At 47.4% G+C, this 56,010-nt stretch carries 57 protein-coding genes, 2 tRNA genes and 1 pseudogene (1 of these 60 cut by a window edge); 19 read left to right on the top strand and 41 right to left on the bottom strand.

Going from position 1 to position 56,010, the window contains the following annotated elements; genetic code table 11:
- Together HGT71_RS12635 and HGT71_RS12640 are read right to left on the bottom strand one after the other, a co-directional pair.
- Positions 1–502, bottom strand: partial view of a family 43 glycosylhydrolase gene (locus HGT71_RS12635; protein WP_214218110.1) — the 5' portion only. The gene continues 416 nt to the left of window position 1, outside the view; 502 of the gene's 918 nt are visible here — the first part of the coding sequence; the start codon lies at positions 500–502; its stop codon lies beyond the left edge, outside the window.
- Positions 499–1,731, bottom strand: a complete 1,233-nt coding sequence (locus tag HGT71_RS12640) for an oligosaccharide MFS transporter (RefSeq protein ID WP_214218111.1) — start codon at positions 1,729–1,731, stop codon at positions 499–501. The genes HGT71_RS12635 and HGT71_RS12640 overlap by 4 nt, the downstream gene beginning before the upstream one ends.
- Positions 1,732–2,263: 532 nt before the next feature.
- Between HGT71_RS12640 and HGT71_RS12645 the strand changes: the two are divergent.
- A pseudogene (locus HGT71_RS12645) lies at positions 2,264–2,680 on the top strand (carboxymuconolactone decarboxylase family protein).
- A gap of 145 nt (positions 2,681–2,825) precedes the next feature.
- Here HGT71_RS12645 and HGT71_RS12650 read toward each other — a convergent pair.
- Positions 2,826–3,332 carry a phenolic acid decarboxylase gene (locus HGT71_RS12650; RefSeq protein ID WP_214218112.1) on the bottom strand — a complete coding sequence of 169 codons (507 nt, stop codon included), beginning with the start codon at positions 3,330–3,332 and terminating at the stop codon, positions 2,826–2,828.
- Positions 3,333–3,720: 388 nt separating this feature from the next.
- Between HGT71_RS12650 and htpG the strand changes: the two genes are divergently transcribed.
- From htpG to HGT71_RS12670, 4 genes are all read left to right on the top strand, one after another.
- Positions 3,721–5,589: a molecular chaperone HtpG gene (htpG, locus tag HGT71_RS12655; RefSeq protein WP_214218113.1), complete on the top strand. Its 1,869-nt coding sequence runs from the start codon at positions 3,721–3,723 to the stop codon at positions 5,587–5,589.
- Between the two features lie 109 nt (positions 5,590–5,698).
- Positions 5,699–6,343 carry an adenylate kinase gene (gene adk, locus HGT71_RS12660; RefSeq protein WP_099825686.1) on the top strand — a complete coding sequence of 215 codons (645 nt, stop codon included), beginning with the start codon at positions 5,699–5,701 and terminating at the stop codon, positions 6,341–6,343.
- 87 nt (positions 6,344–6,430) lie between these two features.
- The gene (hemH, locus tag HGT71_RS12665) at positions 6,431–7,390 is read left to right on the top strand and encodes a ferrochelatase (RefSeq protein WP_214218114.1); all 960 of its coding nucleotides are present in this window, start codon (positions 6,431–6,433) and stop codon (positions 7,388–7,390) included.
- Between the two features lie 82 nt (positions 7,391–7,472).
- Positions 7,473–8,774 (top strand): inosine/guanosine kinase, encoded by a 1,302-nt coding sequence (locus tag HGT71_RS12670; protein ID WP_214218115.1) that lies wholly within the window; start codon positions 7,473–7,475, stop codon positions 8,772–8,774.
- Positions 8,775–8,803: 29 nt separating this feature from the next.
- Here HGT71_RS12670 and ybaL read toward each other — a convergent pair whose 3' ends face one another.
- Together ybaL and HGT71_RS12680 are read right to left on the bottom strand one after the other, a co-directional pair.
- Positions 8,804–10,495, bottom strand: a complete 1,692-nt coding sequence (gene ybaL, locus HGT71_RS12675; RefSeq protein ID WP_214218116.1) for a YbaL family putative K(+) efflux transporter — start codon at positions 10,493–10,495, stop codon at positions 8,804–8,806.
- Between the two features lie 129 nt (positions 10,496–10,624).
- Complete coding sequence (locus HGT71_RS12680; RefSeq protein ID WP_214218117.1) at positions 10,625–11,059, bottom strand: PACE efflux transporter; 435 nt, start codon at positions 11,057–11,059, stop codon at positions 10,625–10,627.
- Between the two features lie 88 nt (positions 11,060–11,147).
- On the opposite strand from HGT71_RS12680, the gene HGT71_RS12685 reads away from it, so the two are divergent.
- Positions 11,148–12,014: a LysR family transcriptional regulator gene (locus tag HGT71_RS12685; protein WP_099825677.1), complete on the top strand. Its 867-nt coding sequence runs from the start codon at positions 11,148–11,150 to the stop codon at positions 12,012–12,014.
- On the opposite strand, the gene ybaK is transcribed toward HGT71_RS12685, so the two are convergent.
- Genes ybaK through HGT71_RS12700 form a run of 3 tightly spaced genes read right to left on the bottom strand, consistent with a single transcriptional unit; the run spans position 12,011 to position 13,504 of the window.
- Positions 12,011–12,490 (bottom strand): Cys-tRNA(Pro)/Cys-tRNA(Cys) deacylase YbaK, encoded by a 480-nt coding sequence (gene ybaK, locus HGT71_RS12690; protein ID WP_099825675.1) that lies wholly within the window; start codon positions 12,488–12,490, stop codon positions 12,011–12,013. The genes HGT71_RS12685 and ybaK overlap by 4 nt on opposite strands.
- Positions 12,487–13,308 carry a TraB/GumN family protein gene (locus HGT71_RS12695; protein ID WP_214218118.1) on the bottom strand — a complete coding sequence of 274 codons (822 nt, stop codon included), beginning with the start codon at positions 13,306–13,308 and terminating at the stop codon, positions 12,487–12,489. The genes ybaK and HGT71_RS12695 overlap by 4 nt, the downstream gene beginning before the upstream one ends.
- Positions 13,301–13,504, bottom strand: coding sequence for a cation transporter (locus HGT71_RS12700; protein WP_214218119.1), 204 nt, complete (start codon positions 13,502–13,504; stop codon positions 13,301–13,303). Before HGT71_RS12700 ends, HGT71_RS12695 begins: the two co-directional genes overlap by 8 nt.
- 91 nt (positions 13,505–13,595) lie before the next feature.
- On the opposite strand from HGT71_RS12700, the gene cueR reads away from it, so the two are divergent.
- Positions 13,596–14,009, top strand: a complete 414-nt coding sequence (gene cueR / locus HGT71_RS12705) for a Cu(I)-responsive transcriptional regulator (protein ID WP_214218120.1) — start codon at positions 13,596–13,598, stop codon at positions 14,007–14,009.
- A 4-nt stretch (positions 14,010–14,013) separates the two neighbouring features.
- On the opposite strand, the gene HGT71_RS12710 is transcribed toward cueR, so the two are convergent.
- The 6 genes from HGT71_RS12710 to ppiB form a co-directional block, all read right to left on the bottom strand.
- Positions 14,014–14,871 carry a co-chaperone YbbN gene (locus HGT71_RS12710; protein ID WP_214218154.1) on the bottom strand — a complete coding sequence of 286 codons (858 nt, stop codon included), beginning with the start codon at positions 14,869–14,871 and terminating at the stop codon, positions 14,014–14,016.
- 75 nt (positions 14,872–14,946) lie between these two features.
- Positions 14,947–15,732, bottom strand: a complete 786-nt coding sequence (locus tag HGT71_RS12715; protein WP_214218121.1) for an SDR family oxidoreductase — start codon at positions 15,730–15,732, stop codon at positions 14,947–14,949.
- A 94-nt stretch (positions 15,733–15,826) separates the two neighbouring features.
- Entirely contained in the window at positions 15,827–16,888 is a 1,062-nt protein-coding gene (purK, locus tag HGT71_RS12720; RefSeq protein ID WP_214218122.1) for a 5-(carboxyamino)imidazole ribonucleotide synthase, read from the bottom strand.
- Positions 16,885–17,394, bottom strand: a complete 510-nt coding sequence (gene purE / locus HGT71_RS12725) for a 5-(carboxyamino)imidazole ribonucleotide mutase (protein WP_214218123.1) — start codon at positions 17,392–17,394, stop codon at positions 16,885–16,887. The genes purK and purE overlap by 4 nt, the downstream gene beginning before the upstream one ends.
- Before the next feature lie 108 nt (positions 17,395–17,502).
- Positions 17,503–18,219 carry a UDP-2,3-diacylglucosamine diphosphatase gene (locus tag HGT71_RS12730; protein ID WP_214218124.1) on the bottom strand — a complete coding sequence of 239 codons (717 nt, stop codon included), beginning with the start codon at positions 18,217–18,219 and terminating at the stop codon, positions 17,503–17,505.
- Positions 18,219–18,713, bottom strand: coding sequence for a peptidylprolyl isomerase B (gene ppiB / locus HGT71_RS12735; protein WP_048911738.1), 495 nt, complete (start codon positions 18,711–18,713; stop codon positions 18,219–18,221). Before ppiB ends, HGT71_RS12730 begins: the two co-directional genes overlap by 1 nt.
- A 207-nt stretch (positions 18,714–18,920) precedes the next feature.
- Here ppiB and cysS point away from each other — a divergent pair, with 207 nt between their 5' ends.
- The 3 genes from cysS to HGT71_RS12750 all read left to right on the top strand — a co-directional run bounded on the left by cysS (position 18,921) and on the right by HGT71_RS12750 (position 23,063).
- The gene (cysS, locus tag HGT71_RS12740; protein ID WP_214218125.1) at positions 18,921–20,300 is read left to right on the top strand and encodes a cysteine--tRNA ligase; all 1,380 of its coding nucleotides are present in this window, start codon (positions 18,921–18,923) and stop codon (positions 20,298–20,300) included.
- 278 nt (positions 20,301–20,578) lie between these two features.
- Positions 20,579–22,309: a phosphoethanolamine transferase CptA gene (locus tag HGT71_RS12745; RefSeq protein ID WP_214218126.1), complete on the top strand. Its 1,731-nt coding sequence runs from the start codon at positions 20,579–20,581 to the stop codon at positions 22,307–22,309.
- A 151-nt stretch (positions 22,310–22,460) separates the two neighbouring features.
- Positions 22,461–23,063, top strand: coding sequence for a YrbL family protein (locus HGT71_RS12750; protein ID WP_214218127.1), 603 nt, complete (start codon positions 22,461–22,463; stop codon positions 23,061–23,063).
- Between the two features lie 73 nt (positions 23,064–23,136).
- On the opposite strand, the gene HGT71_RS12755 is transcribed toward HGT71_RS12750, so the two are convergent.
- The 3 genes from HGT71_RS12755 to HGT71_RS12765 all read right to left on the bottom strand — a co-directional run bounded on the left by HGT71_RS12755 (position 23,137) and on the right by HGT71_RS12765 (position 25,333).
- On the bottom strand, positions 23,137–23,559 hold the full coding sequence (locus HGT71_RS12755; protein WP_214218128.1) for a lysozyme inhibitor LprI family protein: 423 nt from the start codon (positions 23,557–23,559) through the stop codon (positions 23,137–23,139).
- Positions 23,556–24,158: a lysozyme family protein gene (locus HGT71_RS12760; RefSeq protein ID WP_214218129.1), complete on the bottom strand. Its 603-nt coding sequence runs from the start codon at positions 24,156–24,158 to the stop codon at positions 23,556–23,558. Before HGT71_RS12760 ends, HGT71_RS12755 begins: the two co-directional genes overlap by 4 nt.
- A gap of 152 nt (positions 24,159–24,310) precedes the next feature.
- Positions 24,311–25,333: a S66 family peptidase gene (locus HGT71_RS12765; RefSeq protein WP_214218130.1), complete on the bottom strand. Its 1,023-nt coding sequence runs from the start codon at positions 25,331–25,333 to the stop codon at positions 24,311–24,313.
- 182 nt (positions 25,334–25,515) lie between these two features.
- Here HGT71_RS12765 and nhaA point away from each other — a divergent pair, with 182 nt between their 5' ends.
- On the top strand, positions 25,516–26,661 hold the full coding sequence (nhaA, locus tag HGT71_RS12770) for a Na+/H+ antiporter NhaA (protein ID WP_214218131.1): 1,146 nt from the start codon (positions 25,516–25,518) through the stop codon (positions 26,659–26,661).
- Positions 26,662–26,702: 41 nt separating this feature from the next.
- Here nhaA and HGT71_RS12775 read toward each other — a convergent pair whose 3' ends face one another.
- Positions 26,703–26,990: a hypothetical protein gene (locus HGT71_RS12775; RefSeq protein ID WP_143596924.1), complete on the bottom strand. Its 288-nt coding sequence runs from the start codon at positions 26,988–26,990 to the stop codon at positions 26,703–26,705.
- Between the two features lie 175 nt (positions 26,991–27,165).
- Positions 27,166–27,633 carry a cupin domain-containing protein gene (locus tag HGT71_RS12780; RefSeq protein WP_214218132.1) on the bottom strand — a complete coding sequence of 156 codons (468 nt, stop codon included), beginning with the start codon at positions 27,631–27,633 and terminating at the stop codon, positions 27,166–27,168.
- Between the two features lie 357 nt (positions 27,634–27,990).
- On the opposite strand from HGT71_RS12780, the gene clcA reads away from it, so the two are divergent.
- A complete protein-coding gene (gene clcA / locus HGT71_RS12785; RefSeq protein WP_214218133.1) occupies positions 27,991–29,400 on the top strand; it encodes a H(+)/Cl(-) exchange transporter ClcA in 1,410 nt (469 codons plus the stop codon).
- Between the two features lie 161 nt (positions 29,401–29,561).
- Here the strand turns inward: clcA and HGT71_RS12790 are convergent, their stop codons facing one another.
- Together HGT71_RS12790 and HGT71_RS12795 are read right to left on the bottom strand one after the other, a co-directional pair.
- A complete protein-coding gene (locus tag HGT71_RS12790; RefSeq protein WP_214218134.1) occupies positions 29,562–30,029 on the bottom strand; it encodes a DUF1203 domain-containing protein in 468 nt (155 codons plus the stop codon).
- A 352-nt stretch (positions 30,030–30,381) separates the two neighbouring features.
- Positions 30,382–30,458: transfer RNA gene (locus HGT71_RS12795), tRNA-Arg, on the bottom strand.
- Positions 30,459–30,635: 177 nt separating this feature from the next.
- On the opposite strand from HGT71_RS12795, the gene folD reads away from it, so the two are divergent.
- The 6 genes from folD to tatE all read left to right on the top strand — a co-directional run bounded on the left by folD (position 30,636) and on the right by tatE (position 34,321).
- Complete coding sequence (folD, locus tag HGT71_RS12800) at positions 30,636–31,502, top strand: bifunctional methylenetetrahydrofolate dehydrogenase/methenyltetrahydrofolate cyclohydrolase FolD (RefSeq protein WP_048911741.1); 867 nt, start codon at positions 30,636–30,638, stop codon at positions 31,500–31,502.
- On the top strand, positions 31,502–31,714 hold the full coding sequence (gene ybcJ / locus HGT71_RS12805; RefSeq protein ID WP_048911740.1) for a ribosome-associated protein YbcJ: 213 nt from the start codon (positions 31,502–31,504) through the stop codon (positions 31,712–31,714). The genes folD and ybcJ overlap by 1 nt, the downstream gene beginning before the upstream one ends.
- A 159-nt stretch (positions 31,715–31,873) precedes the next feature.
- Positions 31,874–32,437: a YbhB/YbcL family Raf kinase inhibitor-like protein gene (locus tag HGT71_RS12810; protein WP_214218135.1), complete on the top strand. Its 564-nt coding sequence runs from the start codon at positions 31,874–31,876 to the stop codon at positions 32,435–32,437.
- Positions 32,438–32,458: 21 nt separating this feature from the next.
- Positions 32,459–33,541, top strand: coding sequence for an endonuclease/exonuclease/phosphatase family protein (locus HGT71_RS12815; protein ID WP_214218136.1), 1,083 nt, complete (start codon positions 32,459–32,461; stop codon positions 33,539–33,541).
- 201 nt (positions 33,542–33,742) lie between these two features.
- Complete coding sequence (gene cspE, locus HGT71_RS12820) at positions 33,743–33,952, top strand: transcription antiterminator/RNA stability regulator CspE (RefSeq protein WP_006118399.1); 210 nt, start codon at positions 33,743–33,745, stop codon at positions 33,950–33,952.
- A 165-nt stretch (positions 33,953–34,117) separates the two neighbouring features.
- Positions 34,118–34,321, top strand: a complete 204-nt coding sequence (gene tatE, locus HGT71_RS12825) for a twin-arginine translocase subunit TatE (protein WP_048914141.1) — start codon at positions 34,118–34,120, stop codon at positions 34,319–34,321.
- Positions 34,322–34,410: 89 nt separating this feature from the next.
- Here tatE and lipA read toward each other — a convergent pair whose 3' ends face one another.
- The 19 genes from lipA to miaB all read right to left on the bottom strand — a co-directional run bounded on the left by lipA (position 34,411) and on the right by miaB (position 54,442).
- Complete coding sequence (gene lipA, locus HGT71_RS12830; RefSeq protein WP_214218137.1) at positions 34,411–35,376, bottom strand: lipoyl synthase; 966 nt, start codon at positions 35,374–35,376, stop codon at positions 34,411–34,413.
- A gap of 121 nt (positions 35,377–35,497) precedes the next feature.
- Positions 35,498–36,202 (bottom strand): lipoyl(octanoyl) transferase LipB, encoded by a 705-nt coding sequence (lipB, locus tag HGT71_RS12835; protein ID WP_214218138.1) that lies wholly within the window; start codon positions 36,200–36,202, stop codon positions 35,498–35,500.
- Positions 36,202–36,465, bottom strand: a complete 264-nt coding sequence (ybeD, locus tag HGT71_RS12840; RefSeq protein ID WP_099825622.1) for a DUF493 family protein YbeD — start codon at positions 36,463–36,465, stop codon at positions 36,202–36,204. Before ybeD ends, lipB begins: the two co-directional genes overlap by 1 nt.
- An 87-nt stretch (positions 36,466–36,552) precedes the next feature.
- On the bottom strand, positions 36,553–37,764 hold the full coding sequence (dacA, locus tag HGT71_RS12845) for a D-alanyl-D-alanine carboxypeptidase DacA (RefSeq protein ID WP_214218139.1): 1,212 nt from the start codon (positions 37,762–37,764) through the stop codon (positions 36,553–36,555).
- Between the two features lie 70 nt (positions 37,765–37,834).
- A complete protein-coding gene (gene rlpA / locus HGT71_RS12850; RefSeq protein ID WP_214218140.1) occupies positions 37,835–39,007 on the bottom strand; it encodes an endolytic peptidoglycan transglycosylase RlpA in 1,173 nt (390 codons plus the stop codon).
- A gap of 9 nt (positions 39,008–39,016) precedes the next feature.
- A complete protein-coding gene (gene mrdB, locus HGT71_RS12855) occupies positions 39,017–40,129 on the bottom strand; it encodes a peptidoglycan glycosyltransferase MrdB (RefSeq protein ID WP_214218141.1) in 1,113 nt (370 codons plus the stop codon).
- 5 nt (positions 40,130–40,134) lie between these two features.
- Positions 40,135–42,042, bottom strand: coding sequence for a peptidoglycan DD-transpeptidase MrdA (gene mrdA, locus HGT71_RS12860; RefSeq protein ID WP_214218142.1), 1,908 nt, complete (start codon positions 42,040–42,042; stop codon positions 40,135–40,137).
- 34 nt (positions 42,043–42,076) lie between these two features.
- A complete protein-coding gene (rlmH, locus tag HGT71_RS12865; RefSeq protein ID WP_048911754.1) occupies positions 42,077–42,547 on the bottom strand; it encodes a 23S rRNA (pseudouridine(1915)-N(3))-methyltransferase RlmH in 471 nt (156 codons plus the stop codon).
- A 3-nt stretch (positions 42,548–42,550) separates the two neighbouring features.
- Positions 42,551–42,868: a ribosome silencing factor gene (gene rsfS, locus HGT71_RS12870; RefSeq protein WP_048911755.1), complete on the bottom strand. Its 318-nt coding sequence runs from the start codon at positions 42,866–42,868 to the stop codon at positions 42,551–42,553.
- Positions 42,869–42,961: 93 nt separating this feature from the next.
- Positions 42,962–43,606 (bottom strand): nicotinate-nucleotide adenylyltransferase, encoded by a 645-nt coding sequence (gene nadD, locus HGT71_RS12875; protein WP_214218143.1) that lies wholly within the window; start codon positions 43,604–43,606, stop codon positions 42,962–42,964.
- A complete protein-coding gene (holA, locus tag HGT71_RS12880) occupies positions 43,599–44,627 on the bottom strand; it encodes a DNA polymerase III subunit delta (protein ID WP_214218144.1) in 1,029 nt (342 codons plus the stop codon). The genes nadD and holA overlap by 8 nt, the downstream gene beginning before the upstream one ends.
- Positions 44,627–45,244, bottom strand: a complete 618-nt coding sequence (gene lptE / locus HGT71_RS12885) for an LPS assembly lipoprotein LptE (protein ID WP_214218145.1) — start codon at positions 45,242–45,244, stop codon at positions 44,627–44,629. Before lptE ends, holA begins: the two co-directional genes overlap by 1 nt.
- Positions 45,245–45,257: 13 nt before the next feature.
- A complete protein-coding gene (gene leuS, locus HGT71_RS12890) occupies positions 45,258–47,840 on the bottom strand; it encodes a leucine--tRNA ligase (protein WP_214218146.1) in 2,583 nt (860 codons plus the stop codon).
- A 150-nt stretch (positions 47,841–47,990) separates the two neighbouring features.
- Positions 47,991–49,523 carry an apolipoprotein N-acyltransferase gene (gene lnt, locus HGT71_RS12895; protein WP_214218147.1) on the bottom strand — a complete coding sequence of 511 codons (1,533 nt, stop codon included), beginning with the start codon at positions 49,521–49,523 and terminating at the stop codon, positions 47,991–47,993.
- A 5-nt stretch (positions 49,524–49,528) separates the two neighbouring features.
- Complete coding sequence (gene corC / locus HGT71_RS12900; RefSeq protein WP_062812400.1) at positions 49,529–50,410, bottom strand: CNNM family magnesium/cobalt transport protein CorC; 882 nt, start codon at positions 50,408–50,410, stop codon at positions 49,529–49,531.
- Positions 50,411–50,485: 75 nt separating this feature from the next.
- The gene (ybeY, locus tag HGT71_RS12905; RefSeq protein ID WP_099825604.1) at positions 50,486–50,962 is read right to left on the bottom strand and encodes an rRNA maturation RNase YbeY; all 477 of its coding nucleotides are present in this window, start codon (positions 50,960–50,962) and stop codon (positions 50,486–50,488) included.
- The gene (locus HGT71_RS12910; RefSeq protein WP_099825602.1) at positions 50,962–52,011 is read right to left on the bottom strand and encodes a PhoH family protein; all 1,050 of its coding nucleotides are present in this window, start codon (positions 52,009–52,011) and stop codon (positions 50,962–50,964) included. Before HGT71_RS12910 ends, ybeY begins: the two co-directional genes overlap by 1 nt.
- A gap of 218 nt (positions 52,012–52,229) precedes the next feature.
- Complete coding sequence (gene uraH, locus HGT71_RS12915; RefSeq protein WP_214218148.1) at positions 52,230–52,640, bottom strand: hydroxyisourate hydrolase; 411 nt, start codon at positions 52,638–52,640, stop codon at positions 52,230–52,232.
- 377 nt (positions 52,641–53,017) lie between these two features.
- A complete protein-coding gene (gene miaB / locus HGT71_RS12920; protein ID WP_099825907.1) occupies positions 53,018–54,442 on the bottom strand; it encodes a tRNA (N6-isopentenyl adenosine(37)-C2)-methylthiotransferase MiaB in 1,425 nt (474 codons plus the stop codon).
- A gap of 173 nt (positions 54,443–54,615) precedes the next feature.
- Between miaB and ubiF the strand changes: the two genes are divergently transcribed.
- Positions 54,616–55,794, top strand: a complete 1,179-nt coding sequence (gene ubiF, locus HGT71_RS12925; protein WP_214218149.1) for a 3-demethoxyubiquinol 3-hydroxylase — start codon at positions 54,616–54,618, stop codon at positions 55,792–55,794.
- Positions 55,795–55,830: 36 nt separating this feature from the next.
- On the opposite strand, the gene HGT71_RS12930 is transcribed toward ubiF, so the two are convergent.
- Positions 55,831–55,905 (bottom strand) — tRNA-Gln (locus HGT71_RS12930).
- Positions 55,906–56,010 lie beyond the last annotated feature (105 nt).

Below are 56,010 nucleotides of genomic sequence, written 5' to 3' on the forward strand. Positions count from 1 at the left end.
CCATATCAGAATTTAATTCTGCGCGGGCGAGATACATATTTCCCCAGAATAAATAGTAGGAATCATTTTTCTTGTCATGGAAAACATAGGGATCGATCTCTTGCCCAGTATCTATCGAGGGATCCCGATATTTATCTGTAATTAATGGCGTACCTTTATCCTTAAACCCAGAGAAGGGTGACGTAGAGGTTGCCACCCCAATTTTTTGCTCAGCACAGAAGTAGAAAAAATAATGGTACTCATTATCTATCTTTTTCTCTATAGCACTGGGTGCCCACGCCTTATCGATAGCCCAAGAGACGTCTTTGGTGAGATCTAGGATGATGCCTTTTTTTTCCCAATCGATTAGGTCTTTGGATGAAAAACACTCGAAGTAAGTACCTTGCCAATTTAACTTTCCATCCGTAGTGGGGTAAAGATAGAAACAGTTATCTTTTTCGGAGAAAATTAGATCAGGATCGGCGTAAAAACCGTCGATTACCGCGCTATCGTTGTCTTTCACTGTTGAACTCCATATATTATTTTTACTTCATTTTTCTTTGCTAAAAGAAAGAAAGAGATGAGAGTAAAGGCTAACACTGCCACACTAAGATATATATAGGTTGCCCCGAAGCCTTTCTCTAAATAGGAGTAACCGACAATAGGGGAAATTATCGCGATACTCACCTGACTTACCGCTTGATAGCCAATGAGATACACACTCGAATTAACCGATTTATCGAATACTTCAGAAATATACTTGAATGTGGAAACCAAAAGCAGGCTAATCTCTATACCATAGATAGGTTTTAGAATGGATATCACGATATAACTATCGGTTAGGCCTGTAAACAGCATTCTGGTCGTGACGATCAACCCAACAAGTAGTAGCCCATTTCTTGCCCCGATTTTATTAACAAATTTTGGTAGGAGAAAGAACATAAAAAATTCTATTACGCATTGTAGGGTGCTTAAATAACCAAAAATAGAGGCACCTACCTCTCTTGTCGAAAAGAAGGTAACGAAATAGCGTGAAAACTGTTGTTCAGCGACCGCCATTATGCAGACTATTCCAATGACATAAAAGCAGAAATGGATAAAGTCCCGAGAGAGCAATGTCTCTTTAATCAATACTTTTTTTACCACATCTTTATCAATAACGATCGCTTCGGTTGTGGTTTTTAATCGAATGTTAATATTGTAGATTAGAGGAATGGTCAACATTGAAACGACACTCCCGAGTATAAAATTATAATAGGGAGAAAGATTAAACAGAACACCAGAGAAAAGAGAGCCAGCCGCCCATCCTAACGATCCCCACATCCGGATGCTACCGAATTCTTTATTGATTGTGTCACTGAATTTATCCATATAGGATTCAAATGCTGCAATCCCTGCGGCCCATCCCAACCCGATATAGACTCCGCCGAGAATTATCGCCGTATAAAGATGGTCAACTATCATGGGTGCATAGACAAACTTAAAGAAGGGATACATGAGTATTGATATGAGTGCCACTATATAGAGTATATGTTTTTTTAGTCCGTAACGATCCATTACCCTTCCGTAGATAGGTTGGATAATAATCGCGCAGATAGCGTTTACCCCAAATATCAGTCCTATTTTACTGTCATTTATTTTGACAACTCTATCCAGCCATAGCGCGAGTAATCCGATACATCCAGACCAAGAAAATACATATAGAAAAATCAGTAAGCTTATGTTTAGGTATTGTTTTTTAAGAATATCCAAGAGTATACCCTTTACGGTTAAATAGGCTTCTTAATTATTTCTATAACCGTTCGGCTAGAAATAGACGTCTCTTACATGATTTTCATTCGAAATATTAATGATTAATAACAAAGTAATGTTAAGCTAATGTAAATACAATGTAATTATTATGGAGTATGAGGTTTGTCACAATTTATCTTCATCCCTGTAGGACTACTGGGATTATCTTATTGATTTTTCTATTGGTATTGTTGAGCGTGAAGAGTGGGGAGCAGGCGCGGAGGATTCTATAGGCGGCGACATAACCGATAACAGTTTAGGGTAATCTTACTGAGCTTCGGCTTAGAATTGTCGCCATAGTAATCCGTCTTGGTACCTTGGTTAGGTCCGAACATCGCCTTTATCTAAACAGCCTGGTAATGCGCTACAGACGTTCGGCCTGCAACCTAACACGAGGGTAAAGTTAATACGCCCCTTAAGGTAGCACTCCAAGGAAATACGTCTTACCTTCTGCCTTACTATCTTCGTCTTGATAAAAAATAAAAGGAGAGATATACGCTTACCTTACTCAACGTTATTCAGCGAAGCTTATGCAGGATTATCCGCTACGAAGAAGTCTCTCGATAAAAGTACTCTCGGTAGGTCTCTAGTTGAATTATTTATTCAAGGGTCTCGCAAAGTAATGGATGTTCTTTTTGTGTAGAGATGCATGCTAAATCTTTGCGTTCGTTGGATGTCTATCTGGAAAAAATTGACGCTGTCGCCGGGTAGCGTGTCAGTAAGCGTTTTAGCGAGAAAGAGAGAGCTGCATTCAATGGGGGTGAGTCGTTATATTGCCAAGACTTATGCCAGTGGTGAAGATTATGACTTGTTGAAGGGGCACTTTAGTAACGTAGAAATCTCGGACCTCACTTTTGCGGTCGCGACCATGTCTGCATTGAATCGGCTGGCGATAGGTATGCGTCAATAAGTCTCAGACATGAATATGTCCTTGCCCCGTAGCGAGTATTTATACGCTACGGGGAGGCGAGACTATTGGCGTTAGTACAGACAGTAAATCCCTCAGTATACCTACTATAACAGCTTATATCAGCCGCATTGAAGGACCCGTACCCTCACTTATTCTCAAAAAAATCGGTAGGGAGTTGTCCAGGCGCAACGCAAATGACCGAATCGTTATCGGCACCTTCATTTTTCATATAGGTGACTTTCGCAAATTCAGGGATGACGACGTAAGGATAAGCCGGGCCTTCATCTCTAAACTTATACATATCCTCTATAAACTCATTCTGATAACAAATGGTTTTTTCAGGATGTTGGTTATCGCCACCTATCCATTGCGGGAAAAATATGGTGCCATGGACGATCTCTCTGTTGATATCAAATAGCAAACTGACGCATGTACCGGTGGGTTCATGCCAGTCTACTTTGTAGATACCCGGAGCGAATTGGACGGCACTCATTTTTTGGTGCGTGACCCATCGGCCCCCAACTAAGCCGTGATGGATCCGATAATCACAGGTATTATCGTTACGTGCATACCACTCATACTTCCAGCCATTGTCGTAGGTATAGACAAAATGGGTACCAATAAAGCCTGATAAGTCTTGAGATTCGTTCATATTTTCTCCTTTTCTCAGCGAGTAGAATTGTCTTTCTGTAAAAAATAGCCTTCTAGTGTTGTACAAAGAATCTATAAATCATCTCCTTGCGTTCAATGTTAAAAAAGGCATACATTTATAAGTTTAGCAGTAAAATTTTCGTGCAGCGAATAAAGGACAGATATTAGGTTTTCGTCGCGATTAAGGATTAGTGTAGCGCTAACTGTCTCCACTAAAGCTATCTGATATCGTTCGGTGGCTGTTTGTTACCGCGACAAAGTTAAATCGCTGGCTTCAACAGCGGCACTCAACGATGTTATTTATTATCTCCGCTTGAAAAGCCCAAAACTGTCCCCATCTCCTTAAACAACAATAATTAACCCGTCATTTTGTTGAGGATGAATAAAAAATGAAAGGACAAGAAACCCGTGGCTTCCAGTCAGAAGTAAAACAACTTCTGCACCTGATGATCCATTCTCTCTACTCAAATAAAGAAATTTTCCTCCGTGAACTGATCTCCAATGCGTCAGATGCTGCCGATAAATTGCGATTTAAAGCACTTTCTGATGCTAACCTCTATCAAGGTGATGGCGATTTACGCGTCCGCTTATCCGTAGACAAAGATGCCCGTACGCTAACATTAAGCGATAACGGTATCGGTATGACCCGCGAAGAGGTGATTGAGAACCTGGGAACTATCGCCAAATCAGGGACGAAAGCGTTTCTGGAATCAATGGGGTCAGACCAAGTTAAAGATAGCCAGTTAATTGGACAGTTTGGTGTTGGCTTCTACTCTGCGTTTATCGTCGCCGATAAAGTTACCGTTCGTACGCGTGCCGCTGGGGCGGCAGAAGACCAAGCGGTTTACTGGGAATCAGCGGGCGAGGGCGAGTATACGCTGGCCGATATTGAAAAAGCCGATCGCGGTACCGAAATTACACTGCATCTCCGTGAAGGCGAAGACGAATTCTTAGATACCTGGCGGGTAAAAAACATCGTTGGAAAATATTCCGACCACATCGCGCTGCCGGTAGAAATCGAAGAGAAAGACGAAGAAGCGGATACTACGACGTGGGAAAAGATTAATAAAGCCCAAGCGCTGTGGACCCGTAATAAATCAGAAATCAGCGAAGATGAATATAAAGAATTCTATAAGCATGTCTCGCATGACTTTGCCGATCCACTGATCTGGAGCCACAACCGTGTTGAAGGGAAGCAGGAATATACCAGTCTGCTATACATCCCGGCGCAAGCACCGTGGGATATGTGGAACCGCGATCATAAGCATGGCCTAAAACTCTACGTCCAACGCGTATTTATTATGGACGATGCTGAGCAGTTTATGCCGACTTACCTGCGTTTTGTACGCGGACTGATCGACTCCAACGACCTACCGCTTAACGTTTCCCGTGAGATCTTGCAAGATAGCCGTGTCACGCAAAGCCTGCGTACAGCACTGACTAAGCGTACGCTGCAAATGCTTGAAAAGCTGGCGAAGGACGATAGCGAGAAATACCTGACGTTCTGGAAAGCATTCGGTATGGCACTGAAAGAAGGCCCTGCTGAAGACTCTGCTAACTTGCCGACGATTGCTAAGTTACTGCGCTTTGCCTCGACCAAAAACGATAGCGCAGAGCAAACGGTCACGCTGGAAGACTACGTCGCACGTATGGCTGAAGGCCAAGAGAAAATCTACTTTATCACCGCAGACAGCTATGCCGCGGCGAAGAATAGCCCACACTTAGAGCTATTCCGTAAGAAAGGGATTGAGGTATTACTGCTTTCCGATCGTATCGATGAGTGGATGATGTCCTATCTGACTGAATTCGACGGTAAGGTATTCCAATCGGTCAGTAAAGCGGATGATTCATTAGAAAAATTGGCAGATGAAGAGACTGACGAACAAAAAGAGAATGAAAAAGCGCTAGAGCCATTCGTTGAGCGCGTAAAAACCTTACTGGGTGATCGCGTTAAAGAAGTGCGCTTAACACATCGTCTTACCGATACGCCTGCAATCGTTGTCACCGGTGCAGATGAAATCAGTACGCAAATGGCAAAACTCTTTGCGGCAGCAGGTCAAGAGGCCCCTGAGGTGAAGTATATCTTCGAGATCAACCCTGAACACCGTTTAGTCAAACAGGCTGCGCAAACGCAAGATGATGCGCACTTTGCCGACTGGATTGAACTTCTCCTCGACCAAGCGCTGTTCGCTGAGCGTGGAACCTTAGAAGATCCGAACCAATTTATTCGTAGAATGAATCAGTTACTCCTCGCGTAGTCCCCTTCCAAGGCGTCGTGAAAGCGACGCCTTATCTTGTGGTCAATGCAACATAGTGTTATTTTTGCCACTTCATAAGTTTATAGCAATTCGCAAGAGGTATTACGCAATGCGTATTATTTTGCTCGGAGCTCCGGGCGCAGGTAAAGGTACTCAGGCGCAGTTCATCATGGAGAACTACGGCATCCCACAAATTTCAACGGGTGATATGCTGCGTGCAGCAGTGAAAGCAGGGTCTCCATTGGGCCAGCAAGCTAAAGCACTGATGGATGCTGGAAAGCTAGTGACCGATGAACTGGTTATCGCCTTAGTCAAAGAACGCATTGCCCAAGAAGATTGCCAAAAAGGGTTTTTACTGGATGGTTTCCCACGGACAATCCCGCAAGCGGATGCAATGAAAGAAGCGAATATCGCGATTGATATTGTTTTAGAATTTGCCGTTCCTGACGAAGTTATCATCGGCCGTATTGCTGGCCGTCGTGTCCACGCGCCTTCTGGACGCGTTTACCATATCGAGTATAACCCGCCGAAAGCAGCCGATAAAGACGATGTAACCGGTGAGCCGCTCACTATCCGTAAAGATGATGAAGAAGCCACGGTTCGTCATCGTCTGGTTGAATATCATCAAATGACCGCACCGCTGATTAACTACTATACTCAAGCGGCGGCAAACGGTGAGACACGCTATGAAAAAATCGACGGTACGCAACCCGTCGCGCAAGTAAGTGCCCAACTGAAGTCATTACTCGACTAGTCATCTGTGCCGAACCGTTAGTAACTGTTCGGCATCTCACCACTGTTTGCCTTAACTGATTCGCTTTTTTTAAACCAGGAAAAGTATATGACCGTAGATAAACCGGGCGTGTTATTAGTTAATCTTGGCACGCCTGATGCCCCGACGACTGCCGCGGTAAAGCGTTATTTAAAACAGTTTTTAAGTGATAAACGGGTTGTCGACGTTCCCGACCTGTTTTGGCAACCTATTCTGCGGGGAGCTATCCTACCGTTCCGTTCGCCAAGAGTGGCCAAACTCTATGCTTCGGTCTGGATGGAAGGCGGTTCTCCACTGCTAGTGTTTAGTCAGCAACAACGTGACGCCTTGGCGGAAAAAACGGATATGCCGGTCGCGCTGGGCATGAGTTATGGTAATCCCTCTTTACAACATGCTGTCGATAGCTTGCTTGATCAGGGGGTGACGCGTTTGATTGTATTACCCCTCTATCCACAGTTTTCATCGTCGACGGTTTCTGCGGTCTGGGACGGTCTTTACAACACGTTCCGTAAACGTCGCACCATGCCAGCAATTAAGTTTATCCGTGATTATGCCACGCATCCTCTCTATATTGAGGCACTGAAAGATTCCGTAGAGCGTAGCTTTGCTGAACAGGGTAAACCCGATTTATTATTACTGTCGTTTCACGGTATCCCGCAACGTTTTGCTGATCAAGGCGATGATTACCCGAAACGCTGTGAACAGACTTACCATGCTTTAGCAGACGCCCTAGGGTTATCGTCTGAACAGATTATGATGACTTATCAATCTCGTTTTGGTCGTGAGCCATGGTTGATGCCTTATACCGATGAAACGATTAAGACACTACCGGATAAAGGTATTCGTCATATTCAAGTGATGTCTCCAGGCTTCTCAGCGGATTGTTTAGAAACACTTGAAGAGATTAATGAGCAAAACCGGGAATTTTTCATGCATGCGGGCGGCGAGAGTTTCCACTATATTCCCGCTCTTAATGCAGACCCTTTGCATATCGATATGATGTTAGACTTGGTAAATCAATTCAAATAATCTCAACCTAACGAGATAACTGAGTAATGAACAGGGGAATTATGCTACTATTCTGTGCCTATTTCCCTGATTACTCTGTACTATGAAATTTCCTGGTAAACGCAAATCAAAGCACTATTTCCCTGTTAACGCTCGCGACCCATTATTGATCTCAGTGCCGGTTGAGGCCGACTCGATGGGATGGTTGGTCGGTATCGATCAAACCATGGTGGATATCGAGGCAAAGGTCGATGATGACTTTCTTAGCCGTTATGGGTTAACCGGAGGATATTCTTTTATCCTTGAGGACGACGTCTCCGAGGCGCTTTATCAAGAACTTCGACAACGTGATCTTCTGTCGCACCAATTTGCAGGGGGAACGGTAGGTAATACTCTGCATAATTACTCCATGTTGGCGGACGACCGATCGATTCTTCTGGGGGTTATTTGCAATAACATCCATATTGGTGACTATGCCTATCGGTATCTCTGTAACACTTCCAGTCGGATGGACCTTAACCATATGCAAGGAGTGGATGGGGCAATTGGTCGCTGTTACACCTTGATTAACTCGGCAGGGGAACGCACCTTTGCCATTAACCCTGGTGATATTAATCAACTGTGGCCTGAAAGTATTCCTGAAGAGGTCATCGCCGGCGCTTCTGCCTTGCTGCTGACCTCCTACCTTCTTCGTGCTAAGCCCGGCGAACCAATGCCTGATGCGGCCATGCAGGCTATTGAGTATGCGAAAAAACACCAGGTTCCCGTCGTATTGACCCTGGGTACACGCCATATCATTGCCGACGATCCGCAGTTCTGGCGTGACTTTTTACGGGATCATGTTTCCATCTTAGCGATGAACGAAGAAGAGGCGCTAGAGCTGACGGGGGAAAACGATCCGCTGTTAGCCACAGATAAAGCGCTTGAGTGGGTGGATCTTGTGCTGTGTACGGCAGGACCTGCAGGCTTGTATATGGGCGGTTTTACTGAGGAAGCCAGTAAGCGTAAAACAAATCTGCCACTGCTTCCGGGGGCGATTGCTGAATTTAATCAGTATGAATTTAGCCGGGCAATGCGGGCGAGCGATTGCGAACAGCCGCTAAAGGTCTATTCACATATCGCACCCTATATGGGGGGACCTGAGAAGATCATGAATACCAATGGCGCAGGTGACGGGGCACTGGCGGCTTTACTGCATGACCTGTCGGCCAATATTTATCATCGCCAGAAAGTGCCTAACTCGAATAAACATCAGCACCATTACCTTACCTACTCGTCGTTATCGCAAGTCTGTAAGTATGCTAATCGCGTGAGTTATCAAGTACTCAATCAACATTCACCACGATTAAGCCGTGGCTTACCGGAGCGTGAAGACAGCCTTGAAGAGGCTTATTGGGATCGCTGAACCACAGCCCCCATGCTAGGGGGCAATAGCTAATTGAGCGGGCAAAAGGCGCTCTGTTGTTGAGGCAGCGTGCGTTGTACCGCTTGTTGGAGTCCATAAGCAATTTCCCTTTCTCCCATCACGATATGATCACAGCCGTGGGCGTGTAGATAGTCGACCTCATCATCATGGTGAGCTCGAGCAAAAATAGCTAAATCAGGACGTTGCTCACGAGCAGTTGCGGCGATTTCTCCCGACTCATAGCCATTAGGTATAGTGAGCAGTAGCCATTGCGCGCAGTCGAGTCGCATCAACGCCATCACTTCAGGTCTCGCGGCATTCCCGTAAATGGTCAAAATACCTTTTTCTCGCATTTCTTCAATTCGGCTGCGACTGTTTTCGACCACCACTACGGTGAGGCCTTCAGCGATAAGTTGTTCATAAAGCAGTCGCCCAACTCGGCCATAGCCGACAATTAAGGCATGGTGGCAAAGCGTCAGTGGAACTTGGGGAAGCTCTTCCACCAGTTCTGCTCCTTTTTCTTCCTTGGTTTCGTGTTTTTCTCGCTTCATCCAGCGCTCAGTTAGGGTAAAGAGAATCGGGTTAAGCATGATGGAGAGAATTGCGGCGGCTAAGACCAGATTTTGGCCCTCTTTACTCAGCAGATTGAGCGTGATCCCGAGGCCCGCGAGGATAAAAGAGAACTCGCCAATTTGTGCAAGGCTGACAGCGATAGTCATGGCGGTACGGGTAGAGTGCCCTAACACTTTTACTAGTAGCCACGCGGCCAGCGACTTACCGAACAGAATAATCACCAGCGCACCAATGATGGCGAACGGGCGCTCCAACAGAATATGCGGGTCGAACAGCATACCGACAGAGACGAAAAACAGTACCGCGAAGGCATCGCGCAAAGGGAGGGTATCGTGTGCGGCGCGATGACTGAGTTCTGATTCGTTTAATACCATTCCAGCAAAAAAAGCGCCAAGCGCGAAAGAAACATCAAAAAGTTCGACAGCACCAAAGGCGATACCTAATGCGAGGGCGAGGACAGAGAGAGTGAAGAGCTCACGTGAACCGGTTGCCGCGCTGCGAGATAAGATCCAAGGGATAAGCCGTCGGCCAACGATCATCATTAACAGCATAAAGGCGACAACTTTACCTAAGGTGAGTAACAGGTCCCAAGCGAGGAGGGAAAAATTGGCTTCCCCTTTTTCTAATACACCCGCCATCGCAGGGAGCAGAACCAAGGCTAAAACCATGACTAAATCTTCAACGATTAACCAACCGATGGCGATGCGCCCGCGTTGACTATCTAACAGCTGACGTTCTTCTAACGCTCGTAGCAACACCACGGTACTGGCGGTGGATAAGCAGAGGCCAAAGACGAGCCCGCTGATCAAGGGCCAGCCAAGCAATGAAGAGAGCCCCATTCCGAGCAAGGTGGCAACAATAATTTGGGCAATGGCCCCTGGAATTGCTATCGATTTTACCGACATCAAATCCTTCAATGAGAAATGTAAGCCAACGCCAAACATCAACAAAATAACGCCTAACTCGGCGAGTTCTGGGGCGAGATTCGTGTCGGCCACGAAGCCGGGAGTGAAGGGGCCGGCTAACACACCGGCTAAAAGATAACCGACTAACGGCGAGATACGTAGACGGTTGGCGAGCATTCCCAGCAGAAAAGCAAGCACCAATCCGCCTACAAGAGTCGTAATTAAGGGGGTAGTTGAATGCATCTGCCTCTCCATTTTGCAGGGAATAATGTCTTACCTTAGCAAAAAAAAGGATCGAGCAGGGGAATCCGTGAGTAAGTATAAGTAAAGGTTACAAAGTGTGACTTTTATACGAACTTATTGATCAGTGAGTTAGCGGCTCGTAACAACTTTACGTTTTAAATAATGGTTTACTAGACTATCCCATACCCAGTTATAAAGATAAGTGTAAGGGAGATAGAAAAATAGCAGCCCAATATCCATGGTAAAGGCGTCTTGAAGCGACATATTCATACACCAAGCCGTCAGGGGTAAGGCCATGCTCAATAAGCCCCCTTCGAAACCAATCGCTTGCAGTGAACGCACATAAAAGTTGCGGGGCGCACGGGGCGGATAGACGCGATCGAATAGGCTGTTAAACACCATATTCCAAGCCATTGCCAGCAAAGCAATGGCGATAACCGTTACGCCAATATGCCCAATAGGGCGTTGTAAAAGGAGGGCAGCAACCGGGATAGTGATGAGTAGCGCAGTAACTTCATACCCCACGGCGTGGAAAACTCTCTCTTTAAGCGATTTGTGACTCATTGTTCCTCCAAGTTGATTAGGGCTATATTTTCAACGGCGAGGGTGTATAGTGCAAACTAGCTAGTATCGTAAAAAACGATAGGTAAATATGTATTACTCACCCGAATCTCTCGAAGCCTTTGTGCAATCTGTGGCAAGCGGATCCTTTTCAGCTGCTGCGCGCGCATTAGGGAAAAGTCAGTCGACCATCAGCGTGGCGGTCTCTAGCCTTGAAGATCATCTAGGTTTTGCAGTGTTTGAACGCACCTCAAGGCACTTGATGCTGACGGAGGAGGGACGGCGTGTGTTGGCCCAAGCCAGAGAGATCTTAGCGGCAAACCAACGCCTCGACGATGTGGCTTTGCGTTTGGCTCAAGGTATCGAACCGCGAGTCACCTTGGCGATCTCCGACCACTGGCCTGCAGGCCACCATGATCGATTACTAAGCCAATTTGCCGAAAAGTTTTCGGAAGTAGAATTTGAATGCCTCATCGCTGAAAACGAAGATGTTATCGAATTATTGAAAAGTGGCCGTGCGCAACTTGGCTTAATCACTAAACAACCCCACCTTCCAACTGAACTGGTCAGCCGAAGCTTAGCGATTTCTGGTCATACTGGTATCTATCTGGCGAAAGACCATCCGCTGTGCCAACAGGCAACGCTGACGCTTGATGATCTAAAAGGTATCCGCCAACTGCAGCTTAATACTTGGAGTCGTGCAGGGATTCAACGTAGCGAAGGACTGGTATGGTCAGCCTCTTCTTACATTCTTTTGCTGGATATGGCGCAACAAGGGTTTGGCTGGGCAAAGTTACCCTGTTGGATGGTAGACTATTTTGGTAACGAGAGTCTAGCTCAGCTTCCCTTAGCTGGCTGGCCGCAACAAATTAACTTAGAGATTATTTGGTCTGCACGTCACAGCGTTGGCCCAGCCTGCTTATGGATGATTGATCAACTGACGGCCGCTAAGGATTAGTGGTCGCGCGCTATCTCGACAAACTGTGCACCCAGTTGAGTGGCGAGATCTTGTGGTGAGAGACTAATATCGAGTCCGCGTTTGCCACCGGAAATATAGATTTTGGATTGATGTTCAGCACTGCGATCTATCACTGTCGGTAATCGCTTCTTTTGGCCGAGAGGGCTTATCCCACCCACTTTGTAGCCCGTCGTCCTTTCCGCGATGGTGGGATCAGCCATATCCACTTTTTTACACTTTAAGGCCTTTGCCACTTTTTTTAGGTCAAGTTGTGTCGACACCGGGGTTACGGCTACCGCTAACTGCTTATTATCCCCGTTAATCGCGACCAGCAAGGTTTTGAACACGCTCGAGGCGACTAGACCTAACTTCTCAACGGCCTCATCACCAAAATGAGTATTAGTAGGATCGTGATCGTAGTGATGCTGTTGGTAAGCGATCTGCGCTTTCTCAAGTTGTAAAATGGCAGGGGTCATCGTGACTTTTCCTGTGCAGGTGAAGTGATAAGGCCAATCACATTATCGGGACCGCTCAAATGTAGAGCGCCCACAGCCACTAAATATCGGCCGGGGGGGAGAGCGAGTAATTGTCTCGCCCACTGTTTATTACGCTCGGTGATAAAAGTCTGCTGTAAATCGTCACCGAAACTACGCGATAGCTTAGGCAGTGGAGAGTGGGAGGATTGTTTTTTGGATAACCACCAATCAATCATCTTTTGTAACTGTCGCGCATTACTGCGCCAATGCACCAAGCTATCAAGTAATAAATCTAGGCCTTGATGGGGCAAGTTTGTCAGGAGTTGGAGTTGTTGTTGTGGGCTTTCCAGAGCAATTACCGGTTGATTCGCCTGGTGGGCAAGGTTTAATAGTTGATGGTCCACCCCAAATTCGGGGCGTAGTCCCAGCATATGGGCTTGTTTCTGTTGTAATGTCAGGCCAATCTGCCACGCAGGAAACTGAGCAAGCATTAAGGGATCGAGGTGACACTCTTGGCAGGCCGCTTCAAACTGTTGCCACTGCTCGGGTGTTAACTGTTGCTGTAGCGTGGGGACCTGAGCTGAAGAGTCAATTTCAGGGACTTGGCTTTGCGTAATATCAGCTTCAACAACTAAAGCGTGACAGTCACGCAGTCTGTTACGTAGCTCGCTCGGTAGGGGAGCCATCGCAGGCACGCCCATATGAATACTGCCAACAAGAATAAACTCTCGCTCTCCTCGTGGACAGGTATACGAGAGCCATTCTTGGTTCGGCCTAAGCCACTGACGAATTTTGGTTAGAAACGAAGTATTAGTCATCGAGATGAGCGTGATAGCCTTCGTCACTGATCACATCGATTAACACCTCTGGTGCTGCCGTACTGACGACGGTGGCATGGTCAATCGTCACCTGTGCTGAGGTGACATCAGAGCGTTGTTCGAGTATCTTTTTAACTTGTGAGACACAATGATTACAAGATAGACCGCTGAGAGTGAATTGTAATGTGCTAGACATAGTCGCTCCTAATTCAGAGGGTGTAAAACAGTAGTGTAGACCTTACCCTTAGGGGGAGGTCAAGCCTTGCGCACGAATCGAGGAGTAAAAGATGAATATTAGCCAAGCCGCACAGCGGACAGGACTCACCAGTAAAGCAATTCGTTTTTACGAAGACAGAGGGCTATTCACCCCGCCGCCTCGATCCCTTAATGGCTATCGAGACTACCATGATCAGCATATCGAGGAATTGACCCTTATTAAGCAAGCGAAAGCTGCAGGATTTTCTTTGGATGAGTGTCGGGAATTCGTCGAACTGTATCGTGATCCGCAGCGCCGAAGCGCAGATATAAAAGCGCGAACTCTAGAGAAAATTGAGCAGTTAACTCGTCAGCTGGATGAAATTACCCAAATACGGCAGCGATTAATAAGCTTGGCGGCGAATTGCCCCGGCGATGATAATGCAGAGTGTCCGATAATTGCCGGATGGACTCAGGGCTGTCATCAAAACAGCCCAGAGTCCTAAGATCTTAGTAGAGCAGGGAGTAGAGCTGGCGACGATAACGTGTAGCCAGTGCATCACCAGTCCCTAAGGCCGCAAGAATTTCCTGGAACGTTTTTCTCACTTGCCCTTCGCCACAACTGAGGTCTTTACGCAGCAAGGTGAAGAGTAGCTCCAACGCTTCTTCATGACGACCCACTTGCTGTAATTGGATCGCCAGATGGTTGGCAACGCTTGCATTGTTCGGATCGTCGGCGAGCTCTGCTTGTAACTGCTGGATTTGCGGTGAATCCGCCGCTTGCTTGAGTAAATCGATCTGCGCCAATAATCCCTGATAACGGCTATCTTGATCCTGTAAGGGTACGGCTTTTAATACGTCTTCGGCTTCTTCACTGCGGTTTAGGTCGAGTAGGGTTTGTGCATAGAGAAAGCCGATTTCACTACTCTTTTCACTCAGTTGCCAAGCATCACGCAGCAGAGGGAGGGCCTCTAGCGGTTTATCTTCGGCCAGCAAGGCTTGCGCCTGTTGCACTTTTAGATCTTCTTCGCGGGGCAACACTTTGGCCAGCAATTCACGAATAGCCGCTTCAGGTTGTGGCCCTTGGAATCCATCGACGGGTTGACCATTTTGAAAGAGATAGACAGTCGGAATAGCGCGCAGACCAAATTGACTCGCGATATGCTGCTGTTGGTCACAATCGAGGCGAGCGAGGATAAATTGTCCGGCGTACTCATTCGCCAACTTTTCTAATACTGGGTTAAGCTCAAGACAATGCTGACTACGCTCTGACCAGAAGTAAAAGACCACGGGGATCTGAGCCGACTGCTGTAATACCTGTTGAAGGTTACTCTCGTCGATCTCAATAATCGACGCCTGGGGTGACATCATAATATTCCTCATCTATTAACTCTTCGCTTAACGCTAAACATGGGGATCTTTTCGCTCAGCTTCAAGCGGTATTCACGATTTCTTACTGGGATTATTGAGAATACTGTCCATCAGCCAGCTTGGTAGCAGGCGCTTTGCGATAGCCATCGCGTAAGTGACTAGGGTGACAGGATAGCGGCGTAGAGGGTAACGGCTTTCTAGCGCATGACGTATTTTCGGGAGCAGCGCTTCAGGGGGCAGGGCGAAGCGAGCGGCTATTCCTGGGTTTTCGATAGGATTAGCGTGATCCCCTTGCTGAACGTTAGTCGAAAACGCCGTGGTGATCGGCCCAGGCTCAAGCAAGCTCACCGAAATAGGCTCCTTGGAAAGCTCCATTCGCAGCGTATCGGTCCAAGCCTCTAAGGCATATTTACTGGCAGCATAGGCACCGCGCCCAGGGGTGGCAATAAACCCCATTACCGAACTGGTATTGAGAATTCGCGCATGGCCATTTGCTCGCAGCAGCGGCAACAATCCTAAGGTTAACTGATGTACGCCAAAGAAATTGGTTGAGAACTGACGTTCCATTTGTTGCCGGCTAATGGTCGTTAAGGGACCATACTGACCGTAACCTGCATTATTGAATAGGGCAAAGAGCTTTCCGCCAGTAAGGGATTTAACGCTTTCGATGGCCTGTTCAACCGAGGTAGGATCATCCATATCGATCAGTATGGCCGTCAGTCCTAACGCATTCAATCGGCTTAAATCGTCGGGTTTACGACAGCCTGCAATAACACGGTATCCACGCTGGTGAAGGTCGAGGGCGCTAATCAGGCCGATGCCACTTGAGCAGCCAGTAATAAGGACATTTTTTTGCACAGGTTAAGGCTCAGGAGAGTGAGAATACTTCTACGCTAGCATAGAGAGAGGGCAAAGTGCCAGTTTTGCTGGGGGGATCCCCCAGCAAGGATTATTATTGATTTTTCGCCCAGGCGAGCGCGGGGGCATATTCGGCAGGCAGTAAGTGAGAGAGCTGAGATAAGCTCTGCTGCAAGGCAGTCGACTCTGTGCTACAGAGAGTCAAGTGGCCCACTTTTCGGCCGGGCCGCACGGCTTTGTCGTACCAGTGTAGATGGATAAGCGGATCGGCTAGCCAGCGGTAATCAAGCTCACAACCAATCAGGTTAATCATTACCGCGGTTGATTCAACAACCGGACGCGGCAGCGGTAAATCGCAAAGGGCGCGAAGATGCAGTTCAAATTGGCTAATTGATGCGCCGTTTTGTGTCCAGTGTCCGCTGTTGTGAACTCGTGGGGCTAACTCGTTGATTAATAAACCCTCGGGTGTGACAAAGCACTCCATTGCCATCACACCGACATAGTTTAATTCCGTCAGAATGGCGGTCAACATCGCTTCTGCTTGCTGTTGATGCGCAGGGCTAGGTTGTGGGTGCGCGACACTGGCAAACAGAATCCCCTGCTGATGCAGATTATGTGTTACCGGGTAAAACACGATTTCTCCGGCGGCATTTCTGGCCCCGACCAGCGAAAGTTCGCCAGTGAAATTTATCGCTTGTTCAACGATGCATTCGCCGTAGCATTCATTCGGTAATTCTTCGGTGGTCTGGGAGGTGAGTCGCCATTGCCCTCGACCATCATAGCCACCGGTGCGGCGCTTAATAATCGCCAGCTCACCGTAGGTTGCAAAAATAGTTGGCCATTGCTCAGCAGAACGGAGTAATTGCCACGGGGCGGTGGCAAGACCCAGTTGGTCCAGTAACTGTTTCTGAGGCAATCGGTCGGCTAATCGAGGGAAAATATCCCGATTGATAAATGCGTCATGAGAAGCTAATTGGCGGGTAAGGGGGGTCTCTGGCCAACGTTCGATTTCAGCGGTAATGATACTTTGCTTAATCGGCAGTTCATCAGGATTCGCATCAATCCCTACCGGATGCACCGCTATGCCTAAGGGTTCGCCCGCTTGGCGCAACATTCTACCTAATTGACCATTCCCGAGCACGCAGACTGACTTCATGCATCCTCCCGCGGATCGGGGTGTTGCAGCACGGCATCGGTCTGCTTAACACGCCATTCAGCCAAACGCGAAGCAATTAGGGAGTCATGCAGGGCAAGGATTTGTGCCGCTAATAACGCCGCATTGGCCGCACCCGCTTTACCGATCGCCAGGGTACCAACCGGAATACCCTTAGGCATTTGTACAATAGAGTAAAGGCTGTCAACACCACTTAAGGCTGCGCTTTGCACAGGTACGCCTAACACTGGGACCAGGGTTTTTGCCGCGAGCATTCCGGGCAGGTGTGCTGCACCGCCCGCGCCCGCGATGATGACATCGAAACCCTGCTGTTGAGCGTTTTCGGCGAAGCTAAAGAGTTTATCGGGGGTACGGTGGGCGGAAACGACTTCCACATGATGGGCAATGCCTAACTCGGTTAATACGTCAGCGGCAGACTGCATCGTAACCCAGTCACTTTTTGAACCCATGACTATGGCGACTTTAGCGGGGGCAGAACTTAACGACATGAACTCAACTCCTCGTTCCTAAAACGTACACAAGCTTCTCTGACTCACGATAATTAGGCCGCAAGAATAGCATGTCAATGCTGTTAGGAAAACGGTTGCGTCGTATTATTACCAAGGAAAATGGCTAAGGGTTAAGCCTTGTTCGGTCCATTCGATCATCCACCCTTCATGGTGCCACGCGCCTAGCACGGCTCGTTGAGCTAAGGCTGAAATCTCAGGGATGGGGTGGATCGCCGGTTGGTGGGTATGGCCATGCACCAGTAAGGTCGCCTGATGCCGCTGCAGTACTTCAATCACGGCTTGTGGGTTGACGTCCATCACGGCCATGGTTTTATGCTGATTAGCCTGTTGACTGCTTTGTCGCATTTTACGGGCGATATTAAGACGTAATGCGAGCGGTAGACGTAAGAAAAGCCATTGGATCCATGGTGTGTGGACTTTCTTACGAAAGGCCAGGTAGCCGATATCATCGGTACAGAGTGTGTCGCCATGCATAATGACCAGTCGTTGACCAAAACGTTCAAGGACAACCTCTTCAGCAAGTCGTTGCATACCGGCTTGTTGTGCAAAGCGTTTACCCACTAAAAAATCCCGGTTGCCATGAATAAAATAGACTGGGATAGGCAGCGCAGCGAGAGCTTGTGCGATTTGCTGATGGAGTGGGGAGGGGTCATCATCGCCAATCCACGCTTCAAATAGGTCGCCTAAAATATAGAGTTCGCTACAGGTTAACGCTTGATTGGCGAGAAAATGCAGAAAACCGGCAGTAATTGCCGGTTCTTCCTGACACAGATGAAGATCTGCGATAAACAGGATTCGTGACATTACTCGGTCACGATCGCTTTTTGAATCACAACATCTTCTTTAGGCACATCTTGGTGCATACCACTGCGGCCCGTTGATACTGCCTTGATTTTTTCAACTACGTCCATGCCTTCAACCACTTCAGCAAAGACACAGTAGCCCCAGCCTTGAACGCTTTCGTCACGGAAGTTCAGAAAGTCGTTATCAGCAACGTTGATAAAGAATTGTGCCGTTGCAGAGTGAGGCGCAGAGGTACGGGCCATCGCTAGCGTACCACGGGTGTTTTTTAGGCCATTGTTAGCTTCATTACGAATTTCTGCTTTGGTATTTTTTTGCTGCATACCAGGTTCAAATCCGCCGCCTTGGATCATAAAACCATTGATCACACGGTGGAAAATAGTGTTGTCGTAAAAACCTTCGCTACAGTAGCTTAAAAAGTTTTTTACTGTTTCTGGTGCTTGCTCATCAAAAGTTTTGATGACGATATCGCCAAAATTCGTTTGGAAGGTGACCATAATGATTTCCTGTCAGGGTTAAAATAACTATTCGCTGGTTTTCACCGGCAGTTTGTGCCGCCGGAGGTTCTATTTTATAACATAAATTGATGCATTACGTCAGTATTGTCCAAGACGCGGTGACAGGGCTTGCATTCATTCGCTTGAGGAATAAAAATACGGCACACTACGCAAAAAAGTCGCGACACATCATTACGGAAGAGTTACATGCTGAAAATTTTTAACACGCTAAGTCGACAAAAAGAAACTTTCACGCCAATTCATGCGGGAAAAGTTGGAATGTATGTCTGTGGCATTACGGTGTATGACCTCTGTCATATTGGGCATGGTCGGACTTTTGTGGCGTTTGATGTAATTTCACGTTATTTGCGTTATAGCGGCTACCAGCTTAATTATGTACGCAACATCACTGACGTTGATGACAAGATTATCAAACGTGCCAATGAGAATAATGAAAGGATTGAGCAGCTGACTGACCGGATGATTGCGGAGATGCACAAAGATTTCGCCGCACTGAATATTCTACCGCCCGATAGCGAGCCTCGTGCGACTAAACATATCGGCGACATTATCAGCCTAACCGAAAAACTCTTGGCGCGCGGCCACGCCTATGTGGCAGATAACGGCGATGTGATGTTTGATGTGATGACCAATAAACAGTATGGCATTCTCTCTCGTCAAGATCTGGAGCAGTTACAAGCAGGGGCTCGGGTCGAGGTCGCTGAAGTCAAAAAGAATCCGATGGATTTTGTGCTGTGGAAAATGGCTAAGCCGAACGAACCGGGTTGGGCTTCTCCGTGGGGCGTTGGGCGTCCAGGTTGGCATATCGAATGTTCTGCGATGAATTGCCAGCAACTGGGTATGCACTTTGATATTCATGGCGGAGGATCGGATTTAATGTTCCCTCACCATGAAAACGAGATCGCGCAATCCACCTGTGCCCACGATGGTCCTTACGTTAATTACTGGATGCACTCTGGTATGGTGATGGTTGACCGAGAAAAGATGTCCAAATCCTTGGGTAACTTCTTCACCGTTCGCGATGTACTGCGCCATTTCGATGCCGAGACGGTGCGTTACTTCCTGATGTCAGGGCATTACCGTAGCCAGTTAAATTATGGTCAGGAGAATCTGGAGCAAGCGCGAGCAAGTTTAGAGCGCCTCTATACTGCCTTACGTGGAACGGATCCGTATGCCACATCCATGGCCGATGCAGGCTATGAGCAGCGTTTCCGTGAAGCGATGGATGACGATTTCAATACGCCTGAAGCCTATTCAGTGCTATTCGATTTAGCGCGGGAAGTGAATCGTTTAAAAAATGAGGATATGGCCCTAGCCAATGCGGCGGCGGCGAAACTCAGGGAATTGGGAAGCGTCCTCGGCATTTTACAACAATCACCTGAAGCCTTTTTACAGCATGGTACGCAGGATGAAGAAGTTGCGGAGATCGAAGGGCTGATTGCGATGCGTAATCATGCGCGCCAAACTAAAGACTGGGCTCAAGCCGATATTGCGCGAGATAGATTAAATGCGTTAGGTATCGTTCTCGAAGACGGCCCACAAGGCACGACTTGGCGTCGTAAATAATCGTTGAAGCCATTCAAGAGAAAGTGTACTTGAATGGCTTCTGTTTCCTTTTGCACTTCTCCATCGCGCCACACTGGTTATTTCCCCCATACTTTTCGATCAGTTATGCATGTCCATCAATACAAATTGTTATAGATGATGTTAATTTATGTCCTAGACCATTTCGAACATATTAATTGCCGGAATAATCTTATACCCTGCAGGGGTTTTATTTCTTATTTCGTTATTTTTCTGTCGGCATACCCTTCAAGACTATGCTGCTTTTTACAGGATTCTCTATGAATATGAATCAGTCTGCCTCCCCCAAATTTAGCTGGAAAGCACTGGGGATAGCACTGCTCTATTTTTGGTTTTTCTCAACGTTTTTACAGGTTGTGATTGTCGCGAGTGGCTATAGTGGAACAAATGGATTACGGGATTCGCTCTTATTCAGCTCGTTATGGCTGATCCCAATTTTACTTTTCCCGCGATTAACTAAAGTCTTGGCGGGACTTATCGGTGTGGTGCTGTGGGCGGCATCCGTTGCGGCACTTGGCTATTATGTTATTTATGGGCAGGAGTTTTCACAAAGCGTTCTTTTCGTCATGTTCGAAACTAATGCTAACGAAGCAAGTGAGTACCTAAGCCAATACTTCAGCCTGAAAATGATCGCCGTGGTGGTGGTCTACACCCTTATCGCCCTGTTTTTATGGAGTCGTTTACGCCCAGTCTATCTGCCGAAAATTTGGCGCTGGGGAGTAAGCTTTGGTTTGCTTTATGGTCTGATTATCAATCCTATCGTTGTCGATACCGGCATCAATCATAAGCCGCTTGATAACACCTTGAATAACTTGGCCTCACGCATGGAACCGGCTGCACCGTGGCAGTTTGTGACGGGGTACTATCAGTATCGTCAACAGTTAGCGGAGATGGATAAGCTACTGAGTAAAAATAACCAGCTGCCGCCATTAGCTAACCTAACAGACAGTTCTGGTCAGGCGCCGCGTACTTTAGTGCTGGTAATCGGTGAATCCACGCAACGTGGAAGAATGAGCTTGTATGGTTATCCGCGAGAGACCACACCGGGTTTAGACGAATTACATAAGACAGATCCTCGTTTGACTGTCTTTGATAATGTCGTGACGTCTCGTCCTTATACCATTGAGATATTACAACAAGCCCTGACCTTTGCCGATGAACAACATCCTGATCTCTATCTGACTCAGCCGTCATTGATGAATATGATGAAGCAGGCGGGGTATAAGACCTTTTGGATAACCAATCAGCAAACGATGACAGAACGTAATACTATGCTGACGGTTTTTTCAAAACAGACCGACCAGCAATATTATATGAATCAGCAACGGACGCAGAGTGCACGGGAATATGATACGAATGTACTGGGTCCTTTCCAAAAAGTACTGAACGATCCGGCACCGAAGAAGTTTATCATTATTCATTTGCTCGGTACTCACATTAAATATAAGTTCCGTTACCCAGAGAACGAAGGTGTCTTTGATGGGAATACTCAGCATCTTCCTGCAGGCTTAACGCCGGAACAGGTGGCAACCTATAATGATTATGACAGTGCTCAACACTTCAACGACAAAGTTGTCACCCAAATAATCAAAGATTATCGTGCAACCGACCCGAACGGTTTCTTGTTGTACTTCTCTGATCATGGTGAAGAGGTTTACGATACGCCCCCTCACCAGACCCAAGGTCGTAACGAAGAAACCCCGACCCGGCATATGTACACAATTCCTTTCCTCGTGTGGACCTCGACGTCTTGGCAAGCTGCGCACCCACGTGACTTCTCCACAGATATCCATCGTCAGTACAGCAGCTCGCAGTTGATTCACACTTGGTCTGACCTCGCGGGGCTTAGCTATCAAGGTTATGATGCTACGCGCTCTGTTGTCAGCCCTGAGTTTGTGAGAGTTACGCGTTGGATCGGCAACCCTTATAAAAAGAATGGGCTAAAAGATTACGACGCTTTACCTTTTGCAGATCAAGTCGGTAACCAATAATCCTCTTCTCCCCCCCATACGGGGGGGAATCATTCACAAAAAATGCAGTAAGTTCCCCAACGTCCAAGACTTCGCACTTAATGTGTAACGAAGATTGTTTCATTTTTTACACTGTCATTTATAAGATAAATCTGTCTATTCGGTGTTGATTATGAAACTGATTGAATCGCCACTGGCCCTTTCTGACGCGTTATTAATCGCTAAAGGTCGCCATCGCGCCTGTTACCAACATCCCAAGCATCCTGAACTCTGTATAAAGGTCCACCTAGATCCTTATGACGATTTAGAGACGATCAGAGAGGTGCGCTATTTCAAATGGTTACATAGACGTAAAGTCAATTTGAAGGGGATTGCTGACTATCGTGGGAAATACCCGACGACCTTAGGGATGGGCTATGTTTACGAGTTAGTACGCGACTACGACGGTCAAGTCTCGAAAACCTTGGATCACTATTTAAAAAACTTTGAGCTGACTGAACCGCGAATTAATGCACTGACTTCGGCTTATCAAGAGTTTAAGCAAACCTTTCAACGTCATTATATTTCGATGATGAATTTAAAGGCCTATAACATTGTTTATAAACGTGAGAGTGAAAGTTATGGCCGTTTCTACCTGATTGATAATTTAGGCTCGGCTAATCTCCTGCCACTCAGTTATTTTTTTAAATCGATCGCGACGCGTATGTTCCAGCGGAAATTTATGCGTTTCGAATCTTTGGTTCGAGAGCGCTATCATTTTTCAATTAATTCATGATGCTTAGGGAGCATGCTCCCTATCACTGTAAAATTCATCGTAGAGGTTGATCGGCCTAATTCACGGTCTGATACTAAAATTGATAATTCTTGAGAAATTTCATTCTTTCAATATATGCTTTTATTAAGCATGCATTTTTATCAGTGTAAAAGGCAAAACTTTCTATTTCATCTAAATAAGCTTGGGCCAAGCACTCTTGATCGATAAATTTTTGCCAATGTCTTTCTGATGCCGCCATAGCGTTTATAAAAAGAGTGTAGTTGTGGAACTGATCTTTTCGTTTCCAAGCAGTCTCTAATAGGAGGTGATATTGTTTATCGTATTCTTGTTTTTTTTTATCAGATAGGTAAATCATGCAATTTTGCACAGCAGCTGACATCTTCTTCTGATAGCAACCCTCTAGTGTTTCGTCTTTGAAATAATCGCCATCCTTTTTTGCAGCGTAAGTGTTTAAGGAAAAAAACAGGGCGAGTAACAGTAATAAATTTTTTTTCATTTTATGGCGTTCTCTAAGAAACGGACTCTTTGTCGTCCACCTTCGTCAGAAGAAAGCTTGGTGCGATGAAGTATGAGGTTTATCACTCTATCAATCTCATTTTTTCCAAAAATGGGTATCATCGAGATTGCTAACCGACCTTGATATGTCATATCAATTAACACTTCTTTAAGTGGAGGTTTTAAGTTTTCCCACGTCACGCAATGAGGGCTTTTATATCGATGATAAAACCTTTGTGAATCATTGCTGTAATGAAGGTAAGTTTTTTCGAAAAGCCGTATTTTTTGAATTTCTGTTATTGCCTCAATAGCATCTCTATTTTTCTTCACAAATTCGTGTGCTGAGCAATAACTTTTTTTAACTCCTTTTGCTATTTTTTTTGCTTTCTCTACGCTGATACCTGAAGAGGTTAAGTCACTTATTACTTCAAGCTCAGTACGATATGTTAAGTCATAGCCTCTGCCTAAGGTGACTCCGGAACCAAACTTCGAACATTGTGCGGCGTTATCAGGCCAGTGAATTTTTCTTGAGTAATACTTGCTGTGGGGGATGTTATCTCCCTCAGCCATATAGGTAAGCATTCTTTTCTTTGGTTTCATTGCAACGGTCTTCCTTGATAATAATGGTTCATCCCCTTGTTCCATTTTTCGAGTGGAAGAGTTTTTGCCTGTATAGGTTATTTTATCGCGCTACCCCAATGGTGCACTGGGTTAACGCGATATCGCGGTAATTGCTTAATTCGAGAATAATATTAGCGTAAATATTGATCGAGCAGACTGACTGATCCTTGACCAAAATCAATCTTTATCCTGGTGCCTAGCGGCAAGGTGAGCATGGGGTGGGTATGGCAACAATCGAAGCCATTTACGATTGGCAGTTTTTGATCGCCAAGGACTTCTCTAAGTACATCGATAGGCTGTCGACCACTGCCTGCTGCATCAAAGCGTTCATGCTTCCCTAAGATAATCGCACTGACCTTATCGAAAATACCGCTGAGCTTAAGGTGGGAGAACGAACGTTCGACGGTAGCAATATTCAATAAGCTATCTTCAATAAATAGAATATCGCCCTGAACAATATCCGGCATCCAAGGTGTGCCAAAAATACCCGCTAAGGTATTTAAGTTCCCCCCGATGATTCGTCCTTGCACAACACCACTGCCCATAAAATCGCACTGATTTTTATAAAGCGCCTTACCTCGCTCTGCGTCGATACGATCCCAATTTAACCGCTCGTCAGTCCAGTATTCTGGTAGTGCATAGCGATAGGGCAGGCTGGGTTGACTAAGACAAAGCGTGTGGAAACTTTGGTAAGTATGTTCCACCAGTGGCGCGAGCTCACCGAAGGAGGCCACTAACGCCGGGCCATAAAAAGTGATTAGGCCAGTCTTAGCATAGATGCCCGCTAAGAGGGCGGTGACATCTGAATAGCCGATAATGATTTTGGGATCTTGGCGCAATGCATCGTAGTCAATATAGGGGAGCAGGGCGTTGCTATTATTGCCGCCGATGGTAGACATGATACAGCGTACGTTGGGATCACGAATAAGCTGATTTAACTCGTCGGCACGGTCTTGAATGGTTCCGGATCGATAAAAATCTGCTTGTTCCGTAAGCCTGCCTGCCTGTAACACAAAGCCTTTCTGCTGCAAAAAACTTTTGGCGCGTTTAAAACGCTCCGGCGCGGTCACGGTCACAGGAGAAGAGGGTGAAAAAAAACCGATAGTCTCGCCTAACGCTAATCGCGGTGCGAGTAATGGAGAGGGAACAGACACAGTTAACTCCTCGACGCCATCTAATGGTAGGTTTACCCTATAGTAGGTCGGGATGGCTGTAAATATTTGATTTTGGTAAGAGAAGGTTTTCCGAGGTGGGTAATGATTCGACAATGATCGTGCTACTCCTCGGTTTATTATACACTAGCCTTCAGCATGGATTTTTCACCCTAGGATTTTGTATGTCTTTGAATAAGCTTTTGCATTCACCCTTAGCGGCTGGGGTTTTACTGATAATCACCTCGTTTGCCGCCATTATTCTCTGTAATACAGGCGGCGAAGAAATTTACGCTTCCTTCGTTCACAGCTCGGTTGCCGGCGTGCCGGTTGAAAAATTCGTTAACGATGTCTTGATGAGCTTATTCTTTTTGATGGTGGGCCTAGAGATCAAACGCGAGTTTTTAACCGGACAACTTGCCGAATGGTCGCAGCGTATCCTGCCGGGTGCGGCAGCGGTGGGCGGTATGATTGTTCCCGCCGCAATTTATTTATTAATTAACCGCGAAAATCATCAAACATTATCCGGGTGGGCCATCCCATCGGCGACTGATATCGCTTTCTCTTTAGGGATATTATCGTTACTGGGCAGTAAGGTGCCGACCTCCTTAAAGGTCTTCTTAGCTGCACTTGCCATTATCGATGATTTAGGGGCAGTGATCATTATCGCGTTGTTTTATACCGCTGGGATAAATATCGAAATGCTGAGCGGTGCGCTTATCACCACTATCGTGTTGATAGTGCTTAATCGCCGTGGTGTGATTGCCTTACCCGCCTATTTAGCGTTGGGCGTCGTATTATGGTATTTCATCTATCAGTCCGGTATTCATGCAACGGTTGCAGGCGTGATTCTGGCACTCTGTATTCCGCACTCAGGACATAAACTGGGCCAAGCGTCACCCCTGCTGAAAGTTGAGCATCGGCTTGCACCTTGGGTGAGTTTCTTGATTATCCCGATTTTTGGTTTCGTTAATGCCGGTGTCAGTTTCGTCCATGCTACCGCTGATCAACTCTTCAGTGCCGTGCCTTTAGGCATAATGCTTGGCTTATTTATCGGTAAGCAGGTGGGTATTGGGCTTATTTCATTCTTGCTGATCCGTTTTGGTGTTGCTCAGTTACCGAAAGGGGCAACAAACCTCCAGTTCTACGGAGTCGCGATGCTGTGCGGAATTGGCTTTACGATGAGCTTGTTTATTGGCGGTCTTGCTTTCCCGAATGATCCCTTACTACTGGATGAAGTGAAAATCGGGGTACTGGGCGGGTCGTTATTATCGGCACTGTTTGGTGTAGGACTGCTTAAAATGGCTTACCGACGTAAAGAAACGGCTTAACATGCAGGGGGCTGATAGTGATTGGCCCCTTTTTTTAGCCGCTAATGCTGTGATTTACACCACAACCCGCAGGCACGACAAAGGAGGATGATATCGTCAGAAGGTGAGATATCCGTCACCATGGCATGTTTAAAAGTCGGTATTCCCAACAGCTGTTCAATATTTCTCATCATGGTGTCAGCCAGAGGGAAAATTGCACGAATAAAACCGCTGGAAAGTTTACCGTGATGAGAATGCGTGAAATCACTCGTTTTGAATAACGAGTTTAACCTTCTCGCCCCACAGGCAGTGACTTTTTTACTCTTACACAGCTGACATGTTTGCATCATAGTTACCCCTGCCGATAACCATAGTTGATTAAAAAATTATTACCAGATTTATGCAATCTAAATTTGATTGTCAGCACGGATCCTCAAAAGAGGAGGTGTTTGCTGCATTTTATAGGGGAAAGAGGCGCTGTTTAAGGCAATACAAGGCCGTTGATAACGACCTTATGTAAGTAAATCAATACTCGTTTTTCTCACCAGGAGCTGGGACAGACAACGGTGTTGCTGAGGTTCCTGCGTATGTCAGAACCAACACGGTATCTTGCTTCGGATCGGTAGCAATACCTCGGTGATACTGATCGACGGATTCTGCGAAAGCTTGACCTTGTTTATAGACTTTCTTTTCACCGGTCTTTTGGTCTTCCAGTGTCAATTGGCCTTGTGCCACGTAGCCGGTATTAGGCGCAACATGTTTATGCCAAGGTAATGCATGACCTTTTTCGATATGAAGTTTGATCACAGTCAGCTGCGGAGTACCTTGTGGATAAGATTTATATAATGTTCCGTTCCATGAATGATCGGATTGAACTAAAACCTCTTTTTCACCTGATTCGACGGGATATTTTTGGCTATCATTCTGGGCAGCGTTAACCACCCAAGGCGCAAATAACCATAATACCAGTAGGCTGTTAAGTGATTTTCTCATGTCTAACTCCATGCGGTATACGTAACAATAAAGATAGGCAAAAATTAGAAGTAATCGAGTGAAATTAATTGATAATTTATCGTTAATAACTTCATAAAAAATGAAGTATGATCTGTTTTGGATATCGTAATTACTTCCAAGTGAATAAAAGTGATGATAATGAGCATTAAGATAAGTATTTGTAAATAATCGCTCGATCATGCTACTGAATCCGTAATGGTCGGTAATAAGTCCTTTTCAACTTAGAGCGTGACACAACTATCGAGCTATTCATCTCCGGAAATTATTTTAACAACTCCTTTCGATTCAAGTTACATCAAGGTATCTTTCCTATAAATCTTATTATCTGGAAAAGCCATGCGGAACGTGAAAAATAAGCAACTTTCCTTAAGTCGTCGAATACGAAGACGTCAGCGGATAATGCATCGCCTATTAACTCGAGATACCGCATCCCTTAAAATTCTACTCCTGTCGGCGATCGTGGGAAGTTTGGTGGGGGGATTAGGCGTAGGGTTTGCCAAGACGGTAGATTTTATCACCTTTCACCGAGAGCAATTTTTAGCAATGAAGAGTGGCGAACCCTGGCAGTGGGTGTTGTTCGCCTTCGGGCTCTCTTTTGTAATGGGCGGAATTGGCTACTTTTTGGTTAAGAAGTTTGCTCCAGAAGCTTCAGGCTCGGGAATCCCGGAAATTGAGGGCGCACTCGAAGAATTAAGACCTGTGCGCTGGTGGCGAGTCTTACCGGTCAAATTTTTTGGCGGTTTGATGACCTTAAGTTCAGGGATGGTGTTAGGCAGAGAAGGGCCGACGATTCAAATGGGCGGTAACCTTGGGCAAATGGTGTTTGACCTCTTTAAGATGAAGGATAAAGAGACGCGCCACAGTTTACTGGCTGTGGGCGCTGCATCGGGGCTTACCGCAGCGTTTAATGCTCCACTGGCTGGAATTCTGTTTATTATCGAGGAGATGCGGGCGCAGTTTCGCTACAACTTAATCTCAATAAAGGCCGTCTTTATTGGGGTGATTTGCGCGACGATTATGTATCGACTGTTTGATAGCGATCAGCCAATTCTTGATTTAGGTAAACTCGGGCAAGCCAGTACGGCGAGCTTATGGTTATTCCTTCTACTGGGTTTAGTGGTCGGTGGGATAGGTTACTTATTCAATAAACTGATCTTTATTATCCAGGACGCATTTCGCGCACTCTGTGGGCAGCGACTCGTATTAAGCGTTTCGATAGGTGCAGTGATCGCAGGTCTGTGCGGAGTCACCGCGCTCTTTTTTCCCGCCGTAGTGGGAGGCGGACATATGTTGATCCCCCAAGCCGCGCTCGGTTTACTCTCCCTCCAGTCGCTACTGCTGATTTTTGTGCTTAGGATTTTCACCACCATCATTTGCTTTTCGTCCGGTGCGCCCGGCGGTATTTTTGCACCCATGTTAGCGTTAGGGACCTTGATAGGCAGCGCTTTCGGCATGGTTGCCCTCCATTATTTTCCATTTTACCACCTACAAATCTCAGTGTTTGCGATTGCAGGAATGGGCGCACTTTTAGCGGCCTCAGTTCGTGCCCCGCTTACTGGTATCGTCTTGGTCCTCGAGATGACCGATAATTATCAAATCATTTTAGCGATGATCATTACGTGTTTAGGCGCGACGCTGATGGCGCAGTTGCTAGGCGGCAAACCGCTCTATTCTGCAATTTTAGCCAGAACCTTAGCCAATGCCGAAGCCGCCGCAGAAAAAGTGAGTCACCCATCAGTGAGCTAGAGGCTACAAGCGATTTTTTATCTGATCCTATCAATCTGCTGAGAGGGAACTTGGCAGATGAGTGGATCATGTCGGTGGGGGATCTTTCTCGATAACAACGCTATTTTAAAGGCTGCAGTGCGGCTATTTAATGGGGTGTCAGTCAGCATCCCCTTGGCCTTCTACTCCCGCTCAATACGACACGAAAAACACCCCTGCTTTGCGTTGTGCGCGAGGATAAATGCAACCTTATCATTGCTTAATAGTGACAAAATCTGCTCTTTCGCCTCGCCTGGCTGTGCAAGAGTGGCTTCGATAAGCATGTCTCGACTGTCGAATCCCCGCAGCGAGAGTATCCTGTTCTTCATGACTTCGGGCAGGACATTTTGATAAACCCCCGCCTGCCATTGACCTTCCCAGATAAAAATAGCATGTGAGCCTTTATAGGGCGATTGGGTATCAAGATAAGTGTGGTTAAGTAATAACGCAGTCTCACCGATAGGGATATCGCGTAACGTGATGCGATCTGGGAAGCTTGGGTAGTGGTCAACGCTAACTCTTATCGCACCCTGATTATGGAGTTCATCGTCAGTCAGCCCATAGAGATGGCTGAATGGATGGCCACTTAAGCCTGTTATAATAAATGACATCGCTCACTCCTGCGCTTTAAAAAGTAGTTATAGTAGCCATCTCGAAGGACGTAAAAAAATCCGTTTCTTAATATCTTCACGGTGATGATGAAAGGGAGGGGACTCTGCTCTAATCTTGGCCTCACAGCATTAATCAGGTCATCAAGCTTCGGCTGTTTGCGGTGTTAATTTTAGCTATATAGAGAATATGGGGATTTATTTTTATTAAGGAGTATATTTGCTCAACACCCCCTAAATCTACCCATATGCCAATGGATTACAATGGATATTACTGGACGTTAGTAGACAAGGGATTGGCTATGATGCTTGATGTTACTGGGATAAGTAGAGGTTACCGGAGGGGGGGGTGAAATGGTACGCCCTATAGGATTCGAACCTATGACCTACGGCTTAGAAGGCCGGTGCTCTATCCAACTGAGCTAAGGGCGCCCTGATTTCAGTCACGGATTATACGGCTGAAGGGTCATGAGTCAATCACTTTAGGCGTAGAATCAGTTTATTGCTGAAGCTTTGAGCATAATTCGTAAATCTTAACCTGACAGCCTTGTCTGCTTCTGACAAAATACAGAGATTCCCCCTAATAGCTTAAAAGTGGATTTTATCCGGATGTCAGCGAAAATTATTGATGGTAAAACGATTGCGCAGCAAGTTCGTGCTGAAGTTGCTGCTGGAGTTCAACAACGTCTTTCTGCAGGTAAGCGCGCGCCTGGCCTTGCCGTTATCTTAGTCGGCAGCGATCCTGCTTCCGAGATTTATGTCGGTAGTAAGCGTAAAGCCTGTGAGGAAGTGGGCTTTATTTCCCGTTCTTACGATTTACCGGCGACCACCAGTGAGCAAGCGCTACTCGAACTTATTGACCAACTGAACGAAGACCAAGCAATCGACGGTATTTTGGTTCAACTTCCTTTACCGGAAGGCATCGACAACGTAAAAGTTCTGGAACGTATTGCACCGAGTAAAGATGTCGATGGGTTTCATCCCTACAATGTGGGCAGACTCTGCCAACGTGCGCCCATTTTACGTCCCTGTACGCCACGGGGAATCATCACATTATTAGAGCGTAACAATGTCGATACCTTCGGCTTAAATGCGGTTATCGTCGGGGCGTCTAATATTGTTGGGCGTCCTATGGCGCTGGAGCTACTGCTTGCAGGATGCACCACAACAGTCACACACCGTTTTACCAAAGATCTCCGTTCCCATATTGAACGAGCAGACTTACTGGTGGTTGCGGTAGGTAAAGCACACTTTATCCCGGGCGATTGGATTAAACCGGGGGCGATTGTGATTGATGTAGGGATCAACCGTTTAGAAAGTGGAAAAGTGACTGGAGATGTGGACTTTGATGCGGCCTGCGAACGCGCCTCACTGATTACACCGGTACCGGGGGGCGTTGGTCCAATGACCGTTGCGACACTGATTCAAAATACCTTAGAAGCATGTGAAAAATACCACAGTGGGAGCGACCAATAATGCAGCAATTTTCATTAGGAAAACATCCCCATGTCGATCTTTGTGACCTGTTAAAACTGGAAGGGCTAACAGAGAGCGGGGCGCAGGCAAAGATCGTGATCGATGCCGGAGAAGTGACCGTAGATGGGAAAATTGAAACCCGTAAACGCTGTAAAATCCATGCACAACAAGTGGTGAGTTTCGCCGGTCAATCAATACAAGTGATTGCGTAATCCCACCTCAACTACCGGTAGGTACCCACTTACCGGTAGTTGGATCAGACTGTCCCGATTTCTCTCAGTTATCCGCTGCTATTCCTACTCTGCGCTATCCTAAGTAAACAGTATTGTTATAAGATTGTTTAATAATTTTACTTGGAGTCGGATAATTAAATGAAAAAGCTTCTCTCTTCTTTGCTGGTAATTGCCGCCGCGGGCAGCAGTGCTTGGGCAAACGCTGCACCTTTTACCTTAACTTCACCCGACTTCTCATCCGGTAAGCTATTACCTGCCGCTGCGGGGGGAAAACCGGGTAATGATCCGGCGTGCCATGGGCAAAATATTTCCCCTTTACTGGCGTGGCAGAATGCGCCAGCGAATACCAAGAGTTTCGCGTTAATAATTCAAGATCCTCAAGGTAAAAACGGTTTGGGAGTGACCCACCTTGTCGCCTACGGAATTCCGGCTACCACACAGCGCTTTGAACGCACTGCATTAAGCAATGGCAAAGGTTTTGTTGGCGGATTGAACAGCAAAGGTAGCGAAGCCTATGTAGGGCCTTGTCCCCCTCCGACACTCGATTTGCATTACTATACCTTCACGTTAATTGCCACCGACCTGCCGGCAACTGCATTACCCGCTGGGTTGTTACGAGAAGAGCTACTGCATCGCCTTGAAGGCCATGCGCTGGCCTCTGCAGGCATGGTCGCAGGTTACCAAGCTAAAACCGCCCAATGATCATTAAATGAGACCGCGTTTGTGCTAATTCTCTTAACGCTATTAAGCAGCCTATTATTATTACTCACTCTCGCACCGCTTACGCACTGTCGCTATTGGTGGGTGAGGGTATGGGATTTCCCGCGGGTCCAGTTGTTAACGATCGCTTTGTTACTCGCGTTCGCCGCAAGCTATTATGAGTTTGATGCGCCGCTCTGGGTGAGCTGCTTGCAAGTTATCACCCTCGGCTGCGCGGCCTATCAACTATTCTGGATTTATCCCTATACCGCGCTAGCCCGCAAACAGGTTGAAGATGCGCAGCCCGATTGGACAGGCCCCACGTTAAAAATCATGGTGTCGAATGTGCTGACGCCTAACCGTCAAGCAGGCAAGTTGTTGGCGTTAGTGGAACAGGAGAAACCTGACGTATTGGTTGCCGTAGAAACTGACCAGTGGTGGGAAGATCACCTCAAGCCCCTCGAACAGGACTATCCTTGGGTGATCCGCTGCCCGCAAGATAATCTCTATGGGATGCATGTCTATTCACGGGTTGAAGTGCGGGATGCGAAAATTCAATTTTTGGTCGATGAAACGATTCCCTCTGCGCATCTGCTGCTCGTTACCGCAGAGGGGCTAGAAGTTAGCCTGCACTGCTTGCATCCTATGCCACCTAGCCCGACAGAGAGCGATGATTCAATCGATCGTGATGCGGAACTGGTGATGGTGGGTAAAAGTGTTGAGCAACGCGATATCCCCGTTATTGTGACCGGGGATATGAATGATGTGGCATGGTCGCGCAGTACGCGTCTGTTTTTAAAAGTGAGTGGATTGATGGACCCACGGCGGGGCAGAGGCATGTTTTCGACTTTTCATGCCAGTTATCCTTTTTTGCGTTGGCCACTGGATCATGTTTTCCATAGCAAAGCTTTTGTCTTAAAGGATTTAAGACGTCTACCCAGTATCGGGTCAGACCATTATCCTTTCTACGTCGAGCTGCTTTATCATCCACAACAGGGCGCTCAACAGCAAAAACTAGCCTGTACGCAGGACGATGAAAAACTGGCTAAAGAGGTATTGAGTCAAGTTGGCGGCCATGAACAGCATGTTCACCGTCCAGGTGAATAAAAAAATTTACGATAACCAGTGATGACGGGAATGGGTTCGGTTCCATAAAAAGCCATTTTTGATGGGTGAATATCAACCAATTGTACAAAAAAACGATATTTATCACTTTTTCATCAGATCTTACTGGACAAATGGCTCCGCAATTGGTGTACTAGATACCGACACAGATTTAGTGTCTTTTTTAATGTAAAGGTAATATAGATGTCTAAGATTAAAGGTAACGTTAAGTGGTTTAATGAATCCAAAGGATTCGGTTTCATTACTCCTGAAGATGGCAGCAAAGATGTATTCGTACACTTCTCTGCTATCCAGAGCAATGGCTTCAAAACTCTTGCTGAAGGTCAACGCGTAGAGTTTGAAATTACTGACGGCGCTAAAGGCCCATCTGCTGCTAACGTTATCAGCCTGTAAGTTAACAGCCAGAATTTCAAAAACCCGCCGCTTTGGCGGGTTTTTTTTGCCTTTACGTTAAGTAGATGTTAATACGCAATCTGTTACAGATCATAATTGTGTTATAATCCTGCTCTATCATGATAGACAGCGTGTTCTGCTAGGTATTGAGGTTAAAAGAGAGTTATGGAAGGTATTAGCTTAGCCAAGTTGTTAATCATCGGCGCATTAATCGTTTTATTGTTTGGGACTAATAAGTTACGTTCTCTTGGGGGCGACCTAGGCAGTGCGATTAAAGGCTTCAAAAAAGCGATGAAAGATGACGATAGTGCGGCAAAAAATTCGACGGCTGAAGAGGTCACCGCTGACCGCGTCACGCATAAAGAGTAGTCCGTCGATTATTTACGGCATAATGTAAGTAAATATAAAAAAAAAGCCAGTGCTCTAAGAGGACTGGCTTTTGTATTACTGAAAGCGGATTATTTGATCTCGATACCCTGTGCCTGCATATCGGCATGGTAGGAAGAGCGTACAAATGGACCACAGGCGGCATGAGTGAAGCCCATTTCCATCGCAGCCTCTTTCATCTCATCAAATTCAGCAGGGCTCACATAGCGCTGTACAGGAAGATGGTGGCGGCTAGGTTGCAAATATTGTCCTAACGTCAGCATTGTTACGCCGTGGCGACGCAAGTCGCGCATAACTTCAATAATCTCTTCGTTCGTTTCACCTAGTCCAACCATCAGCCCTGATTTTGTGGGGATATCCGGATGTGCCTGCTTAAACTTCTCTAACAGGGTCAATGACCATTGGTAGTTCGCCCCTGGGCGCACTTGACGGTAGAGACGCGGCACATTTTCTAAGTTGTGGTTGAACACATCCGGTGGTGTGGCTGAGAGAATTTCCAAGGCTTTATCCATCCGGCCACGAAAATCGGGTACCAGTGTTTCAATCTTAATGTTAGGGCTTTTCTCACGAATAGCGGTAATACAGTCGGCAAAATGCTGTGCGCCACCGTCACGCAAATCATCACGGTCTACTGACGTAATCACTACATAGCGTAATGCCATATCCGCGATAGTTTGACCGAGCTTAACTGGCTCATTGGTATCAGGTGCGACAGGACGACCATGGGCAACGTCACAGAAAGGGCAGCGTCGGGTACAGATTGCCCCGAGGATCATAAAGGTTGCCGTGCCGTGGTTAAAGCATTCTGCGAGGTTAGGGCAGGAGGCTTCTTCACAGACAGAATGCAGGCCATTTTTGCGCATGGCAGCCTTAATGCCTTGAATACGAGTTGAATCAGCCGGTAGCTTGATTTTCATCCATTCAGGTTTACGCAATATTTCTTGGCGTTCGGTTACCACGGTCTTCACTGGAATTAATGCCATTTTATCGGCATCGCGATATTTGACACCGCGTTCCATCTGTATTGGTTTGCTCATAAGGTATTCCGCGTCACTGTCAGAAGAATCATGTTCGATACACCATGGATTCAACTTTTCTGATAAATTTGCAAAAGTATATCACTCGGCTGCTGCTTAGACAGCCTTAAGCGCACAAAAGTTACAAAGTTGTAAAGTAAAGCGGGTGCTCACGGGGTAGCGGGGTATCGTTTACCACCTGCTGACATTGAACGTGATGGGTAAAGTGTTTTGCCAGAGCCTGTGACACCTGCTCCAAGCTACGCTGACTGCCTTGATCTTTCAATTGTGTCATCGTTAAGTCAGCATAACCACAAGGGTTGATGCGTGTAAACGGCGAGAGATCCATATCGACGTTCAATGCTAAGCCGTGGAAAGAGCAGCCATGACGAATACGCAGTCCGAGTGAACAAATTTTCTGACCCGCAACGTATACGCCAGGCGCGTCGGCGCGGGCGTAGGCCTGTAACCCTTCTTCAGCTAGGGTATCGATAACCGTATTTTCTAATGCGGTGACTAGCTCTCTTACCCCGATTTTACGACGGCGGATATCTATCAAAACATACATAATTTGCTGACCCGGCCCGTGATAGGTCACTTGGCCTCCCCGATCACTCTGCATGACAGGAATATCGCCCGGCGCTAATAAGTGCTCTGCTTTACCGGCCTGACCTTGCGTAAAGACAGCAGGGTGTTCAACCAACCAGACTTCGTCCGCACTATGCTCAGTACGGCTATCAGTGAAACGGTGCATCGCCTCGGAAATTGTCTGCCACGGTTGCTGACCAAGATGGCGAACAATCAGGGGCGGCAGTTCCGTAACAGAAGTTGGTTGATCGTGACGCATTACATCACCATACGTACAATTTCGATATTGCCTAATTCTTCGTACAGGGTTTCAACTTGATCGATATGGGTTGCGGTGATCGTGATAGAGACCGAATGGTAGTTACCCTTACTGCTTGGCGTGATAGTAGGAGAGTATTCGCCCGGCGCGTGGCGTTGTACCACTTCGATCACTTGATCCACCAATTCAGGTTGTGCCAGGCCCATCACTTTATAGGTAAAAGGGGTAGGGAACTCTAACAGTTCGTTTAATTTGGTTTTCATAGTCACTCCGAATGAAAAAAGACTCCCGCAAGCGCGGGAGTATATATTACTTATTATGTGGGGCCGATGAGCAAGAAATCAAGGCCGCTAGCCGAACCAATGGTGGAACATTAGTTTGATATGATCGACGATTTTGCTGAAGAAACCGCCTTCAGGCACGGCGTTAAGCACCACCAATGGACGTTTATCAATAATTTTCCCATCAAGTTGGAAATTGATGGTCCCAACGACCTGATTTTTTTGAAGCGGTGCGTGAAGCTCACCTGAGTCAAGGACATAGCTGGCTTTAAGATCTTTCATACGACCGCGCGGTACCGTGATATAAACATCTTTATTCACACCCAGCTCGGCTTTATCGGTATCACCGAACCATACGGGTTCGGAGGCAAAATCTTTTCCTGCTTTGATTGGAGAGATAGTTTCGAAGAAGCGAAAGCCCCACGTCAGTAATTTCTTGCTTTCCGTTTCACGACCTTTGTAGGTGTGGCCACCCATGACTGCCGAAATCAGACGCATTTGACCTTCGGTCGCCGAGGCGACTAAGTTAAATCCTGCAGAATCGGTGTGTCCGGTTTTAATACCATCGACATTCATGCTGGTGTCCCACAGCAATCCATTACGGTTCATCTGGCGGATATTATTGAAGGTAAATTCTTTTTCGTGATAAATCGCGTATTCGTCTGGAACATCTCTAATCAGAGCTTGACCAATCAGCGCCATATCCCGTGCTGAACTATATTGCCCGTCAGCATCCAATCCGTGAACGGTTTGGAAGTGGGTATTTTTGAGCCCCAAGGATTTCACATAATTGTTCATTAGCCCGACGAAGGTCTCTTGGCTACCGGCAACATAATCCGCCATGGCAACACAGGCATCATTACCTGATTGCAGAACTATGCCGCGAGTCAGTTGAGAGACAGGTACACGGTCACCCGGTTTGAGGAACATGAGCGACGACCCCTTAAATACAGGGTTTCCGGTGGCCCACGCATCCTGTCCAACTGTTACCATATCGTCTTGACGAATCTTTCCGGCTTTAACGGCCTGACCAATAACATAACTGGTCATCATTTTAGTGAGACTGGCGGGATCACGGCGGGCGTCAGCGTTTTTTTCAGCAAGCACTTTTCCCGAGTTATAATCCATGACGATATACGCTTCGGCATCAATATTGGGTACGCCCGGGATCATGGTCTGAACGATATTATCGTCCGCCATCGCAGAATGGCCGACCAGCACTGCCATAAGGGGAAGTAGGGTGAGACGCTTTAACATTTTTGGCGCGAGAGTCTTGTTCATTGTAACGTTCTCATTCAGAAGCAGTCCAAAATCCCCGCCATAAAAGAGCTAACGGGGAACCTTGTGAGTCTTAATTATTATTTGAAGTGATAAAAGAATTCACATTATCTTGAGCGAGACGCTGCTGCAGTGCAGTCGCTTCACTGCGGCTACCGTATCCACCGAGTTGAACGCGATAAACATTGCCATTCACTGCTTCAACATGTCCCGCCACACCATAATGTTGGGCTAACTTCTGCTGCAGCGCGTTCGCGCGCTCAGCGTTGTTTACTGCAGCAACTTGCACAACAAATCCTTTGCCATTACCGTGGCTCGCCGCTGTAGATCTGGTCACAGGCGGATTGACTGCAGGCGTAGCATGCGGGGTTGACGCCGCTACGGCTGTCGCTTTGGTGGCTGTCGCGGCAGGGGCTTGCGTCGTGACTACGGGTTGTTGTTCTTCATCACTCTCTAATACACCACTGCGCAGCGGTTGCGGGGCACCTTGCAGACCGTTGCTATGCACCGGTGCACCCATCTCGCCATTACTCTGCAACTCGCTATTATCCACAGCACGAACATTAGTATCAGTCGGTGTTGTAGACGTAGTCACAGGAGGAAGCGCGGTGCTACCCGATGCGGCTTCTCCAGAAGTCATCCCACCGTCAAGATTGGGGCGTGCGGGAAGATCATAACTCTGTTTTGCGACACGAGTACCAATTGTCCCGGGACCGGATAGGGTGCCATCTGCCGCCACGTTGATCACATCAATACGCACCCGACTATTATTCGAGGTATTCAAGCGAGTAGCCGCTGCAGGGGAGAGATCAATAATCCGACCAGGAATAAAAGGGCCACGGTCATTGATACGGACCACGATCTGGCGATTGTTCGCGAGGTTTGTGACGCGAACGTATGATGGGATTGGCAAGGTAGGATGCGCTGCAGTGAAAGCATCTGAATCGAACGCTTCGCCTGATGCGGTGCGGTTGCCTTGGGCATCGGCACCATAGATCGAGGCTAAACCAATTTGGCTAAAGTTCTGTGTGTCCGTAGCAATTTTATAACGAATACCATTGACGCTGTAGTCGTTATTGGCAGTTGTATTGCGAGGCTCGTATTTCGGTTCAATACCGGGTATCTCCACCACCGGTCCATTATAGGCAGGCAGTGGGGGGGCGGTATAATTTTGCGGTGACTGTTCTGACGAACAGGCCGCTAAGATTAATGATGCCAAGCTGATTCCAAGCCATTCCTTTCGCATGTCTGCCTCTTATACGCTTTTAGATAACATTTTTCGATGAGTATGAATTGACATAACAATGCCAAAACCTGCCATGAGGACCACCAGTGCTGAACCACCATAGCTCACTAAGGGTAAGGGAACTCCAACAACCGGAAGAATACCACTCACCATACCAATATTGACGAATACATAGACAAATAAGATTAGCATTAATCCTCCGGCCATCACACGACCAAAGGTGGTCTGCGCACGGGCCGCAATGATTAAGCCACGAACAATTAACAGTAGATAGAGGGCGAGTAGGCCGAGAACACCGATAAGCCCTAACTCTTCGGCGAGTACGGCAAAAATAAAGTCAGTATGGCGTTCGGGCAGAAACTCAAGCTGAGATTGGGTACCGTGTAACCAGCCTTTACCACGTAAGCCTCCAGAGCCGATAGCAATTTTCGATTGGATTATATGATAGCCAGCCCCTAAGGGATCACTTTCTGGATTTAACAGCATCATTACCCGATCACGCTGATAATCATGCATCAAAAAGAACCATAAAATAGGGATAAAAGCCGCGAGCAGCAGTACGGCAATACCGATCAATCGCCAGCTCATTCCCGAAAGGAACAGAACGAAAATACCGGAGGCGGCGATTAAGATAGCTGTTCCTAAATCTGGCTGAGCAGCCACTAATAGTGTAGGCACGGCTATCAACACCAGCGCAATCCCAGTATTTTTAAGCGAAGGTGGACAGACATCACGGTTGATAAATCGAGCAACCATCAGCGGCACGGCTATTTTAGCAATCTCTGACGGTTGGAAGCGCACAATACCCAGATCCAACCAACGTTGTGCACCTTTACTGATATGGCCAAATGCATCCACGGCAATCAGCAATACAACGCTTAAAATATACAGATAAGGCGCCCAGCTTTCATATACCCGTGGCGGAATTTGAGCTAGCGTTAACATTAAGGCTAGGCCCATACCAATTTGGCCTATTTTACGCTCCATCATCCCTGGATCTTGGCCACTGGCGCTCCAGATAATAAATCCGCTATAGGTTAGCAGCGTGAGAATGATGATCATAAAAATGGGATCAACGTGGATGCGGGTCCAGATTGATTGTTTCTGTGGGTGGTCGCTCATGGGCATTACTCGTCACCTTCATAGCCAGAAGGCAGCGGAGCCTCGGGCGATAATTGGGTATTGTTGTCACCTAACATAATATGATCCAAAATTTGGCGCATAATGGTACCGACGGCTGCGCCGGAGCCACCATTCTCTAAAATCATCGTAATGGCGACGCGTGGGTTGTCATAGGGAGCGAAGGCGGTCATCAATTTATGATCACGCAAACGTTCTGAAATTTTATGTGCATTGTAGGTCTCGTTAGCTTTCAGCCCAAAAACTTGAGCAGTACCCGATTTCGCGGCAATTTTATACGGGGCACTGACGAAACTCTTATGCGCCGTCCCATTAGGACGATTAGCAACGCCATACATTCCATCTTTAGCAATTTCCCAATAGCCAGAATGCACATCCCCAATCACCTCAGAAACGGGAGGCTGGTAGGGGTAACGGCTACCGGCCCGATTTGCTGACAATAATAAATGAGGGACTTTCAGTACTCCATCATTGATTAACACCATTAATGCTTTGTTCATTTGCAACGGCGTAGCGGTCCAATAGCCTTGACCAATACCAACCGGGATAGTGTCACCCTGATACCAGGGCTTTTTGAAGCGGTTAACCTTCCATTCCCGTGTTGGCATATTCCCCGCGCTCTCTTGGGGCAGATCGATGCCTGTACGTTGGCCATAGCCAAATTTCGTCATCCACTCAGAGAGCCGATCAATGCCCAGATCAAAGGCGACTTGATAGAAAAAAGTGTCTGCAGACTCTTCAAGAGACTTGGTCACATTCAATCGACCATGCCCCCATTTTTTCCAGTCGCGGAAGCGCTTCTCACTACCGGGTAACTGCCACCAACCCGGGTCAAATAAACTGGTGTTTTTGGTTATTACGCCAGCACTTAATGCCGACACTGCAACGAAAGGCTTTACAGTCGAGGCTGGCGGGTAGGCCGCTTGAATGGCACGGTTGTACAATGGACGGTCAGGATTGGTCAATAATTCTTTATAATCTTTACTTGAAATGCCTTCGACAAACAAGTTGGGGTCGTAACTGGGCATGGAGACCATGGCGAGAATTTCGCCATTACGAGGATCGCTAACCACAACCGCCGCACGGCTACCGGCCAGTAAAGTCTCAATATATTGCTGTAACCCCAAGTCCAAGGTTAATGTAATGTCTTCACCGGCTTGCGGAGTGACCTCATTAAGCTGCCTGACAACGCGACCACGGTTATTGACCTCAACCTCCTCATACCCGGTGTTACCGTGTAGAAGATCTTCATAATAGGCTTCGACGCCAAGCTTGCCGATATCGTGGCTAGCACTGTAATTGCCCGCCTTTTGCTCACGGTTTAATCGTGCCATATCGCGGTCATTGATCTTTGAAACATAACCGACAATATGGGTGAGGCTAGGGCCATAGGGGTAATAGCGGCGTTGATAGCCCTTGATTTCCACACCGGGGAAACGATATTGGTTGACGGCAAACCGAGCGATTTGCTCGTCGTTTAATTCATTTTTAATGACTACAGGGGCAAAGCGTCGGGCTAGCTTACGCTCTTTTTCGAAGGTCACCAACTCTTCGTCGGTCAAGGATAAGACGGGTTGTAACGCTGCGAGTGTCTGTTTCAAGTTACCGACTTTTGCCGGCAGGATTTCAGCTTGGTAGATGGTGCGATTCAACGCGAGTGCGGTGCCATTACGGTCGTAAATCATGCCGCGACTGGGGGCAATCGGCACGAGTTTGATACGGTTCTGATTAGATCGTGTGCGGTAATCATCATACTTAACAATCTGTAGATGGCACATGTTAACGATAAGAATCGAGAGTAATAGAAAAACACCCACAAGTGCGATGGCGGCCCGTTTCACAAATAATTTTTGTTCGGCGCTATAATCACGAAAAGCGTAGGCGGTCAATTTCATGCAAGTGTTTTCTACTTATTCAAAGGTCGTGAGTTTATTCGCGATGGTAAGGATGGTTAGTCGTAATACTCCATGCACGATAGAGGCTTTCAGCAACTAATACTCTGACTAATGGATGGGGTAAGGTCAATGGCGAGAGTGACCAACTTTGATCTGCCGCAGCTTTACACGCGGGGGCAAGACCTTCAGGCCCACCAATCAGTAGGCTGACATCCCGGCCATCTTGCTTCCAACGATCAAGTTGTTGTGCAAGCACGGGTGTTTCCCAAGGCGTACCAGGGATGTCTAAGGTCACAATACGGTTACCTTTTCCCACTACAGCTAACATCGCCTCACCTTCTTTTTCTAGGATCCGCTTAATATCGGCATTCTTACCGCGTTTACCTGCAGGGATTTCGATAAGCTCAAAAGGCATATCGCGCGGAAAACGACGTAAGTAATCCATAAAGCCGGTTTGCACCCAATCGGGCATTTTAGTGCCTACGGCGATGAGCTGTAATTTCACTCATTAACTCCAGAGTTTCTCAAGCTCATAAAGCTGACGAGCTTCTTCTTCCATGATGTGGACGATGACTTCACCTAAATCGACGACCACCCAATCACCGGAAACTTTACCTTCTGTCCCCATTGGCTGTAAGCCTGCGAGTTTTGCTTCTTGCTTGAGATGGTCTGCGATAGACATAACATGACGCGATGAGGTACCGGTGCAGATCACCATACAATCAGTGATACTGGATTTACCGTGAACATCAATGGAAATTATATTTTGTGCTTTAAGATCGTCAACTTTGTCGACAACGAAAGCTTGGAGTGCTTGGCCTTGCAAAAGCTTCACCTTCAGTAATGATGGTTAAAAAATAAAATCCCTAGCCGCCAAAAACTGCGTTTGCTAGGGGTTGAGGCTCATTGTAACACGCTGTCAACGGGGGCGATATAAGCCAGTTTCAGCGATATACTCGATGACTGCATCGGGAAGCAAGTCCTGACACGAAAGGCCGTGGTGTAAGCGTCGGCGAATATCCGTTGCAGAGATCGTGTACAGCGAGGTATCGGCAAGGAATATTCCGCCATAGGGCTTATGCTGTAAGCTGGCCGCGTCAGTCAGATGACGAGTGATCCACGATTGGACTTTATGATCGGCATGCTGGCTGGAATAACCAGGTCGCTGAGCAACGACTAAATGGCAATATTCCAGTATCTCTTGCCATCTTTCCCATTGGTTAATACTGAGTAGCGAATCCTGACCAATAATAAAAGCTAGGGGCGCCTCTGCACCGACTTCTTCACGCAGGAGCGTTAGGGTTTCGATGGTCCATGATGGGGTGTCGCGCTCAAGCTCACGACTATCAATCGAAAAGAGTGGATCATTCTCTATCGCCCGTTTCAGTATTTCCACGCGCTGTGCTGCACTGGCTTCTGGCTGAGGCCGATGGGGCGGCACGTTGTTAGGAAGTAGGGTGACGTTTTCGAGATCGAGCAGCGAGGCAATTTCACGCGCACAATGTAAATGACCGTTATGGATGGGGTCAAAGGTTCCCCCAAACCACGCAGAGAGCTTAGACATGGTAAAGTCCTGTAGGAAACTGAGGTTGACAAATAAGCACGCTGAGCGCGTTTAATGCGGGCCAACACTCGGTAGAGAAATCTTTTTTCACAGCGATCTCTAGTGAGGCTAAATGATGAACGATATGACGTAGACGTACTCGATCCAGTCGCTGTAAAGCACCGGTATAAAGTTGACGTCTATTTTGCCAGACGCGGAGTTTGTCCATTGCCGCGCGACGCGCATCCATCGGGATAGCGGAAACTTCAAGTAAGATCATGACCTCACGTTGCAGCGTTCTCAGCAAGATGATCGGTTCCTGATCTTCTGACTGCAGCTGTTTTAACACGTGCAAAGCGCGTTTACTTTTCCCTGCCAGCAAAGCATCGATCCAATGATAAGGGGTGAAAACAGCGGCATCATAGACGGCTTCTTCTACTCGCGGCAGGGTAAGTACCCCATCAGGCCATAGCAATGACAGGCGCTCTAATGCTTGTGATAACGCTAATAAATTTCCTTCGTAATAATAACAAAGGAGACGTAACGCTGGCTCATCGATTGCTAATGACATAGCCCGACAGCGCTGCTGCACCCAACGAGGCAGTTGTTGATGATCGGGTGTATGGCAGGTCACCAATAATCCACCGTCAACTAACGCCTTATACCATCCACTGTTTTCTTGAGCTTTGGTAATTTTTGCAGCATGTATGATCAGTAATAAATCGTCATGCATTAACGAAATGAGCTGTACCAACTGACTGGCTTGGGTAGCGTTAGGACCATTTTCGGCGAGCTGCAAGATAAACACTTGTCGCTGGCTAAAAAGACTCATCGCTTGGCACTCACTAAAGAGTAAGTCCCAATCGGTATGTTGATCGATAGCGTAGGTGTGATGCTCTTCGAAGGCCTGTGCCCGAGCGGCAGCCAAAATTGTGTGCTGACTCTCTTGGTGCAGAAGGGGGTCGCTACCGACTAATAAATAGTAACGACGCAACCCATGGTTAAGTTGCGCCGTTAGTTGTTCCGGGAACACTCTGGTCATTAGTTACCGAGCGCTACACCGGCGTTACTGCTTTGTTCTGAAGTACTGGTAATCACCTCAGGTTGCCCTAATGCTGCGGATGGGGCGACAGGCGCAGTACCATTAATTTGCTGCTCAGCAGCATGAACAGCCAGTAACTGACGGACTAACTGTTCAGACGCTCTTTCACGCATTTCTTGGCTAATCATGTCTTGTTCTGAGTCTGCGGCAAGGGGGTTGCCGGAGTTATCAAAGTAAGAACGATAAACCGTGGTATGCAGTGGGAAAATACCTTTACCTGGGATGAGGATTTGGCCTGTTATGGTCATCACCAATTGGTACTCCGCACGACTACCGTCTAAGAATACAGAGGCCGTATCACGGTGATTATTTTCGCCTGCTAGGCGTAAAGTTGGCACATTCACACGCTGCGTGGCAGAGTCTTCAACCAATTTTATACCGCTTAACCGTAATTGCTGGCGTACAGCACGCGCGAGTGGGCCATAAGGATCATCGCTGGTTAAAATCATTGTTTTCATCCCTTGAGGAATTTTAGTATTCCCACGAGTATGAAAACCACAACCGGCGGTGCTAAGCACCGCGGTTGCCATCATTAAGCAGAGTAGAAAATGTCGCACATTACCTCCGGAGTTACCCAATCACTAGGTTTAACAGCTTGCCAGGGACGAAAATGGCTTTACGAATGGTCGCACCGTCTAAATATTTCGCCACTAAATGGTCTTCGGCAGCAAGGGCTTGAACTTGCTCTTGCGTAGCCTCAGCAGCAACGTTAATTTTGGCACGTACTTTACCATTAATCTGAATCACCATAACCACACTCTCTTCGACCATAGCTTGCTGATCGGCGACTGGCCATTCTGCTTCATCAATCGTCGTGGTCTGGCCTAAGGCTTCCCATAACACAAAGCAGGCATGTGGGGTAAATGGATAGAGTAGGCGTACCACGGCATTCAAGGCTTCATCCATTAGCGCACGGTCTTGCTCACTCTCTTGCGGCGCACGCGTTAGCTTATTCATTAACTCCATCACCGCCGCAATCGCTGTATTGAAGGTTTGGCGACGACCGACGTCATCAGAGACTTTGGCGATGGTTTTGTGTACTTCACGACGCAATGACTTTTGTGCATCATCGAGCGCATCAACGTCCAATGGTGCGACAGTACCTTTGCTGGTGTGCTCATGCACTAAACGCCAAACACGCTTAAGGAAGCGGTTAGCGCCTTCAACGCCAGATTCTTGCCATTCCAACGTCATCTCTGCCGGTGAGGCGAACATCATGAACAGACGAACGGTATCCGCACCGTAGCGTTCTACCATTAATTGTGGGTCGATACCGTTATTTTTGGACTTCGACATCTTACTCATACCCGCGTAGACCACTTCGCGGCCAGTATTATCAGTCGCTTTGATAACACGTCCTTTGTCATCGCGCTCGACCGTTACGTCGACAGGGGAAACCCAGTTACGCTCACCGTTTGCACCGACATAATAATAAGCATCGGCCAGCACCATGCCTTGGCAAAGTAGACGTTTCGCTGGCTCATTGGAGTTCACCAAGCCTGCGTCACGTAATAACTTGTGGAAGAAGCGGAAATACATCAAGTGCATGATGGCATGTTCGATTCCCCCAATGTATTGGTCCACCGGTAACCAGTAGTTGGCTGCTGCGGGGTCGAGCATCCCTTGGTCGTAGTGGGTGCAGGTATAACGCGCGTAATACCATGACGATTCCATAAAGGTATCAAAAGTATCCGTTTCGCGTAAGGCAGGCTGTCCGTTGACGGTGCTTTTTGCCCACTCAGGATCGGCTTTAATTGGACTGGTGATACCGTCCATCACCACATCTTCAGGCAGCAAGACGGGTAGTTGATCTTCCGGTGTCGGAACGACGGTGCCATCTTCCAGCGTCACCATTGGGATAGGCGCACCCCAGTAACGTTGGCGAGAAACGCCCCAGTCACGCAGACGGTAGTTCACTTTACGCACGCCAACACCTTTTGCGGCAAGCGCATCGGCAATCGCATTGAAGCCTGCAGCATGGTCCAGTCCATCAAACTCACCAGAGTTAACTAACTGGCCTTTAAAGGTCATGGCTTCGCGGCTGACATCAGGAACATTGCCTTCTTCGTCGCAGACTACTGGCTTAATGGTTAATTGGTATTTGCTCGCGAATTCCCAGTCACGTTGGTCGTGTGCGGGAACGGCCATCACTGCACCGGTACCGTATTCCATAAGGACAAAGTTAGCGACCCATAAAGGCAGTTTCTCACCGGTCAGCGGATGGATGACATGGAAGTGAGTCGCATGACCTTTTTTCTCCATGGTAGCCATCTCGGCCTCAGCAACCTTGGTATTACGACACTCTTCGATAAATGCAGCCAAAGCAGGATCGTGTGCCGCCGCTTCTTGAGCTAATGGGTGCCCAGCCGCAACAGCGACATAGGTTGCCCCCATAAAGGTGTCAGGGCGAGTGGTATAGACGGTCAAGGTATCACTGCGATCAGCCACCGCAAAGGTGATTTCCACCCCTTCGGAACGGCCAATCCAGTTACGTTGCATGGTTTTGACCTGCTCAGGCCATCCTTCTAAGGTATCAAGATCGTTAAGCAGCTCTTCTGCATAATCGGTGATTTTGATAAACCATTGTGGGATCTCTTTACGCTCGACTTTGCTGTCACAGCGCCAGCAGCATCCATCTACCACTTGCTCATTCGCTAAAACGGTTTGGTCATTCGGACACCAGTTAACCGCAGAGGTTTTTTTGTAAACTAAGCCTTTCTCATAAAGCTTGGTGAAGAACCATTGTTCCCAACGGTAATACTCTGGCTGACAAGTCGCTAACTCGCGGCTCCAATCGTAACCAAAGCCCAGTAATTTTAACTGGTTCTTCATGTAATCGATATTTTCATAAGTCCAAGGTGCGGGCGCTGTATTGTTTTTCACCGCAGCCCCTTCAGCCGGTAGGCCGAAAGCATCCCAACCAATAGGTTGAAGGACGTTTTTACCTTGAAGACGTTGGTAACGCGCGATCACATCACCAATGGTGTAGTTACGCACGTGCCCCATGTGGAGTCGGCCAGAAGGATAGGGAAGCATCGATAGGCAGTAATATTTTTCTTTACCTTCTTGTTCTGTCACTTTGAAGGTTTCTTTTTCATCCCAATGGGCTTGAACGTGTGATTCTATCTCTTCCGGGCGGTATTGCTCTTGCATGGCGGCCAGTGATCCTTATTAATAAGCGCGGGGCTTGATACAATGACTTTACTTAGATCCGCATAGCATACCCATAAGGCTGCCGCGCAACAACTGCCAATTCTTGTAAGTCATCATTTGTCGAGGAGAGAGCCTCCGAAGAGGCTCGAATTAGTGGGGCATTTTACGCCGTCTAAGGGCGACGATAGCACTCAGCAGGCTGATAATCCAAATTGTGATATCACCGGTCAACGCATAAGGCGTCGCGCCACGTGTAGGTGTAATCTCTGCAGTCAGCACATCAGGCTGGAATTGAGGGAGTTGTTTCACCACAGTGCCATCGGCCGCGATCACGGCGGTAATACCATTGTTGGTATCACGTAACAGTGGTTTACCTAACTCAAGCGCTCTCATCCTTGCCATCTGGAAATGCTGCCAAGGGCCGATGGAGTGGCCAAACCAGGCATCATTAGACACGGTCAACAGGAAATCAGTATCCGGACGTAGGTTGTCGCGTACCTGCTGACCCAAGACGATTTCATAGCAGATCGCGGTGGTGAGCTGATATCCCCCAAGATAAAGCGGAGATTGCGAATAGGCGCCTCGACTAAAACCTGACATTGGTAAATCGAAGAATGGGGCTAAGGGCCGTAACAGCGAGGCTAACGGAACGAATTCACCAAATGGAACCAGATGGTTCTTCTGATAGCGATCCGGGCTATAGTAGCTGTACGGGGACTGATTGCCTAAGGTAATGACGGTATTGAAGTCGTGATAGCGGTTATTGGACATTAAGCGTGAATCCACGATCCCCGTTGCCAACAAGCTCCCCCCTTGGCGCAGCTCATTATCAAGTTGATGAAGAAAGACTTGTTGATTGGTTTCTAAATCGCTGATAGCCGACTCAGGCCAGATAATCAGTTTGGCATGACCAATTTGTGGTGCAGTTAAGCGAGTATAAGTCTGTAAGCTACGGGAAAGCTGCTGTGGATCCCATTTCATACTCTGCGCAATATTACCTTGGACGAGCGCAACGGTAGTTTTTCGTTCGGGCTGTTCGTGATACCAATGGAGATAGCGTAGCGGCCAACAAACGAGTAATACGCCTACCGCCGCAATAAGATAACGGATGCGACGTTGTTGGAGTGCGAGGACCAGTGCACCAGCCATCACCATCAACAGGAAGTTGATGGTTTCAACCCCAGCGATGGGGGCAATACCTTTAAGTGGACCATCAATTTGACTATAGCCAAATTGCAGCCAAGGGAAGCCCGTCAATACCCAGCCGCGTAAAAACTCGGTCACTTGCCATAACGCCGGTGCTGCAAGCAGTAGGCGGGCAGTGCTCGCCCTCGGCCAGAAACGGTTCAAGACTAAAGCAAAGAGTAACGTAAATAGCGATAGCCAAGCGGCCAGCAGTATCACTAATAAGACATTAACGGGGCCTGGCATGCCCCCGAAGGTGGCGATACTGACGTACACCCAGTTGATTCCACTACCAAATAATCCCATGCCCCAGCAATAGCCAATTGCGGCAGCTTGCCCGGTTTTACGGTGAGTGGTCAGCCATTGCAACCCCATTAAGGAAACGAGAGCGGCAGGCCAGAAATCGAATGGGGAAAAAGCAAGGGTGCCAACGGCACCCATAATCAGAGCAAGGAGAAGGCGAATCGATTGTCGATCGATAAATTTACTGACTGCCATAAGCTTTAGTCGTCGCTAAGAGTGATAGGGGAGGCATCCTCAGGAATGCGGACATGCACTTGAATGATACGACGACGATCGGCCACGGCGACTTTGAATTGGTAGCCGTCAATCGTGATACTTTCACCGCGAGCCGGAAGGTGCCCAAAGCTTTGCATCACTAGCCCGCCAACGGTATCGACTTCATCATCGCTAAAGTTGGTATCAAATTGCTGGTTGAAATCGTCGATGGACATCAGGGCCCTGACCGTATAAGTATGACGGTTGAGCTGACGGACATCGGCATCTTCGACATCATCGTATTCATCTTCGATCTCGCCGACGATAAGCTCAAGGATATCCTCAATCGTCACGAGACCTGCAACACCGCCAAATTCATCAATCACGATAGCCATATGGTAGCGTTGTGAGCGGAACTCTTTCAACATGCGGTCAACACGTTTACTCTCCGGGACAACCACCACAGGACGTAGCACCTTTTCGATGCTAAAGGCTTCGGCATCGCTACGCATAAAGGGCAACAGATCTTTGGCCATTAAGATGCCTTCAACGTGGTCTTTATCCTCGCTGATGACAGGAAAACGAGAGTGTGCGGTATCAACAATGATATCTAGGCAGCTATCAAGTGTTTGATCACGTTTTAGCGTGACCATTTGTGAGCGAGGGATCATGATATCCCGAACCCGTTGTTGCGCAATATCCATTACGCCTTCGATCATGTCACGGGTATCTTCATCAATCAGATCTTTTTGTTCAGAATCTCGGATCAGTTCCAAGAGTTCATCACGGTTTTTGGGTTCACCGTGAAAAAGCTGGTTGAGAAGTAATGAGAAAAATCCTTTTTTATTACTAGGGGTATCATTATTTTGAGAATGGTCGTCGCTCATGGCGGTTTTATTTAGATCTCTCGTTAAGTAAACGTTGGTGGTAAGGACAACGACACTTACCACCCCTTGCAGCTATTAGGCTTCTTTTTCAGAAATGTACGGGTCAGTATAACCCAGCGCAAGCATTATCTCAGTTTCTAAGGCTTCCATTTCTTCCGCCTCTTCATCGATAATATGGTCGTAACCTAGCAGATGTAGGCTACCATGGATCACCATATGTGCCCAATGCGCTTCCAGCGTTTTGTGCTGTTCTACCGCTTCTTGTTCAACCACTTGACGGCAGATGATCAAATCACCTAGCAGCGGAAAGTCTTCAATGCCGGGTGGGGCCTCAAAAGGAAAGGATAGCACATTAGTCGGTTTATCCTTACCTCGCCAAGTATGGTTCAATTCATGGCTTTCTGCCTCATCCACTAAGCGAATAGTGACTTCACTCACTGGCTGAAACGGGCTGACTGCGGCAGTCAACCAGCGATGAAATTGTGCTTCAGTCGGTAAACCTTCTGCTGAGGCGCACACATTTTGTAAATCTAAAATAACGTCTTGTTCCATTAGTTTTCCTGGGCAGGGGCTTGTGCTTCACGCTTTCGTTCTTCTGCGCGTTCAGCACGGCGTTGCTGATCCGCTTCTTCCCATGCTTCATAGGCGGTGACGATACGTGCGACAACGGGATGCCGTACAACATCTTCGCTGTGGAAAAAGTTAAAACTCAGTTCTTTGACCTCTGACAGCACTTCGATAGCATGTTTTAAACCAGACTTTGCATTACGAGGGAGGTCAATCTGAGTAATATCCCCAGTGATCACCGCTTTAGAATTGAAGCCTATCCGCGTTAGGAACATTTTCATCTGTTCAATCGTGGTGTTTTGACTCTCATCTAAAATAATAAATGCATCGTTTAGCGTACGTCCGCGCATATAGGCGAGGGGAGCGACTTCGATCACATTACGTTCGATTAACTTCTCGACACGTTCGAAGCCAAGCATTTCGAAGAGTGCATCATACAGAGGACGTAAGTAAGGATCGACCTTTTGGCTAAGATCTCCCGGTAAAAATCCGAGTTTCTCTCCCGCTTCGACCGCTGGGCGAGTCAGCAGAATACGTCGGATTTCTTGCTTTTCTAACGCATCGACAGCTGCGGCAACGGCTAGATAGGTTTTCCCCGTCCCGGCAGGACCAATACCAAAGGTGATATCGTGGCCAAAAATATTGGCAATATACTGGGCTTGGTTTGGCGTGCGCGGTTTAATTACGCCACGTCGCGTCTGGATATTAATGGCTTTACCGAAGTTAGGGACGCTGTCGGCAGTCTGTTCCAGCACGCCACTCTCTTTGATCGCTAGATGAATATTTTCAGGCAAAATATCTTGGGTCTGACCACGAACCGGTGCGGTATCGACATAGAGATCTTTTAAGATATTTTCTGCTGCCGCGACAATTTGCGCGCGACCGGCGAGTTTGAATTGGTGATCGCGACGAGTAATCTCCAGTCCTAGGCGGCGCTCAAGGTGTTTGAGGTTGTCATCAAAAGGGCCACAAAGGCTGAGTAAGCGCTGATTGTCGGCAGGTTCAAGTGTGATTTCACGGGTTTCAATAGTCAAATTTTTCCTCTTTTATCACTTGGGTCGATCGATTACCGACGGTTGAAGAAAGCATAATGAGTCAGATTATTTACGCTGTGTGCAGGGTATGCAAGCTATCTCCCAGATGTTGGGGCGCAATCTGTAAAAACAAGGCGCGCTTCACTGATGAAGTCCCCTGCGGCAGCGACCACGCTGAGCAGGGCACAAATTCACCCTATCGATAGAGCACTGGTTCCTTAATTTCCCCGATAGGTCGAATAGCCGTATTGGCTTAATAACAGCGGGATATGGAGCTTTTCATTTTCTTGCGAGACGCTAAAAATAACCGGAATTTCAGGGAAGAAACTCGCTTGTTTCTGCTGTGCAAAGTAGTCGCCGGTCTCAAATGTGACTTTATAGACCCCTTTAGCCATTGCAGAATCCTGTGGGTAGAGGGATTTGATGCGGCCATTGCTATCGGTTTTACCGGTCGCTAATGTCTGCCAACCCTTGTCGGTCTTTTTTTCTAGGACGACGGTAACCTCTGCAGAGGGTTTACCCGTTTGCTGGTTAAGAATATGCACGCTTAATGTTCCTTCAGGCGCGGCCATGGCGGCAGGTAACCCAGCTAAACAGAGTACAGGGATGAGTGATGCAGCAACTTTCATACGGGCCTCGTAGAGTAAAATAGGATTTCCCTTTTAGCATAGTCACGAAACGCTGCGCTGTGGGGCGTAGCTTGCGATTTCGTGACACATTCATCATTACGCTTTTTTCGGCGCCAAGTTAGGGGATGTTCCGCTGAAGTATCAAGAGGGATGCTTAACCGCTTTGAGTCGAGATTTAAATGAGTCAACGCCAGGATAAGCCACTGCGCCACGTCGGCTGTAGAACAAGAACTGCTCTAGGGTGTAGTGAGGATCACCGCTTGTGCAGCAATAGATATCGGCGTTATAAAAAAAGCCCTGTATCACACAGGGCTTTGTAGAGACGAGCGAGTAACAGGTTCTGTTTTGGACAGTAGACCCTGTATTTAAGCGAAGGACTAAGGCTGAAAAACGCCCACACCCAGCTCGTTCTCTTTACGAGTACGGGCAATAACCGAGGCTGGACTTTCAACGACTCGCAGTCCCATCTCATCTTCTGTACGCACCACTTTGCCACGCAATGAGTTAGGTAGCACGTCGGTGACCTCGATATCGACAAACTTACCGACCATATCTGGCGTTCCTTCGAAGTTCACCACACGGTTATTTTCGGTACGTCCTGACAGTTCCATTACATTTTTACGTGATGTACCTTCCACCAACACGCGTTGCTCAGTGCCTAACATACGACGGCTCCAAGCCTGCGCTTGCTGATTGATACGATCTTGCAGAATGTAGAGACGCTGTTTTTTCTCTTCATCGCTGACATCGTCAGGCAAATCTGCGGCGGGAGTGCCTGGACGAGCAGAATAGATAAAGCTAAAGCTCATATCGAAATTAACATCGGCAATCAGCTTCATCGTCTGTTCGAAGTCTTCTTGGGTTTCGCCCGGGAAGCCGATAATAAAATCAGAACTGATCTGAATCGTTGGGCGAGCAGCACGAAGCTTACGAATGATAGCCTTAAACTCTAGGCCTGTATGCGCGCGTTTCATTAACATCAGAATACGATCCGCACCGCTTTGTACTGGCAGGTGTAGGAAGCTGACCAATTCTGGCGTATCGCGATAGACCTCAATGATGTCGTCAGTAAACTCAATAGGATGGCTGGTGGTGAAACGGATCCGGTCAATGCCATCGATGGCGGCCACTAAACGAATCAGTTCAGCGAAAGTACAGATTGCACCATCGTAATGTTCACCGCGATAGGCGTTAACGTTTTGTCCCAGAAGATTGACTTCACGGACGCCTTGCGCGGCCAGCTGAGCAATCTCAAACAAAATATCATCGCAAGGGCGGCTAACTTCTTCACCCCGGGTATAGGGGACGACACAGAAGGTACAATATTTATTACAGCCTTCCATGATCGACACAAAGGCCGTAGGCCCTTCAGCACGAGGCTCTGGCAGGCGGTCAAACTTCTCGATTTCTGGGAAGCTAATATCGACGACTGGGCTTTTATTGCCTCGTACACTGTTGATCATCTCTGGTAAGCGATGCAGGGTTTGTGGACCAAAAACGATATCAACATAGTGCGCACGCTGACGAATATGATCACCTTCTTGTGAGGCGACACAGCCGCCTACCCCGATAATCAGTTCAGGATTACGCTCTTTTAAGGCTCTCCAGCGACCAAGTTGGTGGAAAACCTTTTCTTGTGCTTTTTCACGGATAGAACAGGTGTTGAGAAGTAACACATCGGCTTCGTCGGCATTCTCGGTTAAAGAATAGCCGTGAGTGCTGTTGAGGAGATCTGCCATTTTAGATGAATCGTATTCGTTCATCTGGCAGCCCCAAGTCTTAATATGTAATTTTTTCGTCATCGAATGGGCCATTGATTTAGTGCAAGGATCGGCTAGCCGCATATTGTAATGCTTTGCTGCTGTTGTGACCAGTATAACGGATAATCTGTTTACTACGAAAATTACGGTACACTATATAGATTATCTTAATTTCACGAAGCACAGACTAAGTGTTTCGTCGCAGAGGATGTGCTATGCAGACAGAGCATTTTGACGTGGTAATCAATGGGGGAGGCATGGTCGGTGCGGCCTTGGCCTGTGGCTTAAGGCAACAAAATTTTCGTGTAGCGGTGATTGAGCGCCGAGAGCCTGAACCCTATGTACCGTCCTCTCTGCCTGACGTGAGAATTTCTGCTATCAGCCGTACCTCTGTCGCGTTATTAGAGGAAATCGGGGCTTGGTCAGAGATTTTGGCAAGGCGCTGCGCGCCATACCGTCAATTGGAAACCTGGGAATGGCAAAGTGCGAAAACGGAATTTAGCGCTGCACTGCTTAACTTACCGGAATTGGGCTTTATGGTAGAGAATCAAGTGTTACAGCGTGTACTGTGGGAGCGGATGCAAGCCTTATCGGTGACGTTATTTTGTCCCGCGACGCTCGATACTATGACCTATCTGCCTGAACAGGAAAAGTGGGCGGTGGTCTTAGATCAAGGTACTGCAATAACCTGTTCATTATTAGTTGGAGCGGATGGCGCACATTCTCAAGTTAGACAAGGCGCAGGTATTGGTATTCAAGGGTGGGATTATCAGCAATCTTGCATGTTGATTTCAGTGGAGTGCGAACAAGAACCTGGAGATACCACGTGGCAACAGTTCACGTCGCACGGCCCTCGGGCCTTTTTACCCCTCTATGATCGCTACGCCTCATTAGTATGGTACGACAGTGCTGCACGCATAGAACAATTGAAAAAACTGACTCCGACACAGTTAGATGAAGCGATCGTCCAGCATTTCCCCGCGCGTGTAGGCAAAGTGAAGACTTTACGCAGTGGTGCTTTCCCCTTAACCCGTCGGCATGCAACCGCCTATGTTAAACCTGGTATCGCGTTAGTCGGCGATGCAGCGCATACGATTAACCCTTTGGCGGGGCAGGGCGTCAACCTCGGCTATCGCGACGTCGATGCGCTTATCGATGTATTGGTCAGCGCGCGTCGAACGACAATGCCTTGGTGGCGGCTTGAGACATTAAAACGTTATCAGCGTAAACGCCATGCTGACAATTTGATCATGCAAACGGGGATGGATGTATTCTATTTTGCGTTCAGTAATCAGCATGCTCCGTTGGAAATCCTAAGAAATGTCGGATTGATGGCGGCGCAACGAGGTGGATGGCTAAAACGAAAAGCATTGAGTTATGCATTAGGGTTGTAGAAATGAATAGACGTCAGCGAGAGTTGGCGTTTTTTTTGGCTGGGATACCTGGATTCGAACCAGGGAATGCCGGTATCAAAAACCGGTGCCTTACCGCTTGGCGATATCCCAATTGAATTCATTACAACTATTGGTATTTAAATGGTGCGGAAGGCGAGACTTGAACTCGCACACCTTGCGGCGCCAGAACCTAAATCTGGTGCGTCTACCAATTTC

This window comes from Rosenbergiella epipactidis, assembly GCF_018494055.1.
Lineage (GTDB): Bacteria > Pseudomonadota > Gammaproteobacteria > Enterobacterales > Enterobacteriaceae > Rosenbergiella > Rosenbergiella epipactidis.

Bases quoted from the DNA above. Each gene is read 5' to 3' on its own strand.
- HGT71_RS12650 (WP_214218112.1), bottom strand. From the start codon at position 3,332: ATGAACGAATCTCAAGACTTATCAGGCTTTATTGGTACCCATTTTGTC.
- htpG (WP_214218113.1), top strand. From the start codon at position 3,721: ATGAAAGGACAAGAAACCCGTGGCTTCCAGTCAGAAGTAAAACAACTT.
- adk (WP_099825686.1), top strand. From the start codon at position 5,699: ATGCGTATTATTTTGCTCGGAGCTCCGGGCGCAGGTAAAGGTACTCAG.
- hemH (WP_214218114.1), top strand. From the start codon at position 6,431: ATGACCGTAGATAAACCGGGCGTGTTATTAGTTAATCTTGGCACGCCT.
- HGT71_RS12670 (WP_214218115.1), top strand. From the start codon at position 7,473: ATGAAATTTCCTGGTAAACGCAAATCAAAGCACTATTTCCCTGTTAAC.
- ybaL (WP_214218116.1), bottom strand. From the start codon at position 10,495: ATGCATTCAACTACCCCCTTAATTACGACTCTTGTAGGCGGATTGGTG.
- HGT71_RS12680 (WP_214218117.1), bottom strand. From the start codon at position 11,059: ATGAGTCACAAATCGCTTAAAGAGAGAGTTTTCCACGCCGTGGGGTAT.
- HGT71_RS12685 (WP_099825677.1), top strand. From the start codon at position 11,148: ATGTATTACTCACCCGAATCTCTCGAAGCCTTTGTGCAATCTGTGGCA.
- ybaK (WP_099825675.1), bottom strand. From the start codon at position 12,490: ATGACCCCTGCCATTTTACAACTTGAGAAAGCGCAGATCGCTTACCAA.
- HGT71_RS12695 (WP_214218118.1), bottom strand. From the start codon at position 13,308: ATGACTAATACTTCGTTTCTAACCAAAATTCGTCAGTGGCTTAGGCCG.
- HGT71_RS12700 (WP_214218119.1), bottom strand. From the start codon at position 13,504: ATGTCTAGCACATTACAATTCACTCTCAGCGGTCTATCTTGTAATCAT.
- cueR (WP_214218120.1), top strand. From the start codon at position 13,596: ATGAATATTAGCCAAGCCGCACAGCGGACAGGACTCACCAGTAAAGCA.
- HGT71_RS12710 (WP_214218154.1), bottom strand. From the start codon at position 14,871: ATGTCACCCCAGGCGTCGATTATTGAGATCGACGAGAGTAACCTTCAA.
- purK (WP_214218122.1), bottom strand. From the start codon at position 16,888: ATGAAGTCAGTCTGCGTGCTCGGGAATGGTCAATTAGGTAGAATGTTG.
- purE (WP_214218123.1), bottom strand. From the start codon at position 17,394: ATGTCGTTAAGTTCTGCCCCCGCTAAAGTCGCCATAGTCATGGGTTCA.
- HGT71_RS12730 (WP_214218124.1), bottom strand. From the start codon at position 18,219: ATGTCACGAATCCTGTTTATCGCAGATCTTCATCTGTGTCAGGAAGAA.
- ppiB (WP_048911738.1), bottom strand. From the start codon at position 18,713: ATGGTCACCTTCCAAACGAATTTTGGCGATATCGTCATCAAAACTTTT.
- cysS (WP_214218125.1), top strand. From the start codon at position 18,921: ATGCTGAAAATTTTTAACACGCTAAGTCGACAAAAAGAAACTTTCACG.
- HGT71_RS12745 (WP_214218126.1), top strand. From the start codon at position 20,579: ATGAATATGAATCAGTCTGCCTCCCCCAAATTTAGCTGGAAAGCACTG.
- HGT71_RS12750 (WP_214218127.1), top strand. From the start codon at position 22,461: ATGAAACTGATTGAATCGCCACTGGCCCTTTCTGACGCGTTATTAATC.
- HGT71_RS12755 (WP_214218128.1), bottom strand. From the start codon at position 23,559: ATGAAAAAAAATTTATTACTGTTACTCGCCCTGTTTTTTTCCTTAAAC.
- HGT71_RS12760 (WP_214218129.1), bottom strand. From the start codon at position 24,158: ATGAAACCAAAGAAAAGAATGCTTACCTATATGGCTGAGGGAGATAAC.
- nhaA (WP_214218131.1), top strand. From the start codon at position 25,516: ATGTCTTTGAATAAGCTTTTGCATTCACCCTTAGCGGCTGGGGTTTTA.
- HGT71_RS12775 (WP_143596924.1), bottom strand. From the start codon at position 26,990: ATGATGCAAACATGTCAGCTGTGTAAGAGTAAAAAAGTCACTGCCTGT.
- HGT71_RS12780 (WP_214218132.1), bottom strand. From the start codon at position 27,633: ATGAGAAAATCACTTAACAGCCTACTGGTATTATGGTTATTTGCGCCT.
- clcA (WP_214218133.1), top strand. From the start codon at position 27,991: ATGCGGAACGTGAAAAATAAGCAACTTTCCTTAAGTCGTCGAATACGA.
- HGT71_RS12790 (WP_214218134.1), bottom strand. From the start codon at position 30,029: ATGTCATTTATTATAACAGGCTTAAGTGGCCATCCATTCAGCCATCTC.
- folD (WP_048911741.1), top strand. From the start codon at position 30,636: ATGTCAGCGAAAATTATTGATGGTAAAACGATTGCGCAGCAAGTTCGT.
- ybcJ (WP_048911740.1), top strand. From the start codon at position 31,502: ATGCAGCAATTTTCATTAGGAAAACATCCCCATGTCGATCTTTGTGAC.
- HGT71_RS12810 (WP_214218135.1), top strand. From the start codon at position 31,874: ATGAAAAAGCTTCTCTCTTCTTTGCTGGTAATTGCCGCCGCGGGCAGC.
- cspE (WP_006118399.1), top strand. From the start codon at position 33,743: ATGTCTAAGATTAAAGGTAACGTTAAGTGGTTTAATGAATCCAAAGGA.
- tatE (WP_048914141.1), top strand. From the start codon at position 34,118: ATGGAAGGTATTAGCTTAGCCAAGTTGTTAATCATCGGCGCATTAATC.
- lipA (WP_214218137.1), bottom strand. From the start codon at position 35,376: ATGAGCAAACCAATACAGATGGAACGCGGTGTCAAATATCGCGATGCC.
- lipB (WP_214218138.1), bottom strand. From the start codon at position 36,202: ATGCGTCACGATCAACCAACTTCTGTTACGGAACTGCCGCCCCTGATT.
- ybeD (WP_099825622.1), bottom strand. From the start codon at position 36,465: ATGAAAACCAAATTAAACGAACTGTTAGAGTTCCCTACCCCTTTTACC.
- dacA (WP_214218139.1), bottom strand. From the start codon at position 37,764: ATGAACAAGACTCTCGCGCCAAAAATGTTAAAGCGTCTCACCCTACTT.
- rlpA (WP_214218140.1), bottom strand. From the start codon at position 39,007: ATGCGAAAGGAATGGCTTGGAATCAGCTTGGCATCATTAATCTTAGCG.
- mrdB (WP_214218141.1), bottom strand. From the start codon at position 40,129: ATGAGCGACCACCCACAGAAACAATCAATCTGGACCCGCATCCACGTT.
- mrdA (WP_214218142.1), bottom strand. From the start codon at position 42,042: ATGAAATTGACCGCCTACGCTTTTCGTGATTATAGCGCCGAACAAAAA.
- nadD (WP_214218143.1), bottom strand. From the start codon at position 43,606: ATGTCTAAGCTCTCTGCGTGGTTTGGGGGAACCTTTGACCCCATCCAT.
- holA (WP_214218144.1), bottom strand. From the start codon at position 44,627: ATGACCAGAGTGTTCCCGGAACAACTAACGGCGCAACTTAACCATGGG.
- leuS (WP_214218146.1), bottom strand. From the start codon at position 47,840: ATGCAAGAGCAATACCGCCCGGAAGAGATAGAATCACACGTTCAAGCC.
- lnt (WP_214218147.1), bottom strand. From the start codon at position 49,523: ATGGCAGTCAGTAAATTTATCGATCGACAATCGATTCGCCTTCTCCTT.
- corC (WP_062812400.1), bottom strand. From the start codon at position 50,410: ATGAGCGACGACCATTCTCAAAATAATGATACCCCTAGTAATAAAAAA.
- ybeY (WP_099825604.1), bottom strand. From the start codon at position 50,962: ATGGAACAAGACGTTATTTTAGATTTACAAAATGTGTGCGCCTCAGCA.
- uraH (WP_214218148.1), bottom strand. From the start codon at position 52,640: ATGAAAGTTGCTGCATCACTCATCCCTGTACTCTGTTTAGCTGGGTTA.
- miaB (WP_099825907.1), bottom strand. From the start codon at position 54,442: ATGACGAAAAAATTACATATTAAGACTTGGGGCTGCCAGATGAACGAA.
- ubiF (WP_214218149.1), top strand. From the start codon at position 54,616: ATGCAGACAGAGCATTTTGACGTGGTAATCAATGGGGGAGGCATGGTC.